Origin of the sequence: Streptomyces sp. NBC_00370 (assembly GCF_036084755.1) — a bacterium.
GTDB lineage: Bacteria > Actinomycetota > Actinomycetes > Streptomycetales > Streptomycetaceae > Streptomyces.
This window is the reverse complement of record NZ_CP107968.1, coordinates 2,452,367-2,508,253: the sequence shown is the minus strand read 5'-3', so window position 1 is coordinate 2,508,253 and position 55,887 is coordinate 2,452,367. Positions and strand designations below refer to the sequence as shown.

Below are 55,887 nucleotides of genomic sequence, written 5' to 3'. Positions count from 1 at the left end.
GGACCCGGGCCCTGCGCTCGACCGTGACCACGCCCGAGGGCAAGGTGGCCGTCTACGTGGCGCACCTGCCGTCCGTACGAGTCAAGCTGCACGCCGGATTCACCGCCAACCAGCGCGACAACAGCGCCGACGCGCTCGGCGAGGCCATCGCGGACGAACCGCTGGACCGGGTCATCCTGCTCGGCGACCTCAACGGCACGATGAACGACCGCTCGCTGAACTCGGTCACCTCGCAGATGCGCTCCACCCAGGGCGCGGCGGGGGACGGTTACGGGTTCAGCTGGCCCGCCGCCTTCCCGATGGCGCGCATCGACCAGATCATGGTGCGCGGCATCGAGCCGACGTCGTCCTGGACGCTCCCGAGGACGGGCAGCGACCATCTGCCGATCGCGGCGCGCGTCGAACTCTGACCGGGCCGCCTGACGGCGACCGGGCCGCCTGACGGCGACCGGGCCGCCTGACGGCGACCGGGCCGCCTGACGGCGACCGGGCCGCCTGACGGCGACCGGGCCGCCTGACGGCGACCGGGCCGCCTGACGGCGACCGGGCCGCCTGACGGCGACCGGGCCGCCTGACGGCGACCGGGCCGCCTGACGGCGACCGGGCCGCCTGACGGCGACCGGGCCGCCTGACGGCGACCGGGCCGCCTGACGGCGACCGGGCCGCCTGACGGCGACCGGGCCGCCTGACGGCGACCGGGCCGCCTGACGGCGACCGGGCCGCCTGACGGCGACCGGGCCGCCTGACGGCGACCGGGCCGCCTGACGGCGACCGGGCCGCCTGACGGCGACCGGGCCGCCTGACGGCGATCGGCCCGGCTGACGGCGATCGGCCCGGCTGACGGCCGCCGGGTTCAGCCGCCGGTCTTCTCCCGCCACCGGTTGGTGATCGGCAGCCTGCGGTCCTTGCCGAAGCCCTTCGCCGAGATCTTTGTGCCCGGCGGGTACTGCCGCCGCTTGTACTCCGCGACATCCACCATCCGCAGTGTCTTCGTGACCATGGCCTCGTCGAAACCGGCGGCGACGATCGCGTCCTTGCCCTGGTCGCGGTCGACGTACAGCTCCAGGATCCGGTCCAGTACGTCGTAGTCCGGCAGCGAGTCCGTGTCGACCTGTCCCGGGCGCAGTTCGGCGCTCGGCGGCTTGGAGATGGAGTTCTCCGGGATCGGCGGCGTCTGGCCGCGCTCCTCGGCCGCGCGGTTACGCCACCGGGCGAGCCGGAACACCGCCGTCTTGTAGACGTCCTTGATCGGGCCGTACGCGCCGACCGCGTCCCCGTACAGCGTCGAATAGCCCACCGCCAGCTCGGACTTGTTGCCAGGGGCGAGCACGATCTGGCCCTCCTGGTTGGACAGCGCCATCAGCAGCGTGCCGCGCAGCCGCGCCTGGAGGTTCTCCTCGGCGAGCCCGGTCAGACCGAGCGAGCCCATGTACGCGTCGAACATCGGCTCGATCGGGAAGGTCCGGAAGTTGAGCCCGGTCCGGCCGGCGAGATCGGCCGCGTCGTCCTTCGAGTGCTCCGACGAGTACTTGGACGGCATCGAGATCCCGTACACGTTCGGCGCGCCGAGCGCGTCGCAGGCGATGGCCGCGACCAGCGCGGAGTCGATCCCGCCCGACAGGCCGATGAGCACGGAACTGAAGCCGTTCTTCGCCGCGTACGCGCGCAGCCCCACGACCAGGGCGGAGTAGATCTCCTCGTCGTCGTCCAGCCGGTCGGCGTAACCGCCCGCCAGCTCCGGCTCGTAGGCCGGGAGCGGCTTCTCCGACAGGACGACACGGTCGATGCGCAGCCCGTCGTCCACGACGCCGGTCGGCGGTTCGGCCGCAGCGGCCGGCAGGTCGAGATCCAGGATGACGCTGCCCTCGGCGAACTGCGGTGCGCGCGCCACGACTTCGCCGTGCTCGTCCACGACGATCGAGTCACCGTCGAAGACCAGCTCGTCCTGGCCGCCGATCATCGCGAGATACGCGGTGGTGCAGCCGGCCTCCCTGGCGCGCCTGCGCACCAGCTCCAGCCGGGTGTCGTCCTTCTCGCGCTCGTACGGTGACGCGTTGATCGACACCAGCAGCCCGGCCCCCGCCGACCTGGCGGCCGGCACCCGGCCGCCGTCCTGCCACAGGTCCTCGCAGATCGCCAGCGCGATGTCGATGCCGTGGACCCGTACGACGGGCATCGTGTCGCCGGGGACGAAGTAGCGGAACTCGTCGAACACGCCGTAGTTCGGCAGGTGGTGCTTGGCGAACGTCAGCACGACGGAACCGCCGTGCAGCACGGCCGCCGCGTTCTGCGGGGACCCCGCGGGCTGTCCGTAGCGCGCCTGGGCGTGCTCGGAGCGGTCCAGATAGCCGACGATCACCGGCAGCTCGCCGAAGCCCTCGTCGGCGAGGCGCACGGCGAGCGCGCGCAGCGCCGTACGGGACGCCTCGACGAAGGACGACCGCAGGGCCAGATCCTCGACGGGGTAGCCGGTCAGCACCATCTCGGGGAACGCGACGACATGCGCGCCCTGCTCGGCGGCGTGCCGGGTCCAGTGGACGATCGCCTCGGAGTTCGCGGCGAGGTCGCCGACGGTCGAGTCGATCTGATTCAGAGCGAGACGTAGTTGAGGCACGCGGCCCAGTGTAATCGTCTCTCTGACGCGATGCCGGGCGCGGCCGGGATAGGTACCCCTGCCGCGCCCGGCGACCGCTTGCTGTCCGCCTACGGGCGGGGCTTCGCGCCCCGCTCCTTGAGCATGTCCGCCATCAGCTTGATCTCGGACTGCTGCGACAGGGCCATCCCCTGCGCCAGTTCCCGCTCCGTGCCCGGCGCGCACAGCTTCGCGCACGCCTCGGCCATGGTGATCCCGCCCTTGTGATGGTCGGTCATCAGCTGGAGGTACAGCACCTCGGCCTGCTTGCCGCGCGCTGTGCGCAGCTGGTCCAGCTCGGTGTTGGTGGCCATGCCCGGCATCAGCGAACCGTCGTGGGCCTGGTGCATCGCGTGCCCGGGACCCATCTGCATGTCCATCGGCATCCAGGACATCGGCGCCTGGTCGGCCGCCGTCTTCGGCAGCCCCCACAGGTCGAGCCAGCCCATCAGCATCCCGCGCTGGTTGGCCTGCGTGTTGGCGATGTCGTACGCCAGCCGGCGCACGTCCTCGTCGTCCGTGTCGTCCCGCACGATGAAGGACATCTCGACGGCCTGCTGGTGGTGGACGGCCATGTCACGGGCGAAGCCGGCGTCCGCCGACTGCGTCGTCGGGGTGGCGGGGCCGCTCGGCCCGTCGTCGTTCCCCGCGGCGATCACACTCGCCGTACCGGCGAACAGCAGCGCCAGGACGACAGCGGTGATCGCCGCCCAGTTGGTGCGGGTCACTTGGGGCCGTCCAGCCCGCCCGTGCAGGCAGCGCCCGGCTCCGGCGTCTGCGCGCCCTGCACGTACTTCGTGAAGAAGGCGTTGACCCGCGGGTCGCTCGCGCTGTCCACGGTGACCTGCTTGCCCCAGGCGCTCAGCATGATCGCGCCGGCCTGGCCCTGGTACGGGCTCATCAGCGAGTACGGGGTCTTCGAGACCTTGTCGTCGAGCGCCTTCACGTCGTCGGCCGACGCCTTGTCCGTGTACGTGACCCACACGGCGCCGTGCTCCAGCGCGTGGACGGCGTTGACGTCGGGGATGGGCTTCTTGTAGACGTCGCCGTCGCAGTTGATCCACACCGGGTTGTGGTCGCCGCCCACCGGCGGCTTCATCGGGTAGCTGACGGCCTTCTCGACGTGGTTGCGGGTCAGCTTCTTGGCGTCCCAGGACTTCTCGCCCTTGATGGGGGCCTTGGCCGCCGCCTGCTGCTCGTCCTTCTCGTCGGACTTCTTGTTGAGTACGAAGGCACCGAACCCGACGAGCGCCAGCACCACCACGGCGCTGATGGAGATCGTGAGGATGCGGTTGCGCCGCTCGCGCGCGTGCTCGGCGCGGCGCATCTCCTCTATTCGGGCCTTGCGCTCGGCGGACTGGGACTTGGAAGCCATGATGTCGTGTCCTTATGGGGGTGGCTGTGGGGACGGAGGAGGAATCCCGGGCGGGACTCCGTGGCCTGGGGAAACCGGCTCCGTCAGGTGCGCAGCACTTGAAGGACATGGAGGTCGGGCGCCCGGGCCCGCGCCCCGCCGGACCGGAGCGACCGGCCGTCGGGGTGGGGCAGTTCGAGACGTACGGGCTGTACGTCGGCGCCGAGCGGCGCGGCCGGCGGCGGCACGGTGAGTACGGCCGGGCTCAGATGCGGGAACAGGCTGCAGCCTGTGGGGTCGTACGGGCAGACGAAGGCGGCCTCGGCGGGATGTTCGGCCCCGGCGCCGGTGACCAGGGTCATGCCGGACGCGCCGGTCGCGTTCGTCGCCTCTGTCGTACGGGGGTGGTCGGCGCCGGTACAGATGAGGAGTGCGGCGAACAGCGTCGCCACGGCACCCAGCAGCGCCGTGGGACGCGTGACCCGTATTCGCTGCCGGTGCCGCGGTCCCCCCATGGGCGCAGATCGTAGTGCGTACGACCCTCGGTAGGGCACAGTGCGGTACGGGAGTGGGGTCCGACGCGGTACAAAGAGCCATGACCGAGCCCGCAGAGCCGCCCTCACCGGACGAATCGGACGGTACGGGGGAGGCCGTGCCGAACGCGTCCGACGCCCCGGAAGCCGAACCGGGCGTCGACGACGTGACCGCCGCGGTCCTGGCGGCCTCCCGGCTGCTGATCGCCGTGTCCGCCCGTTCCCTCGCCGCCGTCACCGAGGGCGTCACCCTGCCGCAGTTCCGGCTGCTGATGGTGCTCGCGGCGCACGGCGACGCCAAGCTGGTGCAGCTGGCCGAGCGGCTCGGGGTGAATCCGTCCACGGCGATGCGGATGCTGGACCGGCTGATCGCCGCGGGCCTCGCCGACCGGCAGAGCAACCCCGACAACCGGCGCGAGACGATGCTGCGGCTGACCCCCGAGGGGCGCCGGCTGGTCGCCGAGGTGAAGGCCGCGCGCCACCGCGAGGTCGCGGCGATCGTCCAGCGGCTCAGCCCCGGCCAGCGGTCGGCACTGGTCACCGCGCTCGCCGCGTTCACCGAGGCGGGCGGGGAGCCGGCGATTCCCGGTGACACGGCGGAGGCCTATCCCCCCGGCTGGTCGGACACCCACCCACGACACGCCTCCTGACCCCTTTCTTTTCCTCCTCTTACCTCCCGTTTTGCTCCCCCTTGCGGCGCCGATTGCGGTCCACTGTTAGCCGCACGCCGTCTGGGCAGGCACTATGGGCAGCGGGGACGTACTTCCACCCCGTCGCGAGGCCCCGTACAGAACCTCGCAACGTGCTGGAAATCGTGCGGTGGGATGCTCGTGTGCCGATGCGTGCCCCCAGGAGCCCCCCACGTGCCCTCGGCATCGGAGCGGATGGCCTGACCAGCAAAGATGGGTAGGACAGCAAACATGGATAAGCAGCAGGAATTCGTGCTCCGGACGCTGGAGGAGCGCGACATCCGCTTCGTGCGTCTGTGGTTCACCGATGTTCTCGGTTTCCTGAAGTCGGTCGCCGTCGCGCCCGCCGAGCTGGAGCAGGCCTTCGACGAGGGCATGGGCTTCGACGGCTCGGCGATCGAGGGCTTCGCCCGCGTCTACGAGTCCGACATGATCGCCAAGCCGGACCCGGCGACCTTCCAGATCCTGCCCTGGCGCGCCGAGGCGCCCGGCACGGCCCGGATGTTCTGCGACATTCTGATGCCCGACGGCTCGCCGTCCTTCGCCGATCCGCGCTACGTGCTGAAGCGGATGCTGGCCAAGACCTCCGACCTGGGTTTCACCTTCTACACCCACCCCGAGATCGAGTTCTTCCTGCTGAAGGACAAGCCGGTCGACGGCACCCGCCCGACCCCCGCCGACAGCTCGGGCTACTTCGACCACACCCCGCAGAACGTGGGCATGGACTTCCGCCGCCAGGCGATCACGATGCTCGAATCCATGGGCATCTCCGTGGAGTTCAGCCACCACGAGGGCGCCCCGGGCCAGCAGGAGATCGACCTCCGCTACGCGGACGCGCTGTCCACCGCCGACAACGTCATGACGTTCCGGCTGGTCATGAAGCAGGTCGCGCTGGAGCAGGGCGTCCAGGCCACGTTCATGCCGAAGCCGTTCTCGGAGTACCCGGGCTCGGGCATGCACACCCACCTCTCCCTCTTCGAGGGCGACCGCAACGCGTTCTACGAGTCGGGCGCCGAGTACCAGCTGTCGAAGGTGGGCCGCTCCTTCATCGCCGGCCTGCTGAAGCACGCCGCCGAGATTTCCGCCGTCACCAACCAGTGGGTCAACTCGTACAAGCGCATCTGGGGCGGCTCCAGCCGCACGGCCGGCTCGGGCGGCGAGGCCCCCTCGTACATCTGCTGGGGCCACAACAACCGCTCGGCCCTGATCCGCGTCCCGATGTACAAGCCGGGCAAGACGGGCTCGGCGCGCGTGGAGGTCCGCTCCATCGACTCGGGCGCCAACCCCTACCTCACCTACGCGGTCCTGGTCGCCGCGGGCCTGAAGGGCATCGAGGAGGGCTACGAACTCCCGGCAGGCGCCGACGACGACGTCTGGGCCCTCTCCGACGCCGAACGCCGCGCGATGGGCATCGAACCTCTCCCGCAGAACCTCGGCGAGGCCATCGCCCTGATGGAACGCAGCGAACTGGTGGCGGAAACGCTGGGCGAGCACGTCTTCGACTTCTTTCTCCGCAACAAGAAGCAGGAGTGGGAGGAGTACCGGAGCGAGGTAACGGCCTTCGAACTCCGCAAGAGCCTCCCGGTGCTGTAGCCGCAGACCGAACGCGACGCCGGGCCGACGGGTGCGAACCGTCGGCCCGTTGTCGTGTCTGCCCTCAGGGGCGAGGGGATCAGCCCAGGACCCTGGCGGTGAAGGCTGCCAGCTGTGCGCGCATTTGGTCGCGCGGTACCCGCTCCTTCTCCGCCAGGTGTTCGACCAGGTCGGCGCGGGTCGCGGCGAGTAGGGCGTGGGCCGTGAATTCGGGGTCGGGGAGGCCCGGGATTTGCTCCAGCACGGCTCGGAGCAGGTGGTGCCAGCGCTCGTAATGCTCAGCCTGGTAAGGGCTGTTGCTCCCGCTCTCCTCCAAGGCCAGGGCCAGGCGGCGGTTGTCGAGTTTGAAGCAGAGGACGGCGTCGAGCAGGGCCGGCAGGCGGTCGCGGGGTGGGGTGGCGGGGCCCAGGGGTGGGGGGCCGGTCTCGATCGCCTCTCCGAGTGGTTCGAGTCGCGTCTCGTACAGCGCGCGGAGCAGGCCCGGGCGGTCGCCGAACGCGCGGAAGAGCGTGCCCTTGCCGACGCCGGCCGCCGCCGCGATGTCGGCCATGGTGATCTCTTCGGGGCTCTCGCCGCGGGCGAAGAGCGCGTCGGCTGCCGCCAGGACGGCCTCCCGGTTACGGGCGGCGTCCTTGCGGGGCTTGCGCTCGGTCATGGTGCTCCTTCGTTTGCGAAACGGACCCAGGGTCCGTATCTTTGAATCAATCCGGACCCGAGGTCCGGATTGTATGAGACGGAGGATACTCATGTCCGCACCGACTTCCCCGGCGGATCTCTACCGCCACAGTCTGCGACTGCTGCTGGACAAGGACATGTCCGGCTGGGTCGGCCTCTGGGCCGAGGACGGCGTCATGGAATTCCCCTTCGCCCCCGAAGGCTGGCCCGCGCGTCTGGACGGCAAGGAAGCCGTCGCCGACTACATGCGGCACTACCCGGACCACATCGATCTGCACGACTTCCCCGCCCTGCGGATCCACGAGACCGCAGAGCCGGAGGTCATCGTGGTCGAGATGCGCGGCGTCGGGCGCCGGGTGGAGACCGACAGCGCCTTCGACATGACGTACATCGCCGTCGTGACCGTCCGGGACGGCCGCTTCACCTCGTACCGCGACTACTGGAACCCCCTCGCCGTCCTCGAACCCGGGACCGACTTCACGAGGAGCGGTCGATGACCGGCGCCGCCACTCTGGTCATCGGCGCGACCGGCACCACAGGGAGCCGTACCGCGGCGCAGCTCGCAGCCGCGGGTCACCGGGTCAAAGCCGCCAGCCGTCGGGCCGCCCCCGTCGCCGGCGCGGAGCCGGTGGCCTTCGACTGGTACGAGCCCGGCACGCATGCCGCCGCCCTCGAAGGGGTCGACCGCGTCTACCTCATTCCGCCGCTGGGCGACTCCGACCCCGCGACCGTCATGCTGCCGTTCCTCCGCCAGGCCCGTACCGCCGGCGTGCGCCGCGCCGTGCTTCTCAGTTCCTCGGCCATCCCCGAGGGCGGACCGGCGGTGGGCGCGGTGCACCAGGCGCTGCCCGGTCTGTTCGACGAGTGGGCGGTGCTGCGGCCCTCCTGGTTCATGCAGAACTTCACCGGCGCGCACGCACACGCCGAGAGCATCCGCGAGGAGGGCGTCATCCGGTCCGCGACCGGGAGCGGCCGCGTCGGCTTCGTCGATGCCGAGGACATCGCGGCCGTCGCCGTCAGCGCCCTGACCGGCGAACAGGCCCCCAACACCGATCTCGTCCTCACCGGGCCCGAGGTGCTGAGCTACGACGAGATCGCCGCCATCACCACCGAGGTCACCGGACGGCCGGTGATCCACCGCCAGTTGTCGTACGAGCAACTGCGCGACCGCCTCGCGGCGCAGATTCCGGCGGAGTTCGCCGCGCTGCTCGCCGGCATGGACCGGGCCATCGCCGAGGGGTCCGAGGACCGCGTCACCGACAACGTCCAGCGCCTCACCGGCCGCCCCGCAGGCACCTTCCGCGCTCTCGCTGAAAGGGAGCTGCGGTCGAGTAGTTGACGGTCCGCGACTTCGTCAGGCGATCAGGGTCGTCTTGGCGCGGATCACGCAGAACTCGTTGCCTTCCGGGTCCGCCAGGACCGTCCAGGACTCCGTCCCCGACTGGCCCACGTCCACCCGGGTCGCGCCCAGGGCGAGGACGCGGGCGATTTCTGCCTCCCGGTCCTCGGCGGACGGGGTCAGGTCCAGGTGGAGGCGGTTCTTGGTGGTCTTCCGGTCGGGGACCGGCATGAAGCAGATGCCGACCGGGGCCGTTTCGGACGGGCCGATCACCACCTCGCGGGGGCGTTCGGAGAGGATCCGCCAGTCCAGCACCTGGGACCAGAAGCGGGCCAGGGCAGGCAGGTCGTGGGCGTCGATGACGATGTGGTGGAGCGATAGCGGCATGCGCCGTCCCTACGTGATCGGTTCATGGTGCGGTCGGGTCGAGTTTGCACGGGGGAGTGGACGGGGCGGGAGTGTTCTCGGCGGCGGGCCGGGGCAGTTCGCGTCATTCGCGTAAGGAACTGGTCCGGTCACCGCCGCCGGGCCCACACCCTTCGTGGAGGACAACATGCTCGTCAGAACGAAAATCGTCACCGGAGCCGTCGTCTCGATCACCGCCGGCGCGCTGCTGGGGTTCGGGCTGCCCGCGCAGGCCGCCGGTCCTGCGCAGGCCGCGGACAGGGCGCAGGCCACGGACAGCGTGCAGGCGCCCGTCAAGGCACCCGCCGCCGTACCCGCGCCGCCCACCCTCACCGCGACGCTCGCCAGGTCGTACGACACCTTCGACGCCAACCAGGGCGTCGCCGTCGACAAGAAGTACTTCTACGCGGTCAACAACAGCACCATCACCAAGCACGACAGGGCCACCGGCAAGCCGCTGCTCCAGTTCGTCGGCGACGCGGGCGGCCCGATCACGCACATGGACAGCGCCGCCGTGGTCGGGGACAAGCTCTACGCCGCGACGTCCAACTACAGCACGTACCCGGAGAAAAGCTCGGTCGAGGTCTTCGACACCCGCACCATGCGGCACCTCGACACCTTCAGCTTCGGCATCTACCGCGGCTCGCTGACCTGGCTCGACCGCCACGACGGCGCCTGGTGGGCCGGGTTCGCCAACTACGACATCGTCGGGTCCGGGCAGACCGAGCCGTACGGGAAGACGGACAACACCCAGATCGTGAAGATGAACGACAAGTTCGCCGTCGAGCAGTCCTGGACGCTCCCGCAGGCGATCCTCGACCGGGTGCGGCCCATGAGCAACTCCGGCGGCTCCTGGGGTCCTGACGGCCGGCTCTGGCTCACCGGGCACGACCTCGGCGAGGCGTACGTGATGAGCATCCCGGCCGAGAGTTCGGACCTGACCTGGGACGCGACCGTCACCCTGCCGGACGTCGAGGGCCAGGCCATCGCCTGGGACCGGTCCGCCAAGAAGCCCACACTGTGGGCGATCAAGCGCACCACCAAGCAGGTACTGGACTTCAACGTTCCGTACTCCGCCGTCAAGACCCCGGACACCAAGCAGTGGAAAGTCGTGGGACCCGGCCACTTCCAGCAGTGATACTGGGGAGCGCCGCCGCGGCCCGCGCCGCGATCCCCCGTTCCTGACGGAGACGCCTTGCCGATACGTGTCGTCCCGCTGGTCGATCCCGACCGCAGTGCCACGAGTCACCGGCTCGTATGGCTCGGCGTCGGTGTGGACGGGAGTCCGGTCGGTACGGCGTTCCTGCGGGTATTCACCCGGGCCGGTCAGGAACATCTCGCCGAACTCGATCTGCGGGTGCACCCGGCCGAGCGCCGGGCCGGCGTCGGGTCCGCGCTGCTGGACGCCGCCGTCGCCGCCGCCCGTGCGGACGGGCGGCGTACCGTCATCGCGCAGCCGGACCCGGGCTCGGCGGGGGAGGAGTTCCTGCCGGCCCGTGGCTTCCGCAAGGTGCTGGCGCTGACGCACACCCGGCTGCCGCTCGCCGCCGCCGACACCGCCGCGCTCACCGCCCTCGTCGAGCGCCCGCACCCTGGGTACCGGCTGACGTCGTGGTCCGGCACGGTGCCCGACGAACTGCTCGACACGTTCACCGCGTCCCGCCGGGCCATGGACGACATGCCGCTGGAGGACGCCGACTACGGGCGCCAGGTCTGGGACGCCGCGCGGGTCAAGGCCGCGGCGCGCGCCGTCGAGGACCGGGGCGACGTGCTGCACACCGTCGCCGCCGTGGCCGAGTCGGACGGCTCGATCGCCGGGTTCACCGAACTCGTCGTCCCCGGTGCCGGTACGGGCGACGGTCAGCACTACGGCACGGCGGTGCTGCCGCTCCACCGCGGGCACGGCCTCGGCCGCTGGATGAAGGCCGAGTCGATCCGCCAGGCGCGCGAACAACACCCGGAACTCGACGGTCTGTTGACCGACACCGCCGACAGCAACCGGCCCATGCGGAGCATCAACGACGCGCTCGGGTACGTCCCCACGCACACCTCGCTGGAGTTCCAGCTCGACCTCTGAACGGTCAGCTGAAACGCTCAACGCGCCGGTTCCGCCTCCAGGAACGTACCCACCCGGCGGAAGCCGAGCCTGCCGTAGACGCGGGCCACCGTCTCGTCCGTCGCGCCCAAGAACACCGTCCGCGCGCCGAGTTCACGTGCCTCGGCCACCAGCCGCGCCGTGACCGCCCCGGCAAGGCCGCGCCGCCGCGCGGCAGGCAGGGTGCCGACCGCGCTGATCTCGGTGCAGCCGTCGATCACGCCGGGCAGCACTCCGGAGCTGAGCGCGCCCCCGGCCCTGCCGCCCGCCGTCACCTCCACCGCCGCGACGACGGTCTTCGTACCCGCGCGGATCTGCCCGGCCGTCCGCGCGGTCTCCGGCGCGTACACCCGTACGGCGACAGCCAGTTCGGCCGCGCCCGCCGTACCGACATGCGTGCCCAGCTCGGCGAAGGCGAGATGCGCGACGGCGACCGCGCTCGCCAGCCTCGGGTCGTCGGCCGCGACCGTACGTACGGAGATCCCGGCCGGTACGGCCCTCGCCGCCGCGACAGGTGTTGGTACGTCGGCGGGAAAGACCAGCAACGGCCTCTCCTGGACGGTCAGTCCGGCCTCCTCCGCCGCCTCGCGCAGCTCGGGCGCCGACTCGGCGACCCATTCGAAGACCTCGGGAACACCGAGCGCCCGCTGCCGGTCGCGTACCCGCTCGACATCAGCCGCGCGCACCGCCCGCCGTGCGGCAGCGCCGCCCGGGGACGGGCGGGCGTGCAGCGGTCCTCCGCCGTCGCGCCGCACGAACAGGGTCAACGGCCCGAAGTCCTCCGCCCGCCCGGCCCTGCGGGGGAGCGCGTCCTGATAGCGGTCGATCCGGGCCAGCGCTTCCCGGGCCCAGGTCGGCTGTTCCTTGTCCGAAGTCACACAGCAAGCCAACCACCGGTGACAGACTGCGAACGTCGTGGAAGAGGGGGAGATGCCACGTGGAAGGCACACTGCTGGCCGGTCGCTACCGGATCGGCGCGCGCATCGGCTCGGGCGGTATGGGCACGGTGTGGCACGCCACGGACGAGCGGCTGCGCCGCCCGGTCGCGGTGAAGACGCTCAACGCGCAGACCGGGCTGGGTGATGAGGCCGAGCGGGTGTCGGCCGAGCGGTTCGAACGCGAGGCGATGGCCGCGGCCCGGCTCAACAGCCCGCACATCGTCACGGTCCATGACTCCGGCACGGAGGAACTGCCCACCGGCACGGTGCTGTTCCTGGTGATGGAGGAGCTGCCCGGCCGCTCGCTCGACCGCCTGCTGAACGGTACGACGACGGACCTCGCCCAGGTCAAGGCATGGGTGCGGGACATCTGCCGCGCCCTGCAGGTCGCCCACAAGGCGGGCATCGTGCACCGCGACCTCAAACCGGCGAACGTCATGTTCAACGAGGACGGACGCGCCGTCGTCCTCGACTTCGGCCTCGCCCGCTTCACCGGCACCACCGACCTCACCACGCTCACCGCGTCGGGCGGCATGATGGGCACGCCCGCCTACATGTCACCGGAACAGGCACGCGGGGACCGCACGCTCGACGCGCGCAGCGACCTCTACTCCCTGGGCTGTGTGCTCTACGTGCTGCTGACCGGCAGTACGCCGTTCCCCGCGAGCGCCTGGCACGTCGTGCTGCGCAAACACCTCGACGAGCCGCCGACCCCACCCAGCGCCCACCGGCCGGGCCTTGGGCCCGAGTGGGACGCGCTGGTCCTCGACCTGCTCGCCAAGGACCCGGACCTGCGCCCGGCCGACGCCCGTACGGTGGCGGACCGGATCGGCGCACTCCCGGACGGAGCACGGGCGCAGCCGGCGCCACCCCCCAGGGACGCGCCGCCGGTACGCCCACCGGTGCGCGTGGCTGATGCCTTCGCGCCGACGGCTACGGCCCCGGCGAAGCAGGCTGTGCCGAAGCCGACTGCGGTCAGCCCGGCGACGCCTGCGACGGCCAAACCCGCCGTACCCGAGCGGCTGTCGCCCCGGGCGACCCGACGGGTCGCCGTGCTGGGCGGCGCCGCCGTCAACACGGCATTGATCGCGACCACTTCGGCGGCGGAGCTGTGGTGGGCACCGACGATCGCACTGGCCGTCGGTGTGTTGCTGCTCGTGGTGTGGAGCAGGACCCGGCAGACTGCGGCCACGCCGGGCGACGGCGCTCTCGGCTGCGTAGCCGCATGTATTCCGCCGGCCTGCGCCGTGCCCCTGCTCCTGGCGGACTTCTCCTGGGTGACGTTGGGGTTCGGACTCCTGGGAATCCCGTTCTTCCTGTTTGTCGGCTTCGCCATCTCGGGAATGGCGGGGGAGATTGACGGGCTGCCGTCCGGTTCAGGGAACCTGATCTCGCTCGTCGCGATGGGGTCGGCGTCGTGCTTTCTCGTCATCCAGGGCTTGGACGGGGGCAATTGGATCATTCAGGCCCTCTGGGCGGCGCTGGTGTGGCTGGGCGTCGCCCTCGGGCTGATGATGCTGCTCGCCCTCTCGCGCCGCTCGCCCACAGCGGCCCCGGTCGACCAGGCCCCCTGACCCCTCACCCGAACTCCCACCGCGTCTGGCTGTACGGCGCCTTACCGAAGCCGAACGCCGTGCGCGGCGCCACCTCGAAGACATACGCCACGTTGCCCCGCTCACCGGCGAACGCGCCGTCCCGTACGTCGAAGTGCCAGTCCGCGCCGTACTTCTCCTCCCACGCCGTGGCGAGCGCGGTCAGCCGGGCGTCGTCCGTCACCCGCACCGCCCGGCCCTCGACCACCAGATCGCAGCCGCCGTGCAGGGCGTTCGTGCCGGTGGTCAGCACCACCTCCGGGTTCTGGGCGAGATTGCGCGCCTTGCGCTCCCGCGCCCCCGTGGAGAAGTACAGCGCGCCGTCCGACCACACCGCCAGCAGCGGTGTGACGTGCGGGCGGCCCTCCGGACGTACCGTCGTCAGCCAGAACAGCTCCGCCTCCGTCAGCAGCGCCACCGCCCGCCCCCACTCCGTCGCGGTGGCCCGCGGTTCGCCGTAGCGGGCGTCCAGCTCGGTACGCGGGGTCTGCTGCGCCATGACGCTGTCCTCTCGGTCGTCCACTCGTTCACGCCGTACGTTCGCTCCTGCCATGTGTAGACCGTGCGCGCGCCCGAGACTCATCGCTGGGCTGCGACTACTCTCGGATCCGGACCTTGATCCGAGAGGTCCGGGACCCTCGTGGTCCGGGGCCGGTGCGACAGGAGAGAGAGACCCAGATGACGGTGCCGGGGCGCAGGAGCAGTACGTTCACCCGTCTGCTGCGGCACGGCTTCACCGATCCCTCCACCGCCGAGCGGTTCCTCGACACCCCCGAGATGTCCGCCATACGGTCCGATCCGCTGCTCCTCGACGCACTCGGCGCCACCGCCGACCCCGATCTGGCGCTGCGCGGTCTCGTCCGGCTGGCCGAGGCGCAGGAGCCGAAGGAGCGCAACGTCCTGCTGGACACGCTGGTCACGGCCAAGCCGCTGCGGGACCGGCTGCTCGGCGTGCTCGGGGCGTCCGAGGCGCTCGGCGACCATCTGGCCAGGCACCCGGCGGACTGGCGCGTCCTGGTCACCTACGAGTCGGCCGACCTGCACCCCGGTGTCGCCGAGTTCGAGCGCGGCCTGGCCGACGCCACCGACCCCGTGTCGCTGCGGGTCGCCTACCGCCGCTGCCTGCTCGCCATCGCCGCCAGGGACGTCTGCGGTACGACGGACGTGGCCCAGGCGGCGGCCGAGCTGGCCGACCTCGCCACCGCCACCCTGCGCGCCGCGCTCACGATGGCCTGCGCCGCCGCACCGGAGGACGCGGCGGCCTGCCGGCTGGCCGTCGTCGCGATGGGCAAGTGCGGTGGCCACGAGCTGAACTACGTCTCCGACGTGGACGTGATCTTCGTCGGCGACCTCCCCGAGGGCGCTCCCGAGGACGCCGACGAGGGCAAGGCCGTCCAGGCGGCCACCCGGCTCGCGTCGCACCTCATGCGGATCTGCTCCGAGACGAACGCCGAGGGGACCATCTGGCCCGTCGACGCGAATCTGCGGCCCGAGGGCCGCAACGGGCCGCTCGTCCGCACGCTCAGCAGCCATCTCGCCTACTACCAGCGCTGGGCCAAGACCTGGGAGTTCCAGGCGCTGCTCAAGGCACGTCCGGTGGCCGGGGACGCGGCGCTCGGCGCCGCGTACATCGACGCGCTCGCCCCGCTCGTGTGGCAGGCGGCCGAGCGCGACCACTTCGTGCCCGACGTGCAGCAGATGCGCCGCAGGGTCGTCGACAACATCCCGGCCGGGCAGGTCGAGCGTGAGCTGAAGCTCGGGCCCGGCGGCCTGCGGGACGTCGAATTCGCCGTACAGCTCCTGCAGTTGGTGCACGGCCGCAACGACTCCTCGCTGCGCCGCAGTTCGACGCTCGAAGCGCTGGCGGCGCTCGCCGCGGGCGGATACGTCGGCAGGGCCGACGCCGCCCAACTCGACGAGGCGTACCGCTTCCTGCGCACCATGGAGCACCGCATCCAGCTGTTCCGGCTGCGCCGCACCCATCTGGTGCCCGAGGGCGAGGCCGATCTGCGCAGGCTCGGCCGCTCCCTCGGCCTGCGCGGCGATCCCGTCGCCGAGCTGAACAAGGCGTGGAAGCGGCACGCCTCGGTGGTGCGCCGACTGCACGAGAAGCTGTTCTACCGGCCGCTGCTCGACGCGGTCGCCCAGCTCGCCCCCGGTGAGATCCGGCTCAGCGCGAAGGCGGCGGGGCAGCGGCTCGAAGCGCTCGGCTACGCCGACCCGGTGGCCGCGCTGCGGCATCTGGAGGCGCTGTCGTCGGGCGTGAGCCGCAAGGCGGCCATCCAGCGGACGCTGCTGCCGGTGCTGCTCGGCTGGTTCGCCGACTCCGCCGACCCGGACGCCGGGCTGCTGGGCTTCCGCAAGGTCTCCGACGCCCTGGGCAAGACGCCCTGGTACCTGCGGCTGCTGCGGGACGAGGGCGCGGCGGCGGAGAATCTGGCGCGTGTCCTGTCGGCCGGGCGGCTCGCCCCCGACCTGCTGCTGCGGGCCCCCGAGGCGGTCGCGATCCTCGGCGACCCGCACGGTCTTGAGCCGCGCGCCCGCGCGGGCCTTGAGCAGGAGATCGTCGCGGCGGTCGGCCGGGCGGACACCGCCGAAGGCGCTGTCGCGTCGGCGCGCGGCGTACGCAGGCGGGAGCTGTTCCGTACGGCCGCCGCCGACCTCATCGGCTCGTACGGTACGGAGGACAGCCCGGCGGAGGAGGACCCCGGCGCCCTGGTCGACCGCGTCGGCAACGCCCTCACCGATCTGAACGCGGCCACCCTCGCCGGCGCCCTGCGCGCCGCCGTACGGGCCGAGTGGGGCGACACCCTGCCCACCCGCTTCAGCGTCATCGGCATGGGCCGCTTCGGCGGCCACGAGCTGGCGTACGGCTCCGACGCGGACGTGCTCTTCGTGCATGAGCCACGGGAAGGCGTGGACGAGCCGGAGGCGGCCCGCGCCGCCAACACCGTCGTCGCCGAGATGCGCAGGCTGCTGCAGATCCCCACGGCCGACCCGCCGCTGATGATCGACGCCGATCTGCGCCCCGAGGGCAAGAGCGGCCCGCTGGTCCGTACGCTCGCCTCCTACGCCGCGTACTACCGCCGCTGGTCGCTCGGCTGGGAGAGCCAGGCCCTGCTGCGCGCCGAGCCGATGGCGGGCGACCCGGACCTGGGACGGCGGTTCATCGAGCTGGTCGACCCGCTGCGCTACCCCGTCGAAGGCCTCGGCGAGGACGCGGTACGGGAGATCCGCCGGCTCAAGGCGCGGATGGAGACGGAACGGATGCCGCGCGGCGCCGACCCGACCCTGCACACCAAGCTCGGCCGGGGCGGACTCTCCGACGTCGAGTGGACGGTCCAGCTGATCCAGATGCGGCACGCCTGGGCGGTGCCGGGGCTGCGGACCACCCGCACCCGCGCCGCGCTCGCCGCCGCGCGCGAGGCGGGGCTGCTCGGCGAGGAGGAGGCACGGACGCTGGACGAGGCGTGGGTGCTGGCGACGCGGGTGCGCAACGGCGTGATGCTGGTACGGGGCAGGCCGGGCGACACGTTTCCCTCGGACGGCCGTGAACTGGGCGCGATGGGCCGCTACCTGGGCTACGGGCCCGGCCACATCGGCGACATGCTGGAGGACTACCGCCGTACGACGCGCAGGGCGCGCGCCGTGATGGAGGAGCTGTTCTACGACGCGACGTAGCGGGCGCCGCGCGACAGGGCCGGGCCGCCGCGGCCTTCAGGACCGCCCCGCCCCTCAGGAGCCGACGGACGCCCGCTGCTTCTCGTCTGCCGCCGGGAGCCTGGGCAGTTGGTACGGCAGCCGCCGGTACCAGGCGTACGACACGGCGTACCCGAAGGCCAGGCACAGCGCCCCGCCGACCGCGTCCAGCACGAAGTGGTTCGCGGTGGAGACGATGACCAGCAGCGTGACACACGGGTAGAGCAGGCCCAGGATCCGCGCCCACGGCGTCTTGGCCAGCGCGAAGATGGTGATCCCGCACCACAGCGACCAGCCGATGTGCATCGACGGCATGGCCGCGTACTGGTTCGACACCTGCTTGAGGCTGCCGGCGGACATCGAGCCCCAGGTCTGGTGCACGGCGACCGTGTCGATGAAGTGGGTGTGCGTCATCAGCCGGGGCGGCGCCAGTGGATACAGGTAGTAACCGAGCAGGGCCACCACGGTGGTCGCGAAGAGGGCGAGCCGGGCGGCGGCATAACGGCCCGGATGACGGCGGTACAACCAGATGAGCACACCGATGGTGACAATGAAGTGGAGAGTTGCGTAGTAGTAGTTCATGCCTACAATAAGCCAGGTCACAGAATTCAAGGCGTGATTGACCGACTGTTCGAACGCAATTCCCAAAGTATGTTCGGTATGCCAAATCCAGTTCGCGTTGTGCAACGCTTTGACGCGCTGTTCGGGGACCGCGTTCCGGATCAGTGAATACACCCAGTAACTGACGCCGATCAGCAGGATCTCGAACCAGATCCGTGGGTGGCGGGGCGTTCTCGCCCGCTGGATCCAGCTCCGGCGAGCCGCCGTGGCCTGCGGTTCTGTCACTTCTGACGCCTCGGCTTCCTCGTCCTTCGTGGGTGACGTGGCAGCCGTTCGGCCTTCCTGCGATTGCATGGTCGTTTCACCCATAGTGAGAGAGTTTGCCAGATACCCACCATCCGACCGATCATCCCCCGACGGCGGGGGTCCCGCATTCGCGGCCGGTCGCGAACAGGGTCTCGAATTCCGGCATCAAGCCACATCAAGACACGTCAGGGACATCATGACCCAGCACATCGCCGCAACCGCCGGCGGTGCCTCCGGGCGCCGCGCACCGGACCCCAGCTCCGGCTGGTGGCGGGACGCGGTGATCTACCAGGTCTATCCGCGCAGCTTCGCCGACGCGAACGGCGACGGCATGGGCGATCTCGCCGGGGTACGCGGCCGGCTGCCGCATCTCAGGGACCTCGGCGTGGACGCCGTGTGGCTGAGCCCGTTCTACGCGTCGCCGCAGGCCGACGCCGGGTACGACGTCGCCGACTACCGCGCTGTCGACCCGATGTTCGGCACGCTCGACGACGCGCGGGTGCTCATCGGCGACGCCCACGCGCTCGGGCTGCGCGTCATCGTCGATCTCGTGCCCAACCACTCGTCCAGCGACCATCCGTGGTTCCAGCAGGCCCTGCGGGACGGCCCCGGATCCGCGGCGCGCACGCGCTACCACTTCCGTCCCGGCAAGGGCCCGGGCGGCGAACTGCCGCCCAACGACTGGCCCTCGGTCTTCGGCGGCCCCGCCTGGACCCGCACCACCGACTCCGACGGCACGCCCGGCGACTGGTACCTGCATCTCTTCGCGCCCGAGCAGCCCGACTTCAACTGGGACCACCCGGAGGTCGCCGAGGAGTTCCGGTCGATCCTGCGCTTCTGGCTCGACGCGGGCGTGGACGGCTTCCGGGTCGACGTCGCCCACGGTCTCGTCAAGGCACCCGGCATGCCCGACATCGGCGAGGGCGGCACGGTCCGGCTGCTCGCCGACGACCTCCTGCCGTTCTTCGACCAGGACGGCGTGCACGAGATCTACCGCGACTGGCGGGTCCTGCTGGACAGTTACGCCGGTGAGCGGATCGCCGTCGCCGAGGCCTGGACCTCGACCGTCGCCCGTACGGCGAACTACGTCCGCCCGGACGAACTCCACCAGGCGTTCAACTTCCAGTATCTGAGCGCCCCGTGGCGGGCCGGCGAGCTGCGCGAGGTCATCGACCTCTCGCTCGCCGCGATGCGCCCCGTCGGCGCCCCCACCACCTGGGTGCTCTCCAACCACGACGTGACCCGGCACGCCACCCGCTTCGCGAACCCGCCGGGCGCCGGCATCCAGACCCGGCAGGCCGGCGACCGCGCGCTCGGCCTGCGCAGGGCCCGCGCCGCCACGCTGCTGATGCTCGCGCTGCCCGGCTCCGCCTACCTCTACCAGGGCGAGGAGTTGGGCCTGCCCGACGTCACCGACCTGCCCGACGAGGTGCGGCAGGACCCGTCGTTCTTCCGCGCGGCGGGCCAGGACGGCTTCCGTGACGGCTGCCGGGTGCCGGTCCCGTGGACCAGGGACGGCGGCTCGTACGGCTTCGGTGCGGGCGGCAGTTGGCTGCCGCAGCCCGGCTCCTGGGCCGAACTGAGCGTCGAGGCACAGACCGGCGACCCCGGATCGACCCTGGAGATGTACCGCTCGGCGCTCGCCGTACGGAAGGAACACCCCGGCCTCGGCGCGGGCGACCGGGTGGAATGGCTCGAAGCACCGGACGGCGTCCTCGTCTTCCGCCGCCCGGGTTTCGTCTGCGCCGTCAACACGACGGACAGCCCCGTACGCCTCGCCGCGTACGGCAGCGTGCTGCTCGCCAGCGGTCCTACGGCGGCCGACAGGACCGTACTTCCCGCCGACACCACGGTCTGGTGGTCCGCGCACCCGGTGGAATCCGGCCAATGACCTCAACGGGTTTGTGACAGATCCCGCCACGGGTGCCGACAGCGAGCGACAACTACGCCAAACTGTGTGCCGTGGTGGGAAACCTTCCGCATGAGACGACCAGCTTCGTGGGGCGCAGGACAGAACTGGCCGTCCTGGAAGCATCGATCGAGAAGCACCGGCTGATCACCCTGATCGGCAGCGGTGGCGTCGGCAAGAGCCGGCTCGCCCTGCGCGCTGCCCGTACGGCGGTCGAGCGGCGCCCCGACGCAGTCGCCTGGGTCGACCTCTCGCCGCTCTACGACGAGCGGCTGCTGCTCTCCACCGTCTCCGAGGCCGTCGGACTCCTCGACCACACCACGCGCAGCCCCGTCGAGGCGCTCTGCGAATGGCTCGCGAACAGAAAGCTGCTGCTCGTCCTCGACTGCTGCGAACGGCTCGTGGACGCCTGCCGCCATCTCGTCGGCGAACTGCTCACCGCGGCCCCCGGCCTCACCGTCCTCGCCACCAGCAGACATCCGCTCGGCGCCACGGACGAACACCGCATCGACGTCACGCCGCTCCCGCTGGACGGCGACGAGGACGCCCTCCAGCTCTTCCGCGACCGGGCCGGGCGTATCGCACCGCAGCTCAGCCTCGACGACCCGCGCACGGCAGGCGCCGCCGCCGAGATCTGCCGCAGACTCGAAGGCATCCCGCTCGCCGTCGAACTCGCCTGCGCCCGGCTCGGCGACAGCAGCGTCGAACAGATCGCCGCCCGGCTCACCTCCCGGTTCGACATCCTCACCGACAAGAACGTCTGGCCCCAGCGGCACCGCGCCCTGCGCACGGCCATCGGCTGGAGCCACGAACTCTGCGCGCCCCTCGAACGCCTGCTCTGGGCCAGGCTCTCCGTCTTCCGGGGCCAGATCGACCCCGAGGACGCCGTCGCCGTCTGTACGGGCGGTCCGCTCGCCGCCGCCGACATCCCGGCGGCGCTCGCCGGACTCGTCGCCCAGTCCGTGCTCCGGCAGGACGGCAGCCGCTACCGGATGCTGGACACGCTGCGCGAGTACGGCGCCATGTGGCTCGCCGAACTCGGCGAGGAACGGCTCATCGCCGACCGGCACGCGGCGCACTTCGCCGAGCTGACCCGGCAGGCGTACGCGGGCTGGCTGGGCCCGCGCCAGGTCGCCTGGTACCGCCGGGTCGCCGACACGCACGCCGACCTGTGCGCCGCGATCGAGCACCTGCTGCGCAGCGACCCGGCGACCGCCGTGGAAATGGCGGGCCGCGCCGGGCTGTTCTGGAGCTGCTGCGGCCATCTGCACGAGGCCCGCAACTTCCTGGAACGCGCCGTCGACGCCCATGACGCGCCGGGCCCCGACCACACCCGCGCCCTGTGGGCGCTCGGCATCGTCCTCGCGCTCCAGGGCGACCACGAAGCCGCGTACCGCTACGGCGAGGAGTGCGGCATCTCCGCCTGGCACGACAAGGACCCCGAGTCCCGGCTGCTCGCCGCGCACACCCTCGGCTTCACCTCGCTGCTGATGGGCAGGCCGCAGGCCGCCTACACGCTCTGCGACCGGGCCGTACGCACCCTGTCGGGCGACCCGGTGAAGACCCCGTCACAGCTGCGCTGCATGGTCATACGGGTCTTCGCCCTCTCCGCGCTCGGCCGGCTCGAAGAGGCGGGCGAGGAGGCCACCGCCGTCCAGCGGCTGAGCATGCGCTACGGCGAACGCTGGTCCAGGGCCTACGCCGACCACCAACTCGCCCTCGTCCAGCTCATGCAGGGCAAGCCACGCGAGGCGGAGGGCCACGCGCGGGCGATGCTCCTCGGCAAGTTCGAGCTGCGCGACAGCTTCGGCATCGCGCTGGGACTCGATCTGCTCGCGGGGGCGATGGCCGCCCAGGGCAACGGGGTCGGGGCGGCGCACGCGTACGGCGCGGGGCTCGCCCACTGGCACATGATCGGCCACCCCGAGGGCGGCAGCCCCGAACTCGCCGCCGTACGCGCCGAGTGGGAGCGCCAGGCCCGGGAGGCCGTCGGCGGCCCCGCGTACGACAGCGCGTTCAACGAAGGGCTCGTGGACGACCGGGAGAAGGGTCTCGTCCGGGTGCTCCAAGGCCCCGTGCCCGGCGACGAGGGCTTCTAGGGCCTGTCGTTCTGATCAGGCCCCGGCGGGCACCGAGGCCTCCAACGGATAACGAAGAACCCGGGCCCGTAACGAACGGCACCGGCCGGTAACGATGAACGCCGGTTCCGGTTGAACTGGCGCGTACGGGCAACCAGTTAGGCATGACGTCCACCGACGTGAAACCGGACAACCGCCGGCCCGAGACGCGTACGTCGCGTCTGTCCTGGTGGGCCAAGCTGCCCATCGCCCTGGTCGTCGTGCTCGCGCTGCTGTTCATGGGCAGCCGGCTCGACCTGATCCCCGGCTTCGACGACTTCTTCGGTAGCGAGACCCACGACCGCACCGGGCCGACCCTCCTCCAGTCCATCCAGGACCTGGACCGGTACGAGGCGGCCTCCGGCAATTTCCAGGTCGTGGTCGACCTGGAGAAGGACGCGAAGTTCCTGCCGGACGCGATCCGTGGCACCCGCACCCTGTATGTCGGCGCCGGGACCGTGAGTTCGTACGTCGACTTCAGCCACATCGGCGAGAACAGCGTCAAGACCAACAAGGACCGCACCACGGCGTCCTTGCGGCTCCCGCACGCGACGCTCGGCAAGGCGGCCCTCGACCCGGACCGCTCGTACACGGTCGACAAGCAGCGTGGCCTGCTCGACCGGCTGGGCGATCTGTTCTCCGACAACCCCGGCAGCGAGAAGGCGGTCAACCAGCTCGCGGCCAAGCACATCAGCGAGGCGGCCAAGGAGAGCGAGCTGAACGCGCGCGCCGAGAAGAACACCACCAGCATGCTCCAGGGCCTGCTGCACTCCCTCGGCTTCACGCAGGTCAGCGTGGTCTACGGCTGAGTGAGCAGTCCGGCGAGCCGGCCGGCCAGGACCCCGAAGGGGCCTTCGGCCGGCTCGCCCGCGACGATGTGCAGCAGCAGCCCGGCCATCTCGTCGTCCTGCGCGGCGCTCACCGCCGCCAGGGCGGCGAAGTCGTGCACCAGCTGCAACTCCAGCTCGGCGCGCGGTATCCGCTTGCCGTCCAGCCACAGCAGCGCGGTGGCCTCGGCCAGCGACACCCAGGAACGGACCACGAGTTCGAGGCGCGCGGGCGGGTCCGCCACCTCCAGATGCGTCAGGATCTGCTCGTAGGCGGCCTGCCGCACCTCGTCGATCATCGCGTTGGCCCGCCGCACCGAACCGGCCGCGGGGCCGCCGCGCATCAGTGCGGAGAAGCCGGGTCCGTGCTCCTCGACGAAGTCGAAGAACCGTCCCATCACCCGGAGCAGCCGCTCACCGAGCGGTCCTTCGCGCGGCTCGCGGAAGCGACCGGCGAGTTCGTCGGCCGCGCGTCGCAGCGCCGCCTCGTAGAGGCTCTGCTTCCCGGGGAAGTAGTGGTAGACCAACGGCCGGGAGATACCGGCCGCCACGGCGATCTCGTCGATCGAGACGTCCTCGGGGGAGCGGTTGCTGAACAGCTCCAGCGCCACACCGATCAGCTGTTGCTTCCGCTCTTCGACGCCCATCCTTCGGCGCACCCCGGTCGTCATATGAACAGCCTAACGGGCGGAGGCTGCGAGGTGTCCGTTACGCTCCCCGTTCATGAGCTCATCCGACCAGGAGCAGGACCAGGCACAGGACCAGGACGAGGCGGTGGACATACCGGCCGCGGATGTCGAGCCCGGCCTGACGCCTCGTCAGGCCCGGCGCATCCGCATCGCGTTGGCCTCGGTGGTGCTCGCCGTGATGGCGGGGCTGCTCGGGATGCGACTGGCGGAGCGCACGTCGCTGCTGGTGGTCGGGGTGTACGGGCTCGCCATGATCCTGTGCGGTGTGGTGATCGAGCTGAGCAGACACGGCCGTACCCGACTCGGTACCTGGCTGCTGGGCGTCGGCCTGATCGCGGCCCTCGGCGCCGACTGGCTGCTGCTCCCGTAGGCCGCGCCCGCTCGGCCCCGTCCGGACGGCGACGGCCGACCGGTGGCGTCCGGCCGGTGGTGGGCGCGCCACGCCGTGCCGTTACGGTCCGGTCAGCGCAGCGCCCCCGTCTCCGAGCCGTCCGCCAGTCGCCCGTCCAGCGACGCCCGCGCGCCCTCCTTGGCCGGTACCGCGAGCAGCCGGCCGTTCGACGTGCCCGTCACACCGCCCGATGCCGACAGGGACCGGAACTGCGTGCTGCCCGCCGCCAGCAGGAACCAGTTCCCGCCGCGCGACTTCCACAGCACACCTGCCAGCACCTGCCCCTCGTGCGTCCCGCACGCGGGGGAGTCCTCCGCCTGCGCCGCCACCGCACCCGTCGCCGACGTGTTCAGCGACGGCGCCTGGAACTGCGCCAGCTCGCGGCTGCCCGCGCCGCGCCAGGTGTCGGCGCGCGTGCACACCCACCGCGCAGTGCCGTTCGACTCGGGCAGCTCCTGGCTCGCGTACTGCCACGAGTTCACCGACCGCACGCCGTGCGAGCGCATCGTGGACAGCAGACACGCCGATCGCGCCCAGGACGTCCGCGCCGCCTCGTCCGTGGGGTCCTTCGGGTCCGTGGGCGACCCGGACGTCAGCCGGGCGGGCGCCAGTTCGCCCAGGTCGGTGAGCAGCCGGTGCGCCGAGCCGTCGTGTACGTCGCGTACGTCGCGCACGTCGCGTAGGTCTAGGGCTTCCCACGACGTACAGGTGCCCGCGGGTGTGGGACTCGACATCGGGTCGGTCACACCGTCCGCGTCCCGGTGCAGCGGCCGCGCTGCGACGGCCGGGGTCAGCAGGTCGCGCACGGACGCGGAACCGACCCAAGGCGCCGTCAGATAGCGGACGTTGCCGTCGGACCGGCCCACCACCAGCGCGTCGGACGACGCGCCGTCCGCCCCGTCGACCCGGGCGAAGTCGAGCGCGGCGCCCGCCTCGCCATCGGCCGACTCGGCGTACCGCACGACCCGCAGCCCGTCGTGCAGCAGCACCACCCGCGCCCCGTTCACCACGCCCGCGTACAGCAGTTGCGGCGAGCCCATCGGCGGCCCCGAAGGGGTGCCCGGGGTCGCCGAGACATGGACGGTGGGGCCGGGCCGCGCCCAGACGGCCAGCGCGCGCCGCAGCAGGCCCGTGTCGTGGGTCAGCCCGCCGCGCGCGGGCCAGACGGTGAAGTCGGTGCGCGGCGCGCTCTCCCAGGCGGTCGGGGCGATCCGTACCACCTTCGCCGGATCGAGCGCCGACTCGGCGGCCGGGTTGAGGGCGTAGGAGGGCGCGGCGGCGCCGTCAGGCGCCCAGCCGTCGCCGGGGATGCCCAGCAGCGCCCCGCACACCAGCAGGGCCGCTGCGGCGGCCAGGGCCGCCTTGCCGTGCTGGCGGCGGCGCATCAGGTCGGTGGGGCGCGCCTGGAGCGAGCACGGGTCGAACTCGGGCGAGAGCAGCAGCTCCGCCGTCCCCGCCGCCGGCCCTGAGCGCACCGCGCTGTCCACCTCGGCGAGCGCGGCAGCGGGCGCCGCCGTCCCGGCGGCGCTCAGCACCCGCCGTACGTCGGGGTCGGCCAGCCGCTCCAGGGTGCGCAGCACGAAAGCCGCGCGCGCCGGCCCGGAGAGCGCCGACAGCCACTGGTCCAGGGCGAGTTCGTCGGCGCCGCCGGAGCGGGGGAACAGCCGCAGCCCCCACACGTGCGGCAGCACCGGAGGGAGTTGGGCCCGCTTGGGCCAGGAGAGCCTGCGCAGCGGCAGACCCGCGTCGAGCGCCTGGCGCAGCACCCGGCCGCGTACGAACACGTAACCGGCGTCCTGCGCGGGCGATCCCGCCTCCGTGGCGCGCGGCGCGGGGATCCCGGTGCCGTCGGATGCCCGTACCTTGCCGCGCGGCAGGGCGCGCTGCACCAGCGCGTGTGCGGTGAGCACCCGCCGGTTGCGGCCGAGCGACGGCGGCAGGACGAGATACGCGATGCGTACGAGACGGGGGTAGTGCTCGACGAGGGACGCCTCGGCCTGGTCGACGCCGACGGGGGCGGCGGAACCGGGGGCGGGGGCTGCGGTGGTGACGGCATCGGTGGGGCGCACGTACCGCAGAACGATCGAATGGTGCGATGGTCACTCCGCCCGGTGCGAGATCGGGCAAACGCGCCATCCCGCCGTTCCCCCGCGCGGCGCCGTACGGGCGGGGCACGATGACCGCATGCGTACCGAACGACGAACGGCACCTGCGATCGCGGCCCTGGCCGTGGTTCTGCTCGCGGGGTGCGGCGCGAACGACGACGAGGCCCCCGAGGTGCCGAAGACGGCGACCGGGAGCCTCGAACAGATCGCCTCGAAGGCGAAGTGCGATCCCAACCTGCAGACCGACGCGAGCGAGCTGCGGCAGGCCAACTGCACGACCGGGGACGGCAAGTACGTGCTCGCCACGTTCGCGACCGACCGCGGCCAGCGCGAGTGGATCAACGAGGCGAAGGACTACGGCGGTTCGTACCTCGTGGGCCGCAAGTGGGTGGCCGTGGGCACCCCCACGGTCGTCGCCGCGCTGCGCGGCCGGCTCGGCGGGACGGTGGAGACAGGAGCCTCCCACCAGCCCGGGATGGACATGAGCGGGATGCCGGGGATGGACATGAGCGGGATGCCCGGGATGGAGGGCACGGGCTGAAGCACCGGGCCCGCCGCCCGGCTCCTCCCCGGAACCGGACGGCGGGCGGCGGTGGCGGTGCGGTGCCTCAGCGGCAGCTGCGCCCGCCGTTGATGCAGCTGACCATGCGGTTCATCAGGGCCTCGTCGAAGACGTTGATGAAGTCACCGTGGTCCGTGATGGGCTTGTGCAGCTGCTCGGGGAACGAGTCGAGCGCGAAGCCGGGGCCCGGCGGCACGTCGTACACGATGCGCTGCTGAAGCTGCGGGATCGCCTTGAACCCGGCCGCGCAGCGGCCGTTCTGGTCGGCGAACGCCACGTGGGTGCGGTGGTTGGCGCTGTCGGTGTTCTGACCGTCCCAGCAGCTCTGGAATTTGAATGTACGGACCACCTTGCTGCCCTGGGGGCAGATCGGGTATTTGTCCTTCAGCTGGCGGTTCTCGAATCCGGTGCAGCTCCACGACGCATTGGCGTTGGCGTCACCGTTGGTGAACGCCTTGGCGTCACCGGTGATGATGCGCAGGAAACGCGGCATCGCGGTCACCTTGGCGACCGGACTGCCGACGAACTTGATGCTCGCCTGGGCCGGGGTCTGAATCTCTCCGGCATTTCCTTCCTTGCCGCCGCCGTCCGCGTTGGCGTCGTCCTCGGCCACGCCGTTCTGCAGCCGGACCACCGGCCAGTAATAAGTCGACTTGTCACCGGGGTTGCTGCAGGTGGTCTCGCCCGCCGCGAAAGCGTCGTCGCTGGCGAATGCGTCATTGGCCTTGTTTCCCACGTAATCGTGCACGTGGTGTGCGCCATTGGTCACGCCGGGCGCGACAATGACATTGTCCGAATTGTGCTTGCCCTCCTCATTACGTCCGCAATTGCTGGTGAAACTGCCCTTCGAGCCGCCACGCGCCTGGCGCGGGGTGCGCACGTTGGGCCGGACGCTCTTGATGTCGACGAAGTCGGACGCCTCGGGGCCGTTGCCGCCCTGGCCCGCCTGACCGCCGTCGCCGCCGCCCGTGCCGGGGTCGCCGCTCGGGTCCGCGCTCGGGTCCGCGCTGGGATCGGCGCTCGGGTTGGTGCCCGCGTCCTGGCTCGGTGACGCGCTGGGATCGCCCTGGCCGCCGCCGTTGTCGTCACCCTGCATGGAGCAGGGCGCGAGGTTGTCCAGCCGGTGCGGCCGGTGGCCCGCGCGGCGCAGTGCCTCGTAGATCCGGTTCAGTCCGGTGAGGCGCTGGGCCTTCAGCGGGTCGAGCACCGCGCTCTTGGCGACGGCCGGATCCTGGTCGATCTGGGTCCGCCGGTCGGCGAACCGCTTGTAGGCATCGGTTATCTGACTGTCGATCGCCGCCAGTTGCTGATCCACCTGGGGGCGGGCCGCCGGGGGGACGTCCGTCAACTGGTTGGAGACATCGGGACAGTGGATGGTCGACACGTGATGCCCGGCGAAACGGGTGTGCTGCTGCTGGGACTTACCGGCGTGGCCTTCTCCGGCGGATGCGTAGACATTGACCGCTACCAGCCCACCCCCGCCCAGCAGCAAGGCAGCCGCAGCGGCAATCGCCCGGTTCGCCAGTGTCGAGCGTTTTCTTGTTGCGCGTCGCATGGAACTCCTCAAGCTTCGTTGCCGGTTACAGGGAAATCTGCGGCAGGGGGAGAAGCGCTCCGTTCCATACGGACCGTATTCGAGGACTGTTCAGTCGCTCAGTGAATTCATAGAAATCTCCAGCACCAAACCGGGCGGATACCGCTCATTCCTGCCCGTGGTCGAGATAGGCGATCACGGCGAGGACCCGCCGGTTGTCGTCGTCGGAGACGGGCAGTCCGAGCTTTCCGAAGATGTTCGAGGTGTGCTTCGCCACCGCCCGCTCCGTGACGACGAGTTGGGCCGCGATGGCGGCGTTCGACCGTCCCTGCGCCATCAGTTCCATCACCTCGCGCTCGCGCGGGGTGAGCCGGCCGATGGGCTTGTCCTGGGCCCGCCGGGAGAGCAGTTGCTGGATCACCTGCGGGTCCATCGCCGTGCCGCCGCCGGCCACCCGGCGCACCGCGTCGATGAACTGGTCGGCGTCGAAGACCCGATCCTTGAGCAGATAGCCGATGCCGCCCGTCCCGTCGGCCAACAGCTCCCGGGCGTAGAGCTGTTCGACGTGCTGGGACAGGACGAGCACCGGCAGCCCCGGCCGCGCGCGGCGGGCGGCGAGCGCGCACTGCAGGCCCTCGTCCGTGTGGGACGGCGGAAGCCGGACGTCGACGACGGCGACGTCCGGCTCCAGTTCGGCGAATGCTCTGGTCAGTTCCGGCCCTGTCTCGACGGCGGCCAGGATCTCGAAGTCGTACGCTTCGAGCATCCGCACCAGACCGTCGCGCAGCAGGAAGAGATCTTCGGCTAGGACAACTCGCAAGGGATCTCCATGGTCACCATGGTGGGGCCGCCGGACGGGCTGCTGACGGCCAGGATGCCGTCGAATGTACCGAGCCTGCGCTCAAGGCCGCTCAGTCCCGTCCCGCCGCCGGTCCGCGCGCCGCCCTTCCCGTCGTCGGTGACCGCGACGCGCAGCATGCCCTCGCCGTACGAGACGTCGACCCAGACCCGGTTCGCTTCGGCGTGCTTGACCACATTGGTCAGCGCCTCGGAGACCGCGAAGTACGCCGCCGACTCGACCGGCGCGTCCGCCCGGCCCGGCAGGTCGACGGCCACCTCGGTGGGCACCGGCAGCCGCAGCGCCAGGGCCTTCACCGCGTCCCCGAGGCCGCGCTCGGCGAGCACCGGCGGGTGGATGCCGCGTACCAGGTCCCGCAGCTCCGTCAGCGCCTCAGCCGACGACTGGCGGGCCTGGCCGATCAGCTCCTTGGCCTTGGCCGGGTTCTTCTCGATCAGCGCCTCGATCGTGCCGAGGTCCATCCCCACGGCGACCAGCCTGGCCTGCGCGCCGTCGTGCAGATCCCGCTCGATACGGCGCAGCTCGGCGGCCGAGGTGTCCACGGCGTCGTGCCGGGACTCGGTGAGCCGGGCGATCCGCAGCGCCTGCTCCTGCTCGTGGTCGGGGGCGATCATCGAGCGGGTCAGGGTGAAGTGCGCCTTGAGCAGGGTGGCGGACCAGCGGTGCCCCGCCACCAGGAGCGCCGCGCCCAGCAGGGCGGCCAGGATGCCCGTCAGCTGGCTGTCGACCGGGATGAAGGCGAACCAGTAGGGGTCGTGCCGGAACGCCCGCCACAACCCGGCGGCCAGCACGAATCCCATGACCCCGTAGAGGAACAGCGACGCGCTCACGATCAGGACGGTGAAGCCGGCTGTCATGTCGACGAGCAGCCACCGCAGATCACGCCAGGTCGCCTTGTCCTTGATCAGCAGCGTGGTGCGCTCGACCCGGCCGGTGATGCCGCCCCTGACGTCCTTCGGGAACGGCCGGTACGGCGAAGGGATCAGGACGTCCGACCAGGCGGCGGCGAGCTGCCGCCGCCGGCCGGCGTACTTCCTGACCGCCGTGAGGACGGTGGGAGTGGTGAAGAAGCCGACACCGGCCAGGACGAGGGAGATCGACACCACGGACAGGGTGAAGAGGACGATCGAAGCGGCCAGCGCGTAGACCCCCAGGCCCAGCGATCGTGCGCCGGCCACCAGCGCCTCTCGTGTCGTGGTCCCGTTCATCGCGGTCACTCCCTCTCACGGCCGGTCCGGCCTCCGTCGGCCCGACCTCCGGGCTTCGGGTACCAGTCTGACCGGGCCCCGCGCGCCACGGCAGCCGCTTCCGCCCCCGTCCTCGGGTGGTGCTAGCACCACCTTCGGGCAGGGACGGCCGGTGTCTCAGGGAGCGTATTTGTAGCCGACCCGGCGCACCGTCTGGATGGTGTGCCGGTGCTCGGCGCCCAGCTTGCGGCGCAGCCGGGCCACATGCACGTCCACGGTCCGTCCGTCGCCCACGTGCCCGTACCCCCACACCGTGGTGACCAGCTGGTCCCGGGTGTGCACCCGGTGGGGATGCGCGACCAGATGCGCGAGGAGTTCGAACTCCAGGTAGGTCAGGTCGAGTTGGTTGCCGTCGACCAGGGCGGTCCGTTCGGCGCTGTCGATCTGTACGGGACCGGCGCCGGCGCCCGCCGCGCCCTGCTGCTGGGGCGGGACGGCCCGCACGGCGCCACGCGGGTCGAGATCGGCCGGTACGAGGACGAGGTAGCCGATCATCGGCGGCTGTCCCGGCAGGGTGGGCAGCGTGTGCGGCGGGGCGGGCAGCCAGGTCGCCCCCGGCGGCAGGAAGTCCACCACCTGGGCGGTGGCCGCCTCCTGGTCGATGTCGGACTGCTCGACGGCGCGCAGTCTCGCCGGTTGCGGGTGCAGCGGGGTGGGGGCGTTGCTCGCGGCGGTGGCCACGGAGAAAGAACGGGAGTTCGCCATGAGGGGTCAGCTCTTTCGCGCGAAGGAGTCGCCTGGGCGACGGGACGGACGTGGGTGAGACGGACGTACGTCGTGCGCGGCGGCCGAAGACCTGGGAAGGCTTTAGAGGGCCGACGCGTTCCTTGCGCGGCAACACACCCGGTCGAAGTCGTGATGCTGCCGGGACGGCCAGAACGGCTCCAGGTCGCTGCGACCCGTCGCGGTGTGCTGGAAGCTGGCCATGCCCCCATTGAAGCAGATTCCGGGGCGCCGGACAGCGGGACCGGTGCCAGGAGTACGCAAAGGAGACGGCCGCCACAGCGGCGGCCGTCTCCCTCGTACGCGCTTCGGAGCCCGCGGGCTCAGACCTGGCCCGCCTTCTCCAGCGCCGAGCAGCAGGTGTCCACGATCAGCCGGGTCACCAGATACGGATCGACGTTGGCGTTGGGCCTGCGGTCCTCGATGTAGCCCTTGCCGTCCTGCTCGACCTGCCAGGGGATACGGACCGAGGCGCCGCGGTCCGAGACGCCGTAGCTGTACTCGTTCCAGGGGGCCGTCTCGTGCAGCCCGGTCAGCCGGTCGTCGATGCCGGCGCCGTAGTACTTGACGTGGTCGAGCGGCTTGGAGCCCTCGCCCAGCGACTCGCACGCCGTGATGATCGCCTCGTACCCCTCGCGCATCGCCTTGGTCGAGAAGTTCGTGTGCGCGCCCGCGCCGTTCCAGTCGCCCTTCACCGGCTTCGGGTCGAGCGTCGCCGAGACGGCGAAATCCTCGGCCGTGCGGTAGAGCAGCCACCGGGCGACCCAGAGCTGGTCGGCGACGTCCAGCGGCGCCAGCGGGCCGACCTGGAACTCCCACTGGCCCGGCATGACCTCGGCGTTGATGCCCGAGATCCCGAGCCCCGCCTTCAGACAGTTGTCCAGGTGCGCCTCGACGATGTCACGTCCGAAGATCTCGTCGGCGCCGACACCGCAGTAGTAACCGCCCTGCGCGGCGGGGAAGCCGCCCTCGGGGAAGCCCAGCGGCCGCGACCCCTTGAAGAAGGTGTACTCCTGCTCGATACCGAAGACCGGCTCCTGCGCCGCGAACCGCTCCTGCGTCTCGGCCAGCCGCGAGCGCGTGTTGGACTCGTGCGGCGTCATGTCGATGTTCAGGACCTCGCACAGCACCAGCACGTCGTTCTCGCCGCGCAGCGGGTCGGGGCACGAGAAGACCGGCCTGAGCACCCGGTCCGACGCGTGGCCCTCGGCCTGGTTGGTGCTCGAACCGTCGAAGCCCCAGATGGGCAGCGCTTCGCCGGTCGCCATGATCTTTGTCTTGGAGCGGAGCTTGGCGGTAGGTTCGGTGCCGTCGATCCAGATGTACTCGGCTTTGAAGGTCATACCGCGCAGCTTCGCAACGGACGATTTCTCCGCCATTGCCCGCATGTGAACCGTACGTTACCCGCCCAGTTCCGGCCGTCTCTTCAGAAGACGCCCGAAACCCGCCGAACGGATCCGCCGCACCAGCTCCGCCACATCCGTACCGAGCCCCGCCGCCGTGGACTCCAGACGCCAGTCGTGGGCGGCGAGACTCCTCAGCAGATGGCCACGCTTGATCTGGGCGCCGGAGAGCCGGAACGTCTTGAGATACGCCGTGCGCCCCGCACTGTCCGCGATCAGCTCACCGATGTGCTGCTCCGCCTGGTCGCGGGCGAACGGCGGCAGGAACCTGCGCAGTTCGAAGTCGCCCATCCGGTACACCCGCTCGTACGAGTACGACGTGGTCAGCAGCTCACGCGCCAGGACCGAGTCGTGCGCGTCGGCCCACTCCCGCTCCTGCGCGAGGGCCGCCGCCCGCAGGTCCGCGAGCGTCGTCAGCGCCCCGGTGTCCCGGATCCGCGCGGTGAACTCCGGTACCGGACCGCCGAAGTACGCGTACTGGTAGAGCAGTTCCCCGTACATGTCCCGCACCAGCGTCGGATGCAGGGCGCGGGCAAGTCCCGGAAGTCACACCGAAGGCCCGCGGCCGGCGCCTCGAACTCTACGCGGGTAGGGCCGCCGACCTCGCATGCTTTTACCTCCCGGCCGCTCGCGCTTCGCACGGACCCGGCACACTGAGCGGTATGAGCAAGCCACGCATCGGACTCCTCGGCACCGGCCCCTGGGCGCAGCGCACCCACGCCCCCGCCCTCGCCGACCATCCCGGCCTCGAACTGAGCGGCGTCTGGGGACGCCGTCCCGAGGCCGCAGCGGCGCTGGCCGCCGATCATGACGTACCGGCGCATTCCGGCGAGAGCGGCCTCGACGCGCTGTTCGAGGCGAGCGACGCCGTCGCCTTCGCGCTGCCGCCCGACATCCAGGCCCCGCTCGCCGCGCGTGCGGCGGCGGCCGGCTGCCACCTGATCATGGACAAGCCGGTCGCGACCACCGTGGCGGGCGCCCGTGAGGTGGCGGACGCGGCCGAGGCAGCCGGTGTGCAGTCGGTGGTCTTCTGCACCGCCCGCTTCGCCCCCGGCACGGCGCGCTGGATCGACGAACAGGCCGCGAAGGGCGACTGGTTCACCGCTCACGCACACTGGCTCGGCGCGCTGTACGGACCTGGCGCCGACAGCCCGTACGCCGACTCGCCCTGGCGGCGCGAGAAGGGCGGCCTGTGGGACGTCGGCCCGCACGCGCTGTCGGTCCTCATCCCGCTGCTCGGCGATGTGACGGACGTGACGGCCGTACGCACCGAGCCCGACCTGACGCATCTGGTGCTGCGGCACACCTCCGGCGCCTCCAGCTCGGCGGCGCTGAGCCTGAGCGCCCCGCAGGCGGGCGCCAGTACCGGCATCGAGATCAGCGGGCTGCACGGCACGGCGTCGCTGCCGAAGGAGTGGGGCGACCCGGTCACCTCGTTCGAGGCCGCGATCGACGCGCTGCTGGAAGCCGTCCGCACCGGACGGCCGCATGACTGCGACGTACGGTTCGGGCTGCGGCTGACGGAGATCCTGGTCCAGGCGGAGGAGAGTGCCGGAGCCGGAGCCGGGGCCAAGCCTTAAGGCGCGGGCGCGGGCGCGGGCCCGGGTAGCGGCAGCGGCAGCGGCAGCGGCAGCGGCAGCGGCAGTGGCAGCGGGACGAAGGTGATGGTGTCGCTGTACGTCCGCGCCCCCGTCTCGTACAGCAGCCCGGTCCGCGCGGCCCCACCGGTCCCGCCGCCCGGCCGGAAGCGCACCAGGTCCGAGTAGCCGGCCGGGGCGTCGGACACGGTCCACAGCGGACGCCACGACGCCCCGCCGTCACGGCTCGCCCACACCCGCATCCGGCGGCGGCCCGCGGGGTCGGCGGGGCCCGAATAGAGCAGGGGCCCTGTCCCTGCCGTGCCGCTCTGCACCACGCTGGCCTGCACCACGGGCCCGGTGAGCTGCGGCTGCGGCCGGAACGCCGACGACAGGGTCAGCCCGCCGTCGCCGCTGTAGGCGGCGGCGCGGTTGCCGCCCGAAGCGGCGTCATGGGCGCGGGCGTTGACATAGATCCGGCCGCCGGGCAGCTCCGCCAGAGTGGTCTCGCTGAGCGCCAGCGCCTCGTCCGGTACGCCGCTGCGATAGCCGATCCGCCAGCTCAGCCCGCCGTCGTCGCTGTACAGGGCATGCGCGCCGCCCTTCCCCGTGACGGCCGAGCTGTGGTTCGCCGGCGCCAGCAGCCGCCCCCGCCGGTGTCCGTGGCGCAGTGCCACGCCGTGGCCGGGTCCGGTCGCGTACCAGCGCCAGTCCCCGGGCTTCACCTCGTCGGTGATGTCCCGCTGCGGCGACCAGCTCGCACCGCCGTCCGTGCTGCGCTGGAGGAAGACCCGCCGGACGTACGCAGGGACGGCGCCGGAGCGCACCTGCCGCTCGGTCGCGCCGCCGAGCGTCCGGCAGGACAGCAGCACCACGTCCCCGCTGCGGGGGTCGACCACCGGCACGGGATTGCCGACGGTGTCGGCCCCGGCGTCCGCGACCACCTGGAGCGGCTGCCAGGTGCAGCCGCCGTCGAAGGAGCGGCGCAGCACCAGATCGATGTTCCCGTCGTCCGCCGCCGAGTCACGCCTGCCCTCGGCGAAGGCCAGCAGCGCGCCCCCGGGCACCTGGAGCGCCGCCGGGATACGGAACGTGTGATACCCGGCGGTCCCCGACCGGTACGGCACGGAAGCCGGGCAGGGCGCGGGCGCGGCGCCGGCCGGGTCGGCGGCCAGGCTCGGGGGAAGGGCCGTGGCAACGCACAAGGCCAACGGAAACAAGGCGCGTCGACAGATTCTCATATCGAAAAGGAAGATAGCCGGACAAAACGATCACCGGGTGAACGCCACGCGCGGAGCCTGTCCCCGGGGTCACAGCCGTACCGTGTGCCCCCTGTCAAACACCCTCTGGCCAGGGGTGATTGTCAGTGGGGGGCGGTAAAATGGAGGAAGTTCGTGAGGGTTCCAACCACCGTGCCGGGAGGTCGCCGAATGGCTGTTGCCACGATCACGACAATCACCACCAAACCCTTCGAGATCCTGCCGCCCCTCAAGCGCAAGCCGCTGCCCGCCGGGCAGCCCCGTGAGTGGTATGTGACCCACAACCGACGGCTCAAGGCCATGCGTCTGGCCATCGCCCTGCTCGACACGGGTGTGTACCACCCGGCCAACGCCAACAACCGACGGATACGCGCGACAGCCGACCGGGTCGGGATCCACCGCCCCTCGGACACGACATGCCGGATGGTCCGCGCCCTGATCCGCTGACCGCCGCGCACCGATCCGACCAGCCCGACCGACCGATCCGATCCGCTGGCGCCGCTCCGTTCAGCGGCGCCAGCGGATCTCGCCTTCGTGCCGTTCGTCGGTGGGCGCAAGACCGGCCGCCGCCGCGACCGCCGCCGACGCGGCGTGGTCCGGGTGGATGTGCGCGACGTAACTCCGTACGCCCTCGGCGCCGAGCCGGTCCACCAGCGCCCTGACGGCCTCGGTGGCGATGCCCCTGCCCTGCCAGGGCGTGCCCACCACCCAGGCGATCTCGGCGACAGGACCCGCGCCGTCGGCCGGCTCCGTCTCCGGCTTCGGTTCCGACTCGGGTTCAGGCTCGGGTTCAGGCTCCGGCTCCGACTCCGTGACCGTGGCCTGGACCGTCCCCACCAGCTGTCCGTCGTCCGCCTCGATCACCCAGTTGCACCAGGACACCCGGGGGTCGGGGGAACCGGCCGTCTGCCGCTCGTACCGCGCGCGCAGCTCGGCCCCGGTCGCGGGCGTCCCGCCGATGAAGGTGTGCAGCGCCGGGTCGGACAGGACGACGGCCATCTCCTCGGCGTGCTCGACGCGGAGCGGCAGCAGTGTCAGCCGCTCCGTGCCGATCGTGCCTGCGTGGATCATCGGTTCCGGCCCAGGGTGGCGTACGGCTCGCCGGGACCCGGCGGCCTGATCCACTCCCGCGACTCGACGGCATGCAGCCGCCCGTGCTGGATCGCGAAGGACGGCAGGGAGAGCCCGAACTCCTCCGCTATCGCGGCCAGCGCCTCGAACTCGTCGTCCACGTCCAGCTCGGGGACGCCCGCGCCCGGCAGCAGCACTCCGGGATCGAGGCTGTCGGGCAGCGGTCCCCACTGCTCGGTCTTCCCGCCATGGACGGTGAATCCGTACACCCGCTGCCCGTCGCGCGCGTAACTGAAGTGGAAGGTGCCTGCCGTACGCCCCGACGCGCTGCCGCGCTCCGCCCACACCACCACCGACCGGGTGCCGGCCGACGCCTCGTCCGCCGGGCCTTCGACCCGCCCGGGCTCGTAGCGGTCGGTCACCGTCTCGAACGCGAAGCTCCAGCCGCCCCCGCCCGCCCCGACGCGCGCGACCTGCTTGTCGTCGCCGCGGAACTGGATCCGCCGGACCTGCCCTTCGTCGCAGGGCGGCAGCAGCGGTCCGTGGCCTGCCCGCGTGGCCAGCTCCTGCGGCGAGACGCCGTGCACACACACGAAGCGGTACCCGCTGCCGTACTGCTCGGACCCGGCGAGCCAGTCGAGACCGTCCTGCGCCGACGTGGCGGCCGTACCGGGCGCGGTCTCCTCGGCGCGCTCGGGGTCGCCGTGCCCGGCGCGCGGTGTCTCCAGGATGAACCTTCCGCGCTCCGGGGTGATCACAGGCCCGAGGACCGGGTCCGACAGCAGCCGGACGGGGGCTATCTCACCGGCGCCGCCCGGCTCCCAGTCCGGCACGGCGGCGGCGATCGTCTGCCACGCGGCCTCCGTCTCGCCCCAGCGCGCCTGCTCACGGGCGGCGGTCACGGCCCGTCCGAAGGCCCCCGGCGCCTCGTACTCCTGGCCGCTCTCCCGCTGTTCCCCGAGCATCGACCGCACCTGCCCCTCCAGCTCGGCCGCCGCGCCCCTGCCGTGCGCCGCGGCGTCGGTCAGCACGTCGAGCTGCTCGTCGACATCCGCCCCCGCCAGAGACGCGAGCCGCGCCTCCTCCACGGCGGCGTCCAGCTCGCGGGCCGTCTCGTTGTCGGCGGCGCCGCCGTTCTCGATGTTCCGGTGGAAGTCGCGGAACAGCTGCTGCATGACGTCCATGAACGACTCGTAGCGGTCCGGGAACTCTCCTGACCAGCCGCGATACACATATACGGCCCATTCCCCCTCGGCGTTCACATCGCCCGGGTCGAGCAGCACGTCGATCATGTCCGACTCCACGGACAGCTGGAGGGCGCGGTCCCACATGCCCGCCAGCAGCACGTCCTCCTCCGACGGGTTCTCGCCGAGCTGCGACTCGTACTCCTCCCGCATCCCGGAACCGCCGTGCCGGTGGACACCCTCCGCCGTGCCCAACAGGTACACGGGGGTCCCGGCGGGCCGCCAGCCGTCGGTGGTCGCGAGGAACGACCGGTACGTCGGCGGCAGCCGCTTACCGAGCCGGTCTTCGAGCGCGACGATGCGCTCCTCACTCACGGGCCCGAACCCCAGCCAGCGGTTTCGCAGGATCTCCTCGTCCGCGCCGTCCCGCCCGCGAGCGCCGGGGGAGTCGGCCCAGTCCGCGCTCCACCGCTCAAGGAACGGACGCCAGTTGTAGATCTTCATGGACTCATGGTGCCAGGACCCACTGACAATCAGCAGGCCGTCGCGGACCCCTCCGGCACCCCTCACATCTGCGAGGTGCGGAGGTACCTACGGCTGGTATTCGGGGTTCCGCAGCCCGGCGGACGGGCATCACCCGCATGCGGCCGCCGGTACGCCGATCCGGCCGTCGCGGACCGTCCGAGGGGGATACCGATGACCCGGCTCAGCACACCACCGACCCGCACCGCCGCGTCCGGCACCGCCGTCTCGTTCGCCCTCTGCGGTGAGATCGCCCGCCCGGCCTCACTGACCGTCGCCGATCTGCGCACCCGCTACCCCCAGCGGCGGGCCGATGTGAGCTTCGACTGTGCCACGAGCGGGCCACGGCACCACATCTTCGAGGGGCCGCTGCTCCGCGAGGTCGCCGTCGCCGCGGGGCCGGCCTTCGACGCGCGGCGGCGCAAGGACCGCTCCCGGTTCCTGCTCGCCGTCAGCGGCGGCGACGGCCACCGTACGGTGCTCTCCTGGGCGGAGATCGACGCGGACTTCGGCGACGTACCGATCCTGCTGGCCGCCACCATGGACGGGCGGAGCCTGGCGTCGGCGGGCAGCCAGCTGGTGGTGCCGTCCGACCGCTGCGGGGCCCGCTACGTCAGCGCGATCAGCCGCGTGTGGATCGGCGCCTGTCCGGAGTGCTGACCGAGCACCGGGCGGCGCACCGACCGGAACATCGACCGCAGCACCCGGCACCCTTGCGGGCCGGGCCCCTGACAGGTGTCAGCATGGACCCATGGAGCTGACCATCAGACGGGCCACCGCGCGGGACGCCAAGCGGCTCACCCGGATCGTGCAGCGCTCCAGCGCCTACGAAGGCCACTACGCGCCGATGACTGACGGCTTCCGGGTGGGCCCCGACTACATCGAGACCCACCGGGTCTTCGCCGCCGTGGGCGACCAGGGACGGCTGCTCGGCTTCTACTCGCTCGTGCTCAGCCCGCCCGAACTCGACCTGATGTTCGTCGCCGACGACGCCCAGGGGCAGGGCATCGGCCGCCGCCTCGTCGCGCACATGAAGGACGAGGCACGTGCGGCAGGACTGGACCGGGTGCGGGTCGTCGCGCACCCGCCGGCCGAGGGTTTCTACCGCAGTGTGGGGGCGGTGCGCACCGGCACACTGGCCGCGAACCCGCCCGCCGTGATGTGGGACCGCCCGGACATGGTCATCCAGGTCACCCTCAACCCTTGAGCCCACGAAGCCAGTTGACCAGCAGCTCGTTCAGCTCGTCGGGACGCTCCTGCTGCACCCAGTGGCCGCAGTCGGGCAGGATGTGCGAGCCGGCCAGGCCGGGGAGTGTCGTCGGATACGCGGCGATGGCGTCGGACAGCCAACGGGTCGACGCGTCCAGCGCGCCTCCGACGAACAGCGACGGCTGGGTGATCGGCGCGCCGTCCCAGGCCGCGAGATCCGCCCAGTCGCGGTCGGCGTTGCGGTAGCGGTTGAGCGCCCCGGTCAGTCCGGTACGTTCGAACTCGCCCGCGTAGTGGTCGAGTTCGTCTTCGGCGAGCCAGGAGGGCAGCGGTCCTCCGGTGAACCGGTCGGACATCTTCCCGCCGGGGCCGATGAAGTAGATCCTGTTGCCGTCGGCCGCCATCGTGTCGCCCGAGAGCCCGGAGTAGACCCCGGCCAGCCAGCCGCGTACGTCGGGTTCGATCTCCGCCTCGGCGCGGCCCGGCTGCTGGAAGTAGCTGACGTAGAACTCGTCGTCCCCGCCGATCCGCGCGAAGACCTCGGTCGGCCGGGGGCCGCCACGCGGTGCGTAGGGCACGCTGAGCAGCCCCACCGCGGTGAAGACATCGGGCCTGAGCAGCGCCGAGTTGGCCGCGATGGGGGAGCCCCAGTCGTGGCCCACGATCGTCGCCGTCTCCTCGCCGAGGGCTCGTACGACCCCGGCGTTGTCGGCGACATGCGCCAGCATCCGGTAGTCCTCGACCGCCGCAGGCTTCGACGACCGCCCGTAACCGCGTACGTCGATGGCGACCGCGCGGAAACCGGCCGCCGCGATGGCGGGGATCTGCCGGCGCCACGAGTACCAGGACTCGGGAAAGCCGTGGACGAGGAGGACGAGCGGCCCCGTGCCCTCCTCGACCAGATGGATACGGCCGCCCGGGACGTCGACCAGTCGGTGCTGCATGTGTCCTCCTGCGATGGTGCGGACGCTCTACGCGGTGTCCGTCCCAGCCTTGGCTCCCGGCGGCGGCGAAGGCAAGGAGACTTGCCGTTCTGGCAAGACGGCGGGGGGAGGGGCCGGCGTCCGGTCCCTCCCCCCGCTTTCCTCAATGCGTCACTGGCGTCAGGTGAGCTTCACCTGCTTGTGCGCCGACGTGCTCGCCTTGAAGTTGGCGTCCCCGGCGTAGGCGGCGGTGACGGACGCTGTGCCCTTCTTCTTCGGCAGGGTGATCGAGAAGCTGAGCTTGCCCTTGGCACCGGCCTTCAGCGTGACCTTGTGGGTGGTGGTGCTCCCGCCGACCTTCGCGGTGACGGTGACCGTGCCCGTCGGGTACGCGCCGCCGCTGTGACCGCCGACCGTGACCTTGACGGTCTCGGACTTGCCGTGCGCCAGCTTGGTCTTGGACAGGGTGAGGGTGACGGTCGACTTCGCCTTGGCGACGGTGAGCTTCTGCGAAGCCGTACCGCTCGGGTCGACGGAGTCGCTGCCGTCGTACCGTACGGACACCGTGTGCGCCCCCACCGACAGGGTGGCCGGGAGGGTGAACTTGCCCGCGCCCGAGGCGCCGAGCTTCGCCGACAGCTTTCCGGTGCCGTAGTTCACGGTCACCGTGCCGCCGCTCGCGCCGGCCACCGAGAACACCCCGGAGACCGCGTGTCCGTACGAGGCGGACTTCGCCGACAGGGCCATGGCGATGGAGCTCTGACCCTTCGTCAGTACGAGCTGCACCGTGTCCGAGACGGACGCGTCCGTGGTGGGCGTCGCCGCCAGGGCCGCGGTGAAGGCGTGCGTACCGGCCTTGAAGCCGGCCTTCACCTTCAGGGACGCCGTACCGCCGCTGAGCTTCGCGGTGCCGAGCGCCGTCGTCCCGTCGGAGAAGGTCACCGTCGTACCGTCGACACCGCCCGTGACGGCGGCCTTCAGTGTGACGCTCTGGCCGATCTTCGGAGCGGCCGGGTCGAGGGTCAGTGTGGTGGCCGTCGTCGCGAGTACGTCGACGTCCGCCGTCTCCGTGAAGCCGGAGCCCGCGCCGACCGCGCTGATCGTGGCGGTCCCGAAGGGCTGGTCAGCCGGGAGCACGGCCGGGAACGAGACCGTTCCGTCGGGCCCGGCGATCGCGCTGCCGAGCACGGTGGAACCGATGCCGAACGCCACGCTCTCGCCGTCGCGGTAACCCGCGCCGCCGAGGGTGACCGTACCGCCGGGCGCCGGCTTGGTGTCGTCAGCCGTCAGTGTGCCGGGGTGCGCGAGCGCCTCGTACTCGGCGCAGGCGTCGCCCTGCACACCGACCGGCGGAGCCACGGTCGCCGTGCCCGTCACTCCGTCGTCCTCGCGCACCGTCATGGTGCCGAAGTCATGGCTGCCGAGCACCGCTTCGGTGGAGTTCGAGATGCCGAGCTTGTACGCGGTGCTCGCCGTCGTACCCGCCGTGGTGTCACCGCTCACCGGGATGTCGAGGACCTGGCAGGTCGTCCCCGGGTCGAAGGTGACCTTCTGCATGGCGAGTCCGACCTTGCCGGTCGCCGAGCCGATCGCGGTGAAGTACGCCGAGACGGGCGTGGTGCTGGGCTTCGAGAGATAGACGGCGACCTCGTCGGCGCCCGGCCCGTTGCCCTCCTCCGCCGTGCTCGAAGCGACGTTGACCGTGGGCCGCGTGTGCACACCGGCCGTGCCGAGGCCCTTGTTGTCGAAGCCGAGGTCCGACAGATACACACCGCCGGTCGGTACGCCGTCCACACCGACGGCCGCGGTGAAGCCGACGTTGGTGACGTGCTTCAGATCGAGACCGGCCGCGGCCAGCGTCGCCGTGGGCACCGACACCTGCTGGAGCACGATCTTGCCCAGGTTGGTCGACGTACCGCTGGCGGGCATCCTGGTCACGCCCCACTTGTTCAACTCGGAGACCAGCCCGGACCACTTGTGGCCCGCCGAGTCGGTGACGCCCAGCGTCATGTCCGTACCGGCGGTGACACTCTCGTCCGGCGACATGGACACCGTCAGCTCGCTGTACGACGACACGTTCTGCTTGGCTGCCGGCAGCGTCACACCGAGTGCGCCGGTCGTCGCCGTCCAGGTCAGGTGGGTCATCACGTTCAGCGGGACGTTCGGCGCGAAGGACGCCGGAGTCCAGTGGGGCACCTGCTGATTGCTCAGCGTGGAGCCCGGGTTGGTGCAGTACGGGTACGGCTCGGGCACCGTACGCCCGTACTTGTTGGCGCAGACCGTGGCCGTGGCCGCCGACGTGGTCCCGATCAGCGGGCTGGTGGTCTTGAACGAGGTGATGTCGGAGCGCTTCGAAGCGGGCTGCTGCGCGACCGTACGCACATCCGCGAAGTCGGCGACGGACGGCGGCAGTTCCTGGGAACCGTCGAACATGCCGTCGAACTGGCTCTGGCCGCCCAGCGTCGACTCGAAGAAGCCGGATATGTACGCCGCGCCGACCTGGTACTCCTGCGCGGCGGTGAGCCGGATGTTCTTGCCCGAGGCCAGCGCCTTCGCGCTGGTGCCGCACACCGCGTCGTCGGCGGCGGACCAGTCGTCCGAAGCGGCCGGGGAGGGCGGGGTCCAGGCGGAGTTGAAGAAGTTGTGGTCCGTGCCCATGACCCAGAGGTTGGAGCGCAGGACGTTGTCGGAGAACGCGTCGCGCGAGTCGGCGAAGAAGTGCTGTCCCTGCTGGTCGGAGACGTCGCCGTCGCAGTACGGCAGCAGCGTCGTCGTCATGACGTCCGGCAGGGTCGCGCGGGTGAAGTCGATGGGGGCGAGCGGGAAGACCGACTTGATGTTCCACGGCTGCGGCAGGGCCTCGTTGAGGGTGCCCGCTGTGACGACACCCTCGCCGCCGCGTGAGTGGCCCATCAGCCCGATCTTGCTGAAGTCCATGGTGCCGGCGAGCGAGGTGGCGCTCAACGTGCCTGCCGGGTAGGTCGACTGACCGGCCGTCAGGGCCTGCTCGAAGGTGACGTCCTGGTCGGCGGCGGCGTCGTGATAGCTCACCGGCTCCCCGGCGTTGACCTTCTTGAGCATGGACAGCGTGTCCAGGACGAGCTGGCCGCGGGTGATCGCGCCGTCGTCGGGGGAGAGCTGGTTGTCGTTGGCGTTGATCGCGTTGGCGGAGACCGACACGACGGTGTAGCCGTCGGCGGCCAGGGCCTCGGCGGCGGCGTCGTAACCGGCGTAACTCAGGATCGGCGTGGTGCCGGCCGGGCAGGGCCAGCCGCTCGCGCCCCTGAGCGTCGTGGTGTTGTAGCAGGAGCTGTGCCGGCCGTGCAGGAAGACCACCAGCGGGTGCGGCTTCTTGTCGGTCGGTACGTAGACGCGGCCTTCGAGTTCGCCGCGGATGCCGCCGATGTCGGCGAGCGGGATGGACTGCGCGCCGAAGTTGTAGTCGACGATGGTGTATCCGCCGGTGCCGATGGTCGTCGGGTCGTCGGACGTCGTGCCCGAGCCGCCGATCTCGTTGGGCACGGCCTGCGAGGTGAGCTTGCGCTGCGCCTTGGCCTGGGCGCTCGCCGAGGGCAGGGTGGTCGGCCCGACGGCCGTGCTCGCGCCGCCGCTCGACCACTGCCAGCTGATCTTCTTGGCGGTCGCCACGGAAATGTCGGGGGTCGCGATCGTCAGCGTACGGCCGTCCGCCGACTCGGCGGCGGGGCCGAGATCGGCCCCGTCCGCGAAGAGTTCGGGTACGTCGTCCTTGACGGGCAACGGGGCGTCCAGCGTGAGCGATACGAGGTAACCGCCCGCGCCCTGGGTGACGGTCCAGCCGTCACCCGAGGCGACGACGGACGAGTCGGAGGCGGACGTGGTCGCGGCCGGTGCCGCGGCTGCCGCCGGGGCGGACGCGATCGACAGCGCGCCCACGGCCAGCAGCCCGGCTATACCGCCGGCAAGCGGACGCAGAAGCGTCCTGGTCGGTCTGGATATCTTCACTTGTGCGTGACCTCACTCCCAAGCGCCGAGCGGCGCGGAGACAGCGATCGGTTCGATAGCCGGGAGAAAGGTTGACACTGCAACTAGGTGAAATCGATCAGGAAATCGAAACGTTCCAGCCAATTGATCACGACGTAACGCTATAAAGGACAAGTTGGCTTATTTCACTACACCCGCCTACACCCGCACCGAGGTGTCGCCGTGCAGCCGTCCTCGTTCCTGTACGTCCTGAGAAGCCTGCTGGTGAGCGCGCACGGCCGGCGCCTCCACGTCCGGGCGGCGCTCTGGGCGGCCGGATTCACGGTCCTGCTGCTGCTCGTGGGCTCGTGGGTGATCGTCCCCGTCGAGGAGTCGGCGCCGCGCGCCACGATCACGAGCTTCCCGCGCGCGCTGTGGTGGTCGATCGAGACGGCCACCACGGTCGGCTACGGCGACTTCTATCCCGTCACCGCCTGGGGGCGAGTTATCGCCACCTTGGTGATGCTCGTGGGGATCGCGGCGTTCAGCATCGTGACGGCGGCCATCGCGACCTGGTTCGTCGGCTCGGCGGCCCGCAGGGTGCGCGCGATGGTCGCGGACGCGGGCCGGCTGGAACAGCGGGGGAAGACGGACGCGAGCGAGGAGATCCGCGCGCTGCACGAGCGGTTCGATCGCCTGGAGCAACTGATCAGGGATCCGCGTACGTGATCGGAGATCCGCGAACGTGATCTGAGATTCGCCTACGTGATCAGGGATCCGCGTACCGCAGCCGCCAGGAATACAGTGGATGGAGGCGTTGTGAAAGGCGGTACCTGCCGTGGAATCTGAACGTGCCGATCGATTGGTCGCGGCGCTGCGCGACCGCGGGGTGATGGCGCATGTGGCCGAGACGGGAGTCTACGAGTTCGGAATCCGGGTGGTCCTGGACCTGAATGTCGAAGCGCTGTGGGACATGGGCGGCGGGTCAGGACTCGAAGCGGAGGTGCTGAGCGAGGGCGGCCTCGTCGGATTCGTACCGCATATCCCCGGCTCGGAGGATTTCACCGACCAGCAGCTCATCGACGCCATCGCGACGACGAATTACTCGACGGAGGGGCTGCACCCGCCGACGGACGGTGGTGCGGGCGACGCCTCGCCCGCGCCGACGGCTCCTGCCAGCAAGGATGCGAAGGCGGGCAGGCGCAGAAGGCGCCCGTGGCACCGCTGACGGCAGCACGCGGCCTATAGCCCGGGAGCACCCCAGACGGGAAACCAGCGGGCGAGATCAGGCTCGATCCGGAGATCGGCGCCGAGCGCCGCCCGCACCTGAAGTTCGAGCTGGCTGTCGCGTTTCTCCGTACTGCCGGGCAGGGGCGCGAAAGGGAAGAAAGCGCCTCGCTTGTAGAGATAGACGAGCGCGAGAGGCTGTTCGCCAACACCGTCCGCGTCATTGCGGAAACCGACCAGAGAACAGAGGAGCTGCGGCCCGAAGCCCGCTGCTTCGAGTGACGTGTTGACCGCGTGCAGATCGGTCACCAAAGCCGAGATGTCATCGGGCGCGCGCTGGGCGAGAAGCCAGTTGTAGCCGTATGAGTCGCGGCTGAACCGTACCGGGGAATCGTCGGCGGACGTGTCGACGTCGAGCAATTCCCCGATGTCCTGCCGAATACGCGCGAATTCACCGCCCTCGACACCGGCGAAACACACCGAGCCCGCCCCGGTGGGCCGGAACCCGGTGCCGGCCTCAAGGGTGAGCGCCGCGGACGGCAGGGCGAACAGCTGGTCCAGGTCGGGCTGGACGGGCTTGCTGCGGCCGAGGATGGTGTCGAGAAGGCCCACGGGTACGGACTCCTGCCTGGTGGTGGTCGTCTACTGGCGCCGCGCGGTTCACGCGCGGCCGAGGTCGTCCGAGATACGGGCGAGCTGGTCGAGGCGCTGCTCAAGGGTCGGGTGCGAGGAGAACAGCCGGCCCAGGCTCTCCTTCGAGGAGAACGCCGGGATGAAGTACAGCGCGTTGTACGGCTCCGCCTTCCGCAGGTCCTCCGTCGGGATCCGCGCCATCTGGCCACTGACCTTCGTCAGCGCCGAGGCGAGCGCCGAAGGACGGCCGGTGAGCAGCGCGGCGGCCCGGTCGGCGGAGAGCTCGCGGTAGCGCGACAGCAGCCGGGTCAGCAGAAAACCGATCACATACACCACCGCGCTGACCAGCGGAATCAGCAGCAGCGCCAGCCCCAGCGGACTGGAGTCCCGGTTACCGCCGCGTGCCAGCCCGCTCCAGAGCGCGACCCGGGCGATCAGCCCGGCGAGCACCCCGAGGAACGACGCGATCGTCATGACCGCGACATCGCGATGGGCGACATGCGACATCTCGTGCGCCAGCACCCCCTCCAGCTCGGCCGGCTCCAGCCTGCGCAGCAGCCCGGTCGTGGCGCACACCAGCGCCGTACGCTCGCTGCGCCCGGTCGCGAAGGCGTTGGGCAGGTCACTACGCGCTATCGCCACGCGCGGTTTCGGCATGTCGGCGAGCGCGCAGATCCGGTCGACGGCTCCGTGCAGCTCAGGTGCCTCTTCGGGGGTGACCTCGCGGGCCCCCATGCTCAGCGCGGCGATCTTGTCACTGAAGAAGAACTGTGCCGCGAACAGGGCGCCCGCGACGACCACGATGATCAACCAGGCACCCTGCAGAACGGCGAGCAGGACACCGACAAGCACCACGTACAGCAGACCGATCAAGAACATGGTGGTCACCATGCGGGTGGTCAGGCCGCGGTCCGGGGTGTAGCGACTCCGCGTCATCATCATCTCCTGTGCGATTACCCCCGCACGGTCAATTCTCCTCCTTCCGTCGCTTTCCTGACCAAAAGAGCGTAGACGGGTCTGTGACCGGGCGGCCGGTGTGCGCGTCCAGGAGGACGCGGTCGCCGAGCGGCCGGTCCAGCGTTACGGTCACCGGCCCGCCACGCAGCTCGCTCGTACAGGGGCCCTTCTTGCTGCCGACGACAGAGGCGTAGAGCACGACGCTGCCGCGGGTCTCCAGGGTCTTCACGACGGGGCCGTCGTCGCAGGCCCCGTGCGTCGCGACGACGGTGACGGACCGGCCGCCACCGGCCACCTTGACGAGCCCGCCGAGCGGCGACAGCTCGGTGGGCTGGTTCTTGATCGGTCCGACCGGGGAAGCGGGGAGCGGCGAAGGGCGGAGCGCGACGCGCCTGAGCGGAGTCGCGTACCCCTCCAGCGTGAACAGCCAGGCGGGGACGGTCGCCGCGCCACGACTGGTGGTCACGGTCATCGCACCGAGCCGCGCGCCGGTCACGGTGAGATGCGGCCGCCCGACGTCGCCGCCACCGCGCGCCACGGCCGCGTACGCGCTCCGCGCGCTCAGCAGCGGCAGGGTGAGCGAGCCGCCCTCCTCCCACCTGACCTGCGCGTTCTTCGGTGCGGTACGGGGGAGCCCGCCGCGCAGGACGAAGTTCTCGCTTCCGTACGCGAGCTTGTCGGCGCCGCTGTGGAAGGCGTCGGCGGGCGGCTGAACCGCGTCGCTCATGGGGTGGTAGCCCGCGCGCCAGATGCCGGCGGCCTCGGAACCGTCCCAGGCGTCGGCGACCTCCCGGGCACGCTGGGCCCCGTCGTGGGGACGGACGGCATCCCCGGCGCCGTCGCCTCCACCGCAGCCGGTGACGGCCAGGGCGACTACGACGAGCAGTCCGACGGTGCGGGCGGTGCGGGCGGTGCGGTTGCGCATGGGTCCCCCTGGAGGCGTCCGGTGTCCGGGACGCCCCTATGACGGCCAGACGAGAGCCCGGGTTCCGGCGGGACCACCAGCGACCTACTCCGACGACGAGACTTCACCGCCGATTCCGGTCTCGTTGCCGTCGGCGTCATGGAACACCCACTTGCACACCGCGCCGTGCTTCTCCATCTCCACCGGCAACAGCCCCCGCTCGGCGATCCGGGCGACCTCGGCATCGGGCTCGTCCAGCCAGATCAGACTCACCGCGCCACCCGCCCGCTTGGCGTCCTCGACGATGTACACGAACCGGTTCTCGGCCAACTGCCACACGGCTTCGACGTCGTTGGGGTAGAAGCTCGGCTCCACTCCCAACAGCTGCTTGTACCATTCCAGCGCGCTCGCGTAGTCACGCACCGCGATCCCCGCGAAGATCCCCACGGCCATGGCCGACTCCCACTCTCGAAACACTCCTGTACACACAGCAGACTCCCGCACCGCACAGGACTCATCGGTTAACGTCCGGACGCCGCACCGGACGCGGGCTGGCTGCTGGGGCCCTTCAAGGACACCACGGACCCACGTCACAACGAGGCCGTGGAGATCAAGGGGGGCATCCACCCACGTGGCCTGGCCCTCGTCTGCGGGACGCCTCCGCGTCGAACTCCCGGGCCGCAGCGTCCTCTTGGCGGAGCAGGGCGACTACGTGGTGTGGGGACACGGCGTGGACCACTCGTGGTTCGCCGAGGAGGAGTCGGTGGTACTGACGGTGCGCTGGCCTTCGGTACCGGGCTACGCCGTCCCCCGAGAGCCCTGACCCCCTGACCCTCGGTATGGCGGACGGAACCTGTCCGCAAGTGGTGAAACGGTGACCCCATGGACGCAGAAGAATTCGACTGGAACCGGACACTGCGCGAGCAGTGGCAGTTCCACTGGACGCACCGGATCCGCCCACGGCTCGCCGGTCTCACCGACGACGAGTACTTCTGGTCACCGGCCCCGGACGCCTGGACCGTACGCCCGCGCGGCACCTCACAGGCGCCCGCGGCGATCGGCTCCGGTCCGTTCACGATCGACTACGCCTTCCCCACCCCGACCCCCGCGCCGTTCACCACGATCGCCTGGCGGCTCGCACACGTCATCGTCGGCGTACTGGCCATGCGCAACGCGTCACACTTCGGCGCGCCGGCGGCGACGTACGACACCTGGGACTACGCCGCCACCGCGGCCACCGCGCTGGACCAACTCGACGCCGAACTCGACGTCTGGACCGCGGGGTTGGCCACCCTGGACGACGCAGCCCTCCGCGTGCCGGTCGGCGCGAAGGAACCGTACCCGGACGCCCCCATGGCCACCCTGGTGCTGCACATCCACCGTGAACTGATCCACCACCTGGCCGAGGTCTGCCTGCTGCGCGACCTCTACCTCCACACCACGCCCACCAAGAACGGAGCCCCCCGATGAGCCGCCACATCCAGGTCACCTTCGACGCCCACGACCCCAAGTCCCTGTCGACCTTCTGGCGTGAAGCCCTGGGCTACATCCACCCGGGCCCACCCGGCGTGGACCTCCCCGAGGGCGCGGACCCACTGGCCGCCTGGGACGACTTCCTGGCACAACTCGGCGTCCCGGAGGCGGAACGCAACACCAAGTCAGCCATCGAAGACCCGGAAGGCCACGGCCCCCGCGTGTTCTTCCAGCAGGTCCCGGAGGGCAAGGTGGCCAAAAACCGAGTCCACCTGGACGTCCGAGCCGCCCCCGGCCTCCAGGGCGAGGCCCGCATGGCAGCCCTGGAATCGGAATGCACCCGCCTGGTAACCCTAGGAGCAACCCGCCTGCACCGCAGCGACCCGGAACCCCCGATGAACGCGGGCTTCATCGTCATGACAGACCCAGAAGGCAACGAATTCTGCCTCGACTGACCTACGAGCCTGCGACCACTGCCGGTACGCACTGAGGCGCAGCTCAACAGGGCATCAGGGAGTGGTCACTTCGTCGGTCGTGATCCGCTGCCAGACCTCCCCGGCCCTCCGCCGCAGCGCGGGGACGAGTTCCACGTTGTCCCCGCGTTCGGCACTCTGGAGGAGTTCGGTGATCACCACCAGCTCCGCGAAGCGCCCGGCGTCACTGTCGAGAAGGGCGGCGAGTTCTTGGCGGACGTGCTGAGCGGTTTCCGGCGTCGCGAGGCTGTACGCGTGCAGGAGGGCAGCGTCGTAACCAGATGGGGCGGTACCCCAGCCTTCCCAGTCCATGATGCCGAGCTCGGGACCGGCGAGGTTGGCCCAGTGCAGGTCGCCGTGCGCGGTGGACCACGCGGGCGCAGTCGTGGGGACCGGACCGTCGAGAAAGGCGAGGTACTTCGGCATGGCGCGGTCCAGGTATGCCTGGCGTACGGCTGTGCGATCGGTCTTGACCGCCGAGAGACAGTCGAGGGCCTTCCGAAGTCCCTCCCACCATCCGGTCGCCAAGCGCGGCATGACGGCAGGCACCGGAGTGGGGGAGAGGGTGCCGCCGCTGACGTGGTCATAGAGCTCTGCTCTATAGGCGTCCTCCCCCTCGGTCCACTGCCGTACACGACGCAGAGAAGGGCGCGGAATCTCCTGGGGCAGTAACCGTTCGGCGTCCTCCGGTCCGGTCCACAGCTTGCCGCTCGCTCTGTCGGACGGGCTGTGGACCACACGCAGCCATCCGGGGCCGTATGGCCCGGTGACGGGCCGGCCCAGCGTGCGTCCCCGCCACCCCCACGCCTCATGCGCTCCTCTGCCGGACGGCCGAGTGTCAGGGACAGTCTTGAGGGCGCCGCACGCCACGGTATGGGCCCTGCGCATGCGCGAGGCGACCTCGGGGTTGTCAGCTTCCGAGGACATCGATGACCTTTCTCAGACGATCGGGCGACAAGGGCTCGCAGACGGTGGCGCCCAGGGCATCCGCCCAGTGTGCCGGTGTGCTTGCCGACAACAGGACGCGTGACACCCCGGGGGCCGACAAGGCGACCAGTAGCGCGGCCTGCGCCGGGGAGGCAGCGGGGTCGATGACGCGTAGCAGATCCTCCGTCATGGCGCTGAGAAGTTCGCCGCCTCCCAGAGGGGCCGATACGAAGACATCGAGCCCGGCTCCCCGCGCCTCTGCCAGCGCTCCGTGCCCGTTGAGTGCGTCCGCCACGACGGCGAGATGGATGAGCGAGACTGGGAACTGCGCAGCGCGGAAGTGGTGGTGTGGCCCGCCCACTGATTCCGCCAGAGCCGTCAGTTCCCGAATGGTGAACATGCCGCTCGACAGTCCCGACCAGGTGGCGACACCGTAGCCACCGATCTTGTCGGCGTCCGCCGCGTGTTCCAGTTCCTCGAACGTGTCGGCCAGCGTCTGCGATACCTCAGCCCGGTCTGTCCGGCCGTGTTCCGGGTTGTGGACGAAGACCAGGTCCGGGGCACGACCGAGGCGGGTGTGGCTACGGGCAAGCTGCCAGGCGATGTAGGGGCGCGTCAGGCAGTGGGCTTGATCGCGGTCGTACGCCAACGCGCCGGCGCCGCGAGCGGCCTGCCGGTCGGAGTCGGGTACGAAACCGACCTTGGTCGAGACGCGCACCTGTGGGCACGCGTCGAGTAACGGCCGCAGAGATGCCTCGGCCGTACCGGCCGCGTAGTTCGGCGCCGTGTCGAGCCACGTCACTCCGGCGTCCACGGCGGCCGCCGCCGACCGTGTCACATCACGGCATCGGTATGTTCCGGCCGCGAGCCGGGCGCTCATTCGGCCCGCCCCACGGCTGCGATCTCGCCGTCCACAAGCTGACTTACGAGTAACGCCACCTGCCCGATGCGAAGCCCGGCTGCGTGGGCCAGTGCGTCCAGCCGGTGGTGACCTCCGGCCACGAGGAGGGAGAGCAGGGGCGCGGCCTGTGCGGAGAAGGCCCATTCTTCTCCCCCTGCCGTCAGCACCACATTGCCCTCCTCGTCGCTACGCAACCTTGCGCGGGCGGTGACGAGGTGTACTGCGAGAGCGGGGTCGGGCGGTACGCCTTCGACGTACGGCAGTGAGGGCACGAGGCGGGCTCGGTCGGTCGCGTCCCGCGTGGTGAGGAACCGGTCGAGGAGCGTTCCGTCTTCGAATCCCTTCATGACGAGGTCACCCAGCGACCGCACGAAGTCCGCTTTCTCCTCCCGAGTCCCGAAGCGTGGCAGGTCGCTGCGCACGGCGGCTTCGCGCCGCAGGTCCTCGGAAAGCCACTGGAGGAGGTCAGCGCCCGTCGCCGTCTGCATGCCGCAGGTGAGATGGAGGGAGTGAACGCCTTCGGAGGCGGCCACAGCGTGCCACCAACCGCGCGGCAGATACAGCATGTCCCCTGCGTCGAGGACGAGTTCGATAAGGGGCTCATTCGACGGCGGTTCGGGAACGTCCGTGTCCCGGTGCAGCGGTGCTTCCCTTGTGGGGCCGTAGATGCGCCAACGCTTGGCATCGTCGAGTTGGAGAACGAGTACGTCGTGGTCGTCCCAGTGGACTCCGAAGCCCTCCTCAGGTGTCCACGAGGCGTACGCATTGACCTGGACACCTGTGCGCAGGTGTCGTTCCAACTCCTGGGCGAGGTCGCCAATGCCCGGGTGGAGTTCGTCGATCGCATCCAGAACGAGGGTGGCGCCGTCGGCGAGGTGACGGTGCAGCTCGGCGGGCTTCAGCCGGTGCCACACCGTGCTGCGACGGGTGGTGACCGGTACCGAGTAGGCGTGCTCAGGCAGCGCTTCGCCGTCCAACGAGAGGCGCAGCCGGGGCGGTTCGAGCCGGTGGTGGGTGAGCAAGGCATTCAGGTCGTCCCAGCCGAGCAGGCCGCCGAAGCGGCCCGGTTCGCCGGGGAAGTGGCGGTAGGTGCGGCCGTACACCTGGGCGAGGAAATCCTCGCCCAGGTGCGCGACCACCGCGGGTACGTCGGTGGTCATCGGTTGCGGCCCTTTCTAGTCGTTGCCGTCGGAACGACCGGTGGAACCGCCGTCCGAGGGCTGCTCGGTCCTCGAACGGGCGGCGGCGATCCGGCGACGGGCAACCAGCAGGCCGTCGCCCTTCTGCCCACCGTTGGTGGTCACGTTCTGCTCGGGCATGGCTGTATCTCCTTCGGTGTTGGCGGAAGCGAGCCGGTTGCGCGCTCCCTGGTTGGGGCGTCTCCGGGCGCGGACCGGTGGTGGGACTGGTCCGCCCGGAGCGCCTGTACCTGGCATCGGGACTCGTGCGTCCGGAAGTCAGGCGGTCAGTGGTTCAGTTGACAGCGACGTGCGTACGGGAGTCTCTGCCGTACTCCGGTTCGGGAGGCGCCACCGGTTGTGATGTGCCTCCGACCGAGGAATCGCTTTCATATGTGGCAGGCGACGGACAAAGTGGCGAGGAAGAGGAACTGCCGACCTCGAACCAGACTGCCTTTCCGTCTTTGGTCGGCCGCGAGCCCCAGGCCTGAGCGAGCCCGTCAACCAACTGCAGCCCGCGCCCGCTCTCTTCATCCAGGTCAGCCGACGGCTGCCGCGGAAGGAGACCGCTTTGCCTGTCCTCGGCCTCCAGCCGCACGCGGGACCCGTCCCAGCTCACCGTGACCTGGCAGCCTTCCCCGGTGTGCACCACTGCGTTCGCGATCACCTCGCCGGCCAGCAACTCCAGCGTCTCGACCGTGTCGTCCGCGATTGGCAAATCCCAGTCACGGACGATCGCGACAACCCTGCGGCGGGCAAAAGACACGGCGCCGACTTCGGCCGGGACACGCAAGGACGAGGACTTTGCGGCGGGTGTTCGGAACGGCATGGAGGGCGAACCTTCCTGGCTGTGTGCGTCGGAGTTGCACACAACCGCCCACAGCCAACGACGCCCAGAGCACAATGGACGCATCAATGCGGCATCCATGCGGCACACCCACGCGTCACCTGGGGGAGTCGGCATAGCCTCAAGTTCCTGACAGGGCGGGCGAAACGGGGAGACGACCTCATGGCGCACCACCGCAACGGCCTCGCGGCACGCCGCCGAGCCGTCGGCCTCACCCAAGAGGCGCTTGCCGAGCACATGCAGGTGGACCGCTCCAGCGTTGTTCGCTGGGAATCCGGCCGTACCGCTCCACAGCCCTGGATGCGTCCACGGCTGGCCCGCCTTCTTCGCGTCGATGCCGAAGGCCTCAATGACCTCCTGACCGCACGGTCGCCAGGTGGTCCGCAGGGACAGGACACCATCGACTACGCGGTGCTCCATCCAGATCGCGTCGATCTGCCCGCCGTCGCGACACTTCGCGCGCGCTTCGACGACTGCGCAGCTCGTTACGACCGGGTGCCTTCGGCCGGCCTCATCGCAGAAGCAGCGATACAGCTCAACCTGATTGATCAACTCGCTGCCGGGTCCGCACGCGGACGAGTGCAAAGGGAACTCCACTCCCTGCACGCCGACGCCTGCACGCTTATGGGCCAGTTGGTCTGGGACGCCTCCCAACGTCGTGATCACGTCACCGCAAAGACGTACTACGAGCGGAGCACCGACCTCGCCCGCCACCTACGGGACTCCACCCTCGAAGCCCACGCTTTACTGCGCACCGGCTACGTCGCGCTGTACGGCGCGCACGACGCACGGGCCGGGCTCGCGCTCGCGGAGCAGGCAGCCGAAAAGGCCGAACGTACGAGCCCGGCACTGTCCGGGCTGGCGCTTCTACACGTTGCCGAGGCACACGCCATGCTGCGTTCGTCCTCAGACTGCGAACGAGCCCTCTCCCGCGCAGAGCGTCAACTCGACCACGCGGACGGCAGTGACGCCGCCGCCGACCTTGTGTCGCCCACCCAGTTCGGCCGCCTCGCAGGGTCCTGCTACCTCTCCCTCGGAGACCACCGGCGAGCCGAAACCTTGCTGACCAGTACGGCGGAGACGCTACGGGACAGGCGAAAGTCACGCGCCATCGTGCTGGGGAACCTTACGCTCGCCCGTATTCGTCAGGGCGATGTCGAGACGGCCGTGGCCAGCCTCACTGAAGCCGTTGCCGAGTTGGAGACCACTCGCGGGGGTGGAGGCATGAACATCGTCTTCGGCGCGGCCCGTGAGTTGCGCCCCTGGCGACAAGAACCCCTGGTCGCCGAGATCCACGACAGGCTGCTCGGCTTGATGACGGCAGCGTAAGAGAGAGAAGGAGACCCCGGTGGCAGCCAGCTCCCTGGACCAGGCCAAACAAGCGGTACGCACCCAGGTCTGGGATGCCCTGACCGCAGCCGACGCCGTCCACGACGCTTCCGTCCATGGCCGCATCCCCAATTTCAAGGGTGCCGAGGAAGCTGCGGGCCGGTTGTCGAAACTCCCGGCCTGGCAACGCGCCGGCGTCGTCAAAGCCGTCCCGGACAAGGCCCAACTCCCCGTGAGGGCAAGGGCCCTGGAGGAGGGAAAGATCGTCTACATGGCGGTCCCGAAGCTGGCCACACTCAAGCCCTTCTACCTTCTCGACCCGGCAGCCCTCACCGTCCCACCCGCCGAGGCCGCGGCCAGCCGCATCGCCGCCACGATCGCCCCCACCGTCGATGTCGACGCCCTCCGTCCCCTGGACCTGATCGTCCTCGGCAGCGTCGCCGTCAACCGCGACGGCGCCCGCATCGGCAAGGGCGCCGGCTACTCCGACATCGAATTCGCCCTCCTCACCGAGGCCGGCCTCGTGACCCCGGAGACCGTGATCGTCACCACCGTCCACGCCCTCCAGGTGACC

General features: G+C 70.8%; 55 protein-coding genes and 1 pseudogene (2 of these 56 only partly in view). 25 read left to right on the top strand and 31 right to left on the bottom strand.

Translation table 11 applies throughout. The features are described 5' to 3' along the window. Positions 1-410, top strand: partial view of an endonuclease/exonuclease/phosphatase family protein gene (locus OHS57_RS10955; protein WP_041990443.1) — the 3' end only. The gene continues 616 nt to the left of window position 1, outside the view; only the last 410 of its 1,026 coding nucleotides appear in the window; its start codon lies off the left edge, out of view; its stop codon occupies positions 408-410. Between the two features lie 443 nt (positions 411-853). On the opposite strand, the gene OHS57_RS10950 is transcribed toward OHS57_RS10955, so the two are convergent. The 4 genes from OHS57_RS10950 to OHS57_RS10935 all read right to left on the bottom strand — a co-directional run bounded on the left by OHS57_RS10950 (position 854) and on the right by OHS57_RS10935 (position 4,501). Further along, positions 854-2,614, bottom strand: a complete 1,761-nt coding sequence (locus OHS57_RS10950; protein ID WP_328581783.1) for an NAD+ synthase — start codon at positions 2,612-2,614, stop codon at positions 854-856. Between the two features lie 89 nt (positions 2,615-2,703). Continuing rightward, positions 2,704-3,360, bottom strand: a complete 657-nt coding sequence (locus OHS57_RS10945; RefSeq protein ID WP_063779660.1) for a DUF305 domain-containing protein — start codon at positions 3,358-3,360, stop codon at positions 2,704-2,706. Then, on the bottom strand, positions 3,357-4,007 hold the full coding sequence (locus OHS57_RS10940) for a DUF3105 domain-containing protein (protein WP_041990444.1): 651 nt from the start codon (positions 4,005-4,007) through the stop codon (positions 3,357-3,359). The genes OHS57_RS10945 and OHS57_RS10940 overlap by 4 nt, the downstream gene beginning before the upstream one ends. Positions 4,008-4,090: 83 nt before the next feature. Beyond that, on the bottom strand, positions 4,091-4,501 hold the full coding sequence (locus OHS57_RS10935; protein WP_328581782.1) for a hypothetical protein: 411 nt from the start codon (positions 4,499-4,501) through the stop codon (positions 4,091-4,093). An 80-nt stretch (positions 4,502-4,581) separates the two neighbouring features. Between OHS57_RS10935 and OHS57_RS10930 the strand changes: the two genes are divergently transcribed. Beyond that, on the top strand, positions 4,582-5,169 hold the full coding sequence (locus OHS57_RS10930; protein ID WP_328581781.1) for a MarR family winged helix-turn-helix transcriptional regulator: 588 nt from the start codon (positions 4,582-4,584) through the stop codon (positions 5,167-5,169). Positions 5,170-5,439: 270 nt separating this feature from the next. Further along, positions 5,440-6,801 (top strand): glutamine synthetase family protein, encoded by a 1,362-nt coding sequence (locus OHS57_RS10925; RefSeq protein ID WP_041990448.1) that lies wholly within the window; start codon positions 5,440-5,442, stop codon positions 6,799-6,801. Positions 6,802-6,880: 79 nt separating this feature from the next. Here the strand turns inward: OHS57_RS10925 and OHS57_RS10920 are convergent, their stop codons facing one another. Then, the gene (locus OHS57_RS10920; protein WP_328581780.1) at positions 6,881-7,456 is read right to left on the bottom strand and encodes a TetR/AcrR family transcriptional regulator; all 576 of its coding nucleotides are present in this window, start codon (positions 7,454-7,456) and stop codon (positions 6,881-6,883) included. A 91-nt stretch (positions 7,457-7,547) separates the two neighbouring features. Here OHS57_RS10920 and OHS57_RS10915 point away from each other — a divergent pair, with 91 nt between their 5' ends. Continuing rightward, entirely contained in the window at positions 7,548-7,973 is a 426-nt protein-coding gene (locus OHS57_RS10915; RefSeq protein WP_041990452.1) for a nuclear transport factor 2 family protein, read from the top strand. Next, complete coding sequence (locus tag OHS57_RS10910) at positions 7,970-8,815, top strand: NmrA family NAD(P)-binding protein (RefSeq protein WP_328581779.1); 846 nt, start codon at positions 7,970-7,972, stop codon at positions 8,813-8,815. Before OHS57_RS10915 ends, OHS57_RS10910 begins: the two co-directional genes overlap by 4 nt. Before the next feature lie 15 nt (positions 8,816-8,830). Here the strand turns inward: OHS57_RS10910 and OHS57_RS10905 are convergent, their stop codons facing one another. Next, positions 8,831-9,202, bottom strand: a complete 372-nt coding sequence (locus tag OHS57_RS10905; protein WP_328581778.1) for a VOC family protein — start codon at positions 9,200-9,202, stop codon at positions 8,831-8,833. Between the two features lie 166 nt (positions 9,203-9,368). On the opposite strand from OHS57_RS10905, the gene OHS57_RS10900 reads away from it, so the two are divergent. Beyond that, entirely contained in the window at positions 9,369-10,358 is a 990-nt protein-coding gene (locus tag OHS57_RS10900; protein WP_328581777.1) for a hypothetical protein, read from the top strand. Between the two features lie 57 nt (positions 10,359-10,415). After that, positions 10,416-11,297: a GNAT family N-acetyltransferase gene (locus tag OHS57_RS10895; RefSeq protein ID WP_328581776.1), complete on the top strand. Its 882-nt coding sequence runs from the start codon at positions 10,416-10,418 to the stop codon at positions 11,295-11,297. A 17-nt stretch (positions 11,298-11,314) separates the two neighbouring features. On the opposite strand, the gene OHS57_RS10890 is transcribed toward OHS57_RS10895, so the two are convergent. Beyond that, a complete protein-coding gene (locus OHS57_RS10890; RefSeq protein WP_328581775.1) occupies positions 11,315-12,193 on the bottom strand; it encodes a GNAT family N-acetyltransferase in 879 nt (292 codons plus the stop codon). Positions 12,194-12,252: 59 nt separating this feature from the next. Between OHS57_RS10890 and OHS57_RS10885 the strand changes: the two genes are divergently transcribed. Continuing rightward, complete coding sequence (locus tag OHS57_RS10885) at positions 12,253-13,827, top strand: serine/threonine-protein kinase (protein WP_328581774.1); 1,575 nt, start codon at positions 12,253-12,255, stop codon at positions 13,825-13,827. Between the two features lie 4 nt (positions 13,828-13,831). Here the strand turns inward: OHS57_RS10885 and OHS57_RS10880 are convergent, their stop codons facing one another. Then, complete coding sequence (locus tag OHS57_RS10880) at positions 13,832-14,344, bottom strand: pyridoxamine 5'-phosphate oxidase family protein (protein WP_328585038.1); 513 nt, start codon at positions 14,342-14,344, stop codon at positions 13,832-13,834. Between the two features lie 179 nt (positions 14,345-14,523). Here OHS57_RS10880 and OHS57_RS10875 point away from each other — a divergent pair, with 179 nt between their 5' ends. Next, positions 14,524-17,526, top strand: a complete 3,003-nt coding sequence (locus tag OHS57_RS10875) for a bifunctional [glutamine synthetase] adenylyltransferase/[glutamine synthetase]-adenylyl-L-tyrosine phosphorylase (RefSeq protein ID WP_328581773.1) — start codon at positions 14,524-14,526, stop codon at positions 17,524-17,526. Positions 17,527-17,580: 54 nt separating this feature from the next. Here the strand turns inward: OHS57_RS10875 and OHS57_RS10870 are convergent, their stop codons facing one another. Continuing rightward, positions 17,581-18,474: a phosphatase PAP2 family protein gene (locus OHS57_RS10870; RefSeq protein ID WP_328581772.1), complete on the bottom strand. Its 894-nt coding sequence runs from the start codon at positions 18,472-18,474 to the stop codon at positions 17,581-17,583. A gap of 133 nt (positions 18,475-18,607) precedes the next feature. Between OHS57_RS10870 and OHS57_RS10865 the strand changes: the two genes are divergently transcribed. The 3 genes from OHS57_RS10865 (at position 18,608) to OHS57_RS10855 (ending at position 23,246) form a co-directional block, all read left to right on the top strand. Continuing rightward, on the top strand, positions 18,608-20,302 hold the full coding sequence (locus tag OHS57_RS10865) for a glycoside hydrolase family 13 protein (RefSeq protein ID WP_328581771.1): 1,695 nt from the start codon (positions 18,608-18,610) through the stop codon (positions 20,300-20,302). A gap of 74 nt (positions 20,303-20,376) precedes the next feature. Further along, positions 20,377-22,419, top strand: coding sequence for an ATP-binding protein (locus OHS57_RS10860; RefSeq protein ID WP_328585037.1), 2,043 nt, complete (start codon positions 20,377-20,379; stop codon positions 22,417-22,419). Between the two features lie 143 nt (positions 22,420-22,562). Next, complete coding sequence (locus tag OHS57_RS10855) at positions 22,563-23,246, top strand: DUF4230 domain-containing protein (protein ID WP_041990469.1); 684 nt, start codon at positions 22,563-22,565, stop codon at positions 23,244-23,246. Here OHS57_RS10855 and OHS57_RS10850 read toward each other — a convergent pair. Then, entirely contained in the window at positions 23,237-23,935 is a 699-nt protein-coding gene (locus tag OHS57_RS10850; RefSeq protein ID WP_328581770.1) for a TetR/AcrR family transcriptional regulator, read from the bottom strand. The genes OHS57_RS10855 and OHS57_RS10850 overlap by 10 nt on opposite strands. A gap of 52 nt (positions 23,936-23,987) precedes the next feature. Between OHS57_RS10850 and OHS57_RS10845 the strand changes: the two genes are divergently transcribed. Continuing rightward, a complete protein-coding gene (locus OHS57_RS10845) occupies positions 23,988-24,323 on the top strand; it encodes a hypothetical protein (RefSeq protein ID WP_041990473.1) in 336 nt (111 codons plus the stop codon). Positions 24,324-24,415: 92 nt separating this feature from the next. Here the strand turns inward: OHS57_RS10845 and OHS57_RS10840 are convergent, their stop codons facing one another. Then, on the bottom strand, positions 24,416-26,413 hold the full coding sequence (locus tag OHS57_RS10840; protein ID WP_328581769.1) for a hypothetical protein: 1,998 nt from the start codon (positions 26,411-26,413) through the stop codon (positions 24,416-24,418). A gap of 115 nt (positions 26,414-26,528) precedes the next feature. Here OHS57_RS10840 and OHS57_RS10835 point away from each other — a divergent pair, with 115 nt between their 5' ends. Further along, on the top strand, positions 26,529-26,990 hold the full coding sequence (locus OHS57_RS10835) for a hypothetical protein (RefSeq protein WP_063779661.1): 462 nt from the start codon (positions 26,529-26,531) through the stop codon (positions 26,988-26,990). Positions 26,991-27,057: 67 nt separating this feature from the next. Here the strand turns inward: OHS57_RS10835 and OHS57_RS10830 are convergent, their stop codons facing one another. The 6 genes from OHS57_RS10830 to OHS57_RS10805 form a co-directional block, all read right to left on the bottom strand. Beyond that, on the bottom strand, positions 27,058-28,566 hold the full coding sequence (locus OHS57_RS10830; RefSeq protein ID WP_041990475.1) for a DUF1996 domain-containing protein: 1,509 nt from the start codon (positions 28,564-28,566) through the stop codon (positions 27,058-27,060). Positions 28,567-28,711: 145 nt separating this feature from the next. Further along, positions 28,712-29,365, bottom strand: a complete 654-nt coding sequence (locus OHS57_RS10825) for a LuxR C-terminal-related transcriptional regulator (RefSeq protein WP_041990477.1) — start codon at positions 29,363-29,365, stop codon at positions 28,712-28,714. Next, positions 29,350-30,612, bottom strand: coding sequence for a sensor histidine kinase (locus tag OHS57_RS10820; protein ID WP_328581768.1), 1,263 nt, complete (start codon positions 30,610-30,612; stop codon positions 29,350-29,352). Before OHS57_RS10820 ends, OHS57_RS10825 begins: the two co-directional genes overlap by 16 nt. 156 nt (positions 30,613-30,768) lie before the next feature. Beyond that, positions 30,769-31,356 (bottom strand): winged helix-turn-helix domain-containing protein, encoded by a 588-nt coding sequence (locus OHS57_RS10815; protein WP_041990479.1) that lies wholly within the window; start codon positions 31,354-31,356, stop codon positions 30,769-30,771. A gap of 341 nt (positions 31,357-31,697) precedes the next feature. Further along, positions 31,698-32,717 (bottom strand): glutamine synthetase, encoded by a 1,020-nt coding sequence (glnII, locus tag OHS57_RS10810; RefSeq protein WP_328581767.1) that lies wholly within the window; start codon positions 32,715-32,717, stop codon positions 31,698-31,700. A gap of 57 nt (positions 32,718-32,774) precedes the next feature. Beyond that, positions 32,775-33,302: an ARPP-2 domain-containing protein gene (locus OHS57_RS10805; RefSeq protein WP_443043069.1), complete on the bottom strand. Its 528-nt coding sequence runs from the start codon at positions 33,300-33,302 to the stop codon at positions 32,775-32,777. A 137-nt stretch (positions 33,303-33,439) separates the two neighbouring features. On the opposite strand from OHS57_RS10805, the gene OHS57_RS10800 reads away from it, so the two are divergent. After that, on the top strand, positions 33,440-34,357 hold the full coding sequence (locus tag OHS57_RS10800) for a Gfo/Idh/MocA family protein (RefSeq protein WP_328581766.1): 918 nt from the start codon (positions 33,440-33,442) through the stop codon (positions 34,355-34,357). On the opposite strand, the gene OHS57_RS10795 is transcribed toward OHS57_RS10800, so the two are convergent. After that, complete coding sequence (locus tag OHS57_RS10795) at positions 34,354-35,559, bottom strand: sialidase family protein (protein WP_328581765.1); 1,206 nt, start codon at positions 35,557-35,559, stop codon at positions 34,354-34,356. The genes OHS57_RS10800 and OHS57_RS10795 overlap by 4 nt on opposite strands. Before the next feature lie 225 nt (positions 35,560-35,784). Here OHS57_RS10795 and OHS57_RS10790 point away from each other — a divergent pair, with 225 nt between their 5' ends. Next, positions 35,785-36,060, top strand: a complete 276-nt coding sequence (locus OHS57_RS10790) for a hypothetical protein (protein ID WP_328581764.1) — start codon at positions 35,785-35,787, stop codon at positions 36,058-36,060. Positions 36,061-36,120: 60 nt separating this feature from the next. On the opposite strand, the gene OHS57_RS10785 is transcribed toward OHS57_RS10790, so the two are convergent. Both OHS57_RS10785 and OHS57_RS10780 read right to left on the bottom strand, forming a co-directional pair. Next, complete coding sequence (locus OHS57_RS10785; protein WP_328581763.1) at positions 36,121-36,684, bottom strand: GNAT family N-acetyltransferase; 564 nt, start codon at positions 36,682-36,684, stop codon at positions 36,121-36,123. After that, positions 36,681-38,372, bottom strand: coding sequence for an SMI1/KNR4 family protein (locus OHS57_RS10780; RefSeq protein ID WP_328581762.1), 1,692 nt, complete (start codon positions 38,370-38,372; stop codon positions 36,681-36,683). The genes OHS57_RS10785 and OHS57_RS10780 overlap by 4 nt, the downstream gene beginning before the upstream one ends. Before the next feature lie 192 nt (positions 38,373-38,564). Between OHS57_RS10780 and OHS57_RS10775 the strand changes: the two genes are divergently transcribed. Next, entirely contained in the window at positions 38,565-39,050 is a 486-nt protein-coding gene (locus OHS57_RS10775) for a molybdopterin-dependent oxidoreductase (RefSeq protein WP_328581761.1), read from the top strand. Between the two features lie 91 nt (positions 39,051-39,141). Next, entirely contained in the window at positions 39,142-39,597 is a 456-nt protein-coding gene (locus OHS57_RS10770) for a GNAT family N-acetyltransferase (protein WP_328581760.1), read from the top strand. Here OHS57_RS10770 and OHS57_RS10765 read toward each other — a convergent pair. Together OHS57_RS10765 and OHS57_RS10760 are read right to left on the bottom strand one after the other, a co-directional pair. Further along, the gene (locus tag OHS57_RS10765) at positions 39,587-40,543 is read right to left on the bottom strand and encodes an alpha/beta fold hydrolase (RefSeq protein WP_328581759.1); all 957 of its coding nucleotides are present in this window, start codon (positions 40,541-40,543) and stop codon (positions 39,587-39,589) included. The genes OHS57_RS10770 and OHS57_RS10765 overlap by 11 nt on opposite strands. A 159-nt stretch (positions 40,544-40,702) precedes the next feature. Next, complete coding sequence (locus tag OHS57_RS10760; protein ID WP_328581758.1) at positions 40,703-44,506, bottom strand: Ig-like domain-containing protein; 3,804 nt, start codon at positions 44,504-44,506, stop codon at positions 40,703-40,705. Between the two features lie 201 nt (positions 44,507-44,707). Here OHS57_RS10760 and OHS57_RS10755 point away from each other — a divergent pair, with 201 nt between their 5' ends. Both OHS57_RS10755 and OHS57_RS10750 read left to right on the top strand, forming a co-directional pair. After that, positions 44,708-45,193, top strand: coding sequence for a potassium channel family protein (locus tag OHS57_RS10755; RefSeq protein WP_328581757.1), 486 nt, complete (start codon positions 44,708-44,710; stop codon positions 45,191-45,193). A 109-nt stretch (positions 45,194-45,302) separates the two neighbouring features. Next, complete coding sequence (locus OHS57_RS10750) at positions 45,303-45,692, top strand: hypothetical protein (RefSeq protein WP_328581756.1); 390 nt, start codon at positions 45,303-45,305, stop codon at positions 45,690-45,692. A gap of 14 nt (positions 45,693-45,706) precedes the next feature. Here OHS57_RS10750 and pspAB read toward each other — a convergent pair whose 3' ends face one another. The 4 genes from pspAB to OHS57_RS10730 all read right to left on the bottom strand — a co-directional run bounded on the left by pspAB (position 45,707) and on the right by OHS57_RS10730 (position 48,638). Further along, positions 45,707-46,303 carry a PspA-associated protein PspAB gene (gene pspAB, locus OHS57_RS10745; protein WP_328581755.1) on the bottom strand — a complete coding sequence of 199 codons (597 nt, stop codon included), beginning with the start codon at positions 46,301-46,303 and terminating at the stop codon, positions 45,707-45,709. A gap of 48 nt (positions 46,304-46,351) precedes the next feature. Next, positions 46,352-47,266 (bottom strand): zinc metalloprotease HtpX, encoded by a 915-nt coding sequence (gene htpX / locus OHS57_RS10740; protein ID WP_328581754.1) that lies wholly within the window; start codon positions 47,264-47,266, stop codon positions 46,352-46,354. 25 nt (positions 47,267-47,291) lie between these two features. Beyond that, positions 47,292-48,206 (bottom strand): hypothetical protein, encoded by a 915-nt coding sequence (locus tag OHS57_RS10735; RefSeq protein WP_328581753.1) that lies wholly within the window; start codon positions 48,204-48,206, stop codon positions 47,292-47,294. A gap of 84 nt (positions 48,207-48,290) precedes the next feature. Next, positions 48,291-48,638: a VOC family protein gene (locus tag OHS57_RS10730; RefSeq protein ID WP_328581752.1), complete on the bottom strand. Its 348-nt coding sequence runs from the start codon at positions 48,636-48,638 to the stop codon at positions 48,291-48,293. Between the two features lie 102 nt (positions 48,639-48,740). Here OHS57_RS10730 and OHS57_RS10725 point away from each other — a divergent pair. The 3 genes and pseudogenes from OHS57_RS10725 to OHS57_RS10715 all read left to right on the top strand — a co-directional run bounded on the left by OHS57_RS10725 (position 48,741) and on the right by OHS57_RS10715 (position 50,113). Then, positions 48,741-49,008, top strand: a pseudogene (locus OHS57_RS10725) (signal peptidase I). A 59-nt stretch (positions 49,009-49,067) separates the two neighbouring features. Next, the gene (locus tag OHS57_RS10720) at positions 49,068-49,655 is read left to right on the top strand and encodes a DinB family protein (protein WP_328581751.1); all 588 of its coding nucleotides are present in this window, start codon (positions 49,068-49,070) and stop codon (positions 49,653-49,655) included. After that, positions 49,652-50,113 carry a VOC family protein gene (locus OHS57_RS10715; protein ID WP_328581750.1) on the top strand — a complete coding sequence of 154 codons (462 nt, stop codon included), beginning with the start codon at positions 49,652-49,654 and terminating at the stop codon, positions 50,111-50,113. The genes OHS57_RS10720 and OHS57_RS10715 overlap by 4 nt, the downstream gene beginning before the upstream one ends. A 54-nt stretch (positions 50,114-50,167) precedes the next feature. On the opposite strand, the gene OHS57_RS10710 is transcribed toward OHS57_RS10715, so the two are convergent. The 5 genes from OHS57_RS10710 to OHS57_RS10690 form a co-directional block, all read right to left on the bottom strand. Then, a complete protein-coding gene (locus OHS57_RS10710) occupies positions 50,168-50,668 on the bottom strand; it encodes a hypothetical protein (RefSeq protein WP_328581749.1) in 501 nt (166 codons plus the stop codon). A gap of 373 nt (positions 50,669-51,041) precedes the next feature. Beyond that, positions 51,042-51,938 (bottom strand): aldo/keto reductase, encoded by an 897-nt coding sequence (locus OHS57_RS10705; protein ID WP_041990509.1) that lies wholly within the window; start codon positions 51,936-51,938, stop codon positions 51,042-51,044. Beyond that, positions 51,935-53,119 carry a cupin domain-containing protein gene (locus OHS57_RS10700; RefSeq protein ID WP_328581748.1) on the bottom strand — a complete coding sequence of 395 codons (1,185 nt, stop codon included), beginning with the start codon at positions 53,117-53,119 and terminating at the stop codon, positions 51,935-51,937. The genes OHS57_RS10705 and OHS57_RS10700 overlap by 4 nt, the downstream gene beginning before the upstream one ends. A gap of 15 nt (positions 53,120-53,134) precedes the next feature. Next, positions 53,135-53,278, bottom strand: coding sequence for a hypothetical protein (locus OHS57_RS10695; protein ID WP_198533301.1), 144 nt, complete (start codon positions 53,276-53,278; stop codon positions 53,135-53,137). Between the two features lie 154 nt (positions 53,279-53,432). Further along, a complete protein-coding gene (locus OHS57_RS10690) occupies positions 53,433-53,966 on the bottom strand; it encodes an ATP-binding protein (RefSeq protein WP_052457139.1) in 534 nt (177 codons plus the stop codon). Between the two features lie 180 nt (positions 53,967-54,146). Between OHS57_RS10690 and OHS57_RS10685 the strand changes: the two genes are divergently transcribed. Both OHS57_RS10685 and OHS57_RS10680 read left to right on the top strand, forming a co-directional pair. Further along, complete coding sequence (locus OHS57_RS10685) at positions 54,147-55,313, top strand: helix-turn-helix transcriptional regulator (RefSeq protein WP_328581747.1); 1,167 nt, start codon at positions 54,147-54,149, stop codon at positions 55,311-55,313. 19 nt (positions 55,314-55,332) lie between these two features. Then, positions 55,333-55,887, top strand: partial view of a 5-formyltetrahydrofolate cyclo-ligase gene (locus tag OHS57_RS10680; protein ID WP_328581746.1) — the 5' portion only. Its footprint extends 171 nt past the window's final position; the window shows 555 of its 726 coding nt (coding positions 1-555); its start codon is at positions 55,333-55,335; its stop codon lies off the right edge, out of view.

Coding starts and splice junctions, on each gene's coding strand:
- OHS57_RS10905 (WP_328581778.1), bottom strand. CDS start 9,202: ATGCCGCTATCGCTCCACCACATCGTCATCGACGCCCACGACCTGCCT.
- OHS57_RS10785 (WP_328581763.1), bottom strand. CDS start 36,684: ATGATCCACGCAGGCACGATCGGCACGGAGCGGCTGACACTGCTGCCG.
- OHS57_RS10855 (WP_041990469.1), top strand. CDS start 22,563: ATGACGTCCACCGACGTGAAACCGGACAACCGCCGGCCCGAGACGCGT.
- OHS57_RS10685 (WP_328581747.1), top strand. CDS start 54,147: ATGGCGCACCACCGCAACGGCCTCGCGGCACGCCGCCGAGCCGTCGGC.
- OHS57_RS10775 (WP_328581761.1), top strand. CDS start 38,565: ATGACCCGGCTCAGCACACCACCGACCCGCACCGCCGCGTCCGGCACC.
- glnII (WP_328581767.1), bottom strand. CDS start 32,717: ATGACCTTCAAAGCCGAGTACATCTGGATCGACGGCACCGAACCTACC.
- OHS57_RS10910 (WP_328581779.1), top strand. CDS start 7,970: ATGACCGGCGCCGCCACTCTGGTCATCGGCGCGACCGGCACCACAGGG.
- OHS57_RS10700 (WP_328581748.1), bottom strand. CDS start 53,119: ATGACCACCGACGTACCCGCGGTGGTCGCGCACCTGGGCGAGGATTTC.
- OHS57_RS10790 (WP_328581764.1), top strand. CDS start 35,785: ATGGCTGTTGCCACGATCACGACAATCACCACCAAACCCTTCGAGATC.
- OHS57_RS10850 (WP_328581770.1), bottom strand. CDS start 23,935: ATGACGACCGGGGTGCGCCGAAGGATGGGCGTCGAAGAGCGGAAGCAA.
- OHS57_RS10780 (WP_328581762.1), bottom strand. CDS start 38,372: ATGAAGATCTACAACTGGCGTCCGTTCCTTGAGCGGTGGAGCGCGGAC.
- htpX (WP_328581754.1), bottom strand. CDS start 47,266: ATGATGATGACGCGGAGTCGCTACACCCCGGACCGCGGCCTGACCACC.
- OHS57_RS10920 (WP_328581780.1), bottom strand. CDS start 7,456: ATGACCGAGCGCAAGCCCCGCAAGGACGCCGCCCGTAACCGGGAGGCC.
- OHS57_RS10715 (WP_328581750.1), top strand. CDS start 49,652: ATGAGCCGCCACATCCAGGTCACCTTCGACGCCCACGACCCCAAGTCC.
- OHS57_RS10800 (WP_328581766.1), top strand. CDS start 33,440: ATGAGCAAGCCACGCATCGGACTCCTCGGCACCGGCCCCTGGGCGCAG.
- OHS57_RS10935 (WP_328581782.1), bottom strand. CDS start 4,501: ATGGGGGGACCGCGGCACCGGCAGCGAATACGGGTCACGCGTCCCACG.
- OHS57_RS10870 (WP_328581772.1), bottom strand. CDS start 18,474: ATGGGTGAAACGACCATGCAATCGCAGGAAGGCCGAACGGCTGCCACG.
- OHS57_RS10820 (WP_328581768.1), bottom strand. CDS start 30,612: ATGAACGGGACCACGACACGAGAGGCGCTGGTGGCCGGCGCACGATCG.
- OHS57_RS10830 (WP_041990475.1), bottom strand. CDS start 28,566: ATGCGACGCGCAACAAGAAAACGCTCGACACTGGCGAACCGGGCGATT.
- OHS57_RS10710 (WP_328581749.1), bottom strand. CDS start 50,668: ATGCCGCGCTTGGCGACCGGATGGTGGGAGGGACTTCGGAAGGCCCTC.
- OHS57_RS10770 (WP_328581760.1), top strand. CDS start 39,142: ATGGAGCTGACCATCAGACGGGCCACCGCGCGGGACGCCAAGCGGCTC.
- OHS57_RS10925 (WP_041990448.1), top strand. CDS start 5,440: ATGGATAAGCAGCAGGAATTCGTGCTCCGGACGCTGGAGGAGCGCGAC.
- OHS57_RS10690 (WP_052457139.1), bottom strand. CDS start 53,966: ATGCCGTTCCGAACACCCGCCGCAAAGTCCTCGTCCTTGCGTGTCCCG.
- OHS57_RS10845 (WP_041990473.1), top strand. CDS start 23,988: ATGAGCTCATCCGACCAGGAGCAGGACCAGGCACAGGACCAGGACGAG.
- OHS57_RS10865 (WP_328581771.1), top strand. CDS start 18,608: ATGACCCAGCACATCGCCGCAACCGCCGGCGGTGCCTCCGGGCGCCGC.
- OHS57_RS10705 (WP_041990509.1), bottom strand. CDS start 51,938: ATGAGCGCCCGGCTCGCGGCCGGAACATACCGATGCCGTGATGTGACA.
- OHS57_RS10735 (WP_328581753.1), bottom strand. CDS start 48,206: ATGCGCAACCGCACCGCCCGCACCGCCCGCACCGTCGGACTGCTCGTC.
- OHS57_RS10915 (WP_041990452.1), top strand. CDS start 7,548: ATGTCCGCACCGACTTCCCCGGCGGATCTCTACCGCCACAGTCTGCGA.
- OHS57_RS10835 (WP_063779661.1), top strand. CDS start 26,529: ATGCGTACCGAACGACGAACGGCACCTGCGATCGCGGCCCTGGCCGTG.
- OHS57_RS10880 (WP_328585038.1), bottom strand. CDS start 14,344: ATGGCGCAGCAGACCCCGCGTACCGAGCTGGACGCCCGCTACGGCGAA.
- OHS57_RS10940 (WP_041990444.1), bottom strand. CDS start 4,007: ATGGCTTCCAAGTCCCAGTCCGCCGAGCGCAAGGCCCGAATAGAGGAG.
- OHS57_RS10900 (WP_328581777.1), top strand. CDS start 9,369: ATGCTCGTCAGAACGAAAATCGTCACCGGAGCCGTCGTCTCGATCACC.
- OHS57_RS10765 (WP_328581759.1), bottom strand. CDS start 40,543: ATGCAGCACCGACTGGTCGACGTCCCGGGCGGCCGTATCCATCTGGTC.
- OHS57_RS10695 (WP_198533301.1), bottom strand. CDS start 53,278: ATGCCCGAGCAGAACGTGACCACCAACGGTGGGCAGAAGGGCGACGGC.
- OHS57_RS10730 (WP_328581752.1), bottom strand. CDS start 48,638: ATGGCCGTGGGGATCTTCGCGGGGATCGCGGTGCGTGACTACGCGAGC.
- OHS57_RS10930 (WP_328581781.1), top strand. CDS start 4,582: ATGACCGAGCCCGCAGAGCCGCCCTCACCGGACGAATCGGACGGTACG.
- OHS57_RS10815 (WP_041990479.1), bottom strand. CDS start 31,356: ATGGCGAACTCCCGTTCTTTCTCCGTGGCCACCGCCGCGAGCAACGCC.
- OHS57_RS10720 (WP_328581751.1), top strand. CDS start 49,068: ATGGACGCAGAAGAATTCGACTGGAACCGGACACTGCGCGAGCAGTGG.
- OHS57_RS10875 (WP_328581773.1), top strand. CDS start 14,524: ATGACGGTGCCGGGGCGCAGGAGCAGTACGTTCACCCGTCTGCTGCGG.